This is a genomic window from Nocardia sp. CNY236, from assembly GCF_000482385.1.
GTDB lineage: Bacteria > Actinomycetota > Actinomycetes > Mycobacteriales > Mycobacteriaceae > Nocardia.
The window spans coordinates 142,279-199,949 of the sequence record NZ_KI519393.1 but is presented as its reverse complement, the minus strand read 5'-3'; the positions used below and the strand labels follow the sequence as shown (position 1 = coordinate 199,949).

Annotated in this window: 53 protein-coding genes (2 of these 53 only partly in view); 36 read left to right on the top strand and 17 right to left on the bottom strand. The window is 65.5% G+C overall.

Translation table 11 applies throughout. The features are described 5' to 3' along the window. On the top strand, positions 1-3,346 hold the 3' portion of the coding sequence (locus K940_RS0122500; protein ID WP_028479314.1) for a type VII secretion protein EccC. 689 nt of this gene lie to the left of the window's left edge; 3,346 of the gene's 4,035 nt are visible here — the last part of the coding sequence; the start codon falls outside the window, past its left edge; its stop codon occupies positions 3,344-3,346. Then, the gene (locus tag K940_RS0122495) at positions 3,328-4,782 is read left to right on the top strand and encodes a type VII secretion-associated protein (RefSeq protein WP_028479313.1); all 1,455 of its coding nucleotides are present in this window, start codon (positions 3,328-3,330) and stop codon (positions 4,780-4,782) included. The genes K940_RS0122500 and K940_RS0122495 overlap by 19 nt, the downstream gene beginning before the upstream one ends. A 215-nt stretch (positions 4,783-4,997) precedes the next feature. Here K940_RS0122495 and K940_RS0122490 read toward each other — a convergent pair whose 3' ends face one another. The 3 genes from K940_RS0122490 to K940_RS0122480 form a co-directional block, all read right to left on the bottom strand. Next, positions 4,998-5,300: a WXG100 family type VII secretion target gene (locus K940_RS0122490; protein ID WP_028479312.1), complete on the bottom strand. Its 303-nt coding sequence runs from the start codon at positions 5,298-5,300 to the stop codon at positions 4,998-5,000. A gap of 36 nt (positions 5,301-5,336) precedes the next feature. Then, on the bottom strand, positions 5,337-5,654 hold the full coding sequence (locus tag K940_RS0122485) for a WXG100 family type VII secretion target (RefSeq protein ID WP_028479311.1): 318 nt from the start codon (positions 5,652-5,654) through the stop codon (positions 5,337-5,339). A 495-nt stretch (positions 5,655-6,149) separates the two neighbouring features. Further along, positions 6,150-7,595 (bottom strand): metallopeptidase, encoded by a 1,446-nt coding sequence (locus K940_RS0122480; RefSeq protein ID WP_051407457.1) that lies wholly within the window; start codon positions 7,593-7,595, stop codon positions 6,150-6,152. Positions 7,596-7,857: 262 nt separating this feature from the next. Here K940_RS0122480 and K940_RS33795 point away from each other — a divergent pair, with 262 nt between their 5' ends. The 9 genes from K940_RS33795 (at position 7,858) to K940_RS0122435 (ending at position 15,960) form a co-directional block, all read left to right on the top strand. Then, positions 7,858-9,579, top strand: a complete 1,722-nt coding sequence (locus tag K940_RS33795) for a hypothetical protein (protein ID WP_036529879.1) — start codon at positions 7,858-7,860, stop codon at positions 9,577-9,579. A gap of 176 nt (positions 9,580-9,755) precedes the next feature. Beyond that, entirely contained in the window at positions 9,756-10,199 is a 444-nt protein-coding gene (rplM, locus tag K940_RS0122470; protein WP_028479308.1) for a 50S ribosomal protein L13, read from the top strand. After that, the gene (gene rpsI / locus K940_RS0122465) at positions 10,196-10,705 is read left to right on the top strand and encodes a 30S ribosomal protein S9 (protein WP_028479307.1); all 510 of its coding nucleotides are present in this window, start codon (positions 10,196-10,198) and stop codon (positions 10,703-10,705) included. Before rplM ends, rpsI begins: the two co-directional genes overlap by 4 nt. A gap of 243 nt (positions 10,706-10,948) precedes the next feature. Continuing rightward, on the top strand, positions 10,949-12,340 hold the full coding sequence (gene glmM / locus K940_RS0122460) for a phosphoglucosamine mutase (RefSeq protein WP_028479306.1): 1,392 nt from the start codon (positions 10,949-10,951) through the stop codon (positions 12,338-12,340). Between the two features lie 138 nt (positions 12,341-12,478). Then, complete coding sequence (locus tag K940_RS0122455) at positions 12,479-12,670, top strand: PspC domain-containing protein (RefSeq protein ID WP_028479305.1); 192 nt, start codon at positions 12,479-12,481, stop codon at positions 12,668-12,670. Between the two features lie 99 nt (positions 12,671-12,769). Beyond that, on the top strand, positions 12,770-13,078 hold the full coding sequence (locus K940_RS0122450) for a DUF6802 family protein (protein ID WP_028479304.1): 309 nt from the start codon (positions 12,770-12,772) through the stop codon (positions 13,076-13,078). A 164-nt stretch (positions 13,079-13,242) separates the two neighbouring features. Beyond that, positions 13,243-13,557, top strand: a complete 315-nt coding sequence (locus K940_RS29955) for a type VII secretion target (RefSeq protein WP_036529876.1) — start codon at positions 13,243-13,245, stop codon at positions 13,555-13,557. A 33-nt stretch (positions 13,558-13,590) separates the two neighbouring features. After that, positions 13,591-15,561, top strand: a complete 1,971-nt coding sequence (locus K940_RS0122440) for a hypothetical protein (protein ID WP_028479303.1) — start codon at positions 13,591-13,593, stop codon at positions 15,559-15,561. Between the two features lie 48 nt (positions 15,562-15,609). Then, on the top strand, positions 15,610-15,960 hold the full coding sequence (locus K940_RS0122435; protein WP_028479302.1) for a hypothetical protein: 351 nt from the start codon (positions 15,610-15,612) through the stop codon (positions 15,958-15,960). Between the two features lie 41 nt (positions 15,961-16,001). Here the strand turns inward: K940_RS0122435 and K940_RS0122430 are convergent, their stop codons facing one another. Next, complete coding sequence (locus K940_RS0122430) at positions 16,002-16,862, bottom strand: dienelactone hydrolase family protein (RefSeq protein WP_028479301.1); 861 nt, start codon at positions 16,860-16,862, stop codon at positions 16,002-16,004. Between the two features lie 36 nt (positions 16,863-16,898). Here K940_RS0122430 and glmS point away from each other — a divergent pair, with 36 nt between their 5' ends. Beyond that, the gene (gene glmS, locus K940_RS0122425; protein ID WP_028479300.1) at positions 16,899-18,782 is read left to right on the top strand and encodes a glutamine--fructose-6-phosphate transaminase (isomerizing); all 1,884 of its coding nucleotides are present in this window, start codon (positions 16,899-16,901) and stop codon (positions 18,780-18,782) included. 81 nt (positions 18,783-18,863) lie between these two features. On the opposite strand, the gene K940_RS0122420 is transcribed toward glmS, so the two are convergent. Further along, complete coding sequence (locus K940_RS0122420) at positions 18,864-19,289, bottom strand: cupredoxin family copper-binding protein (protein WP_051407456.1); 426 nt, start codon at positions 19,287-19,289, stop codon at positions 18,864-18,866. A 41-nt stretch (positions 19,290-19,330) separates the two neighbouring features. Between K940_RS0122420 and K940_RS0122415 the strand changes: the two genes are divergently transcribed. From K940_RS0122415 to tsaD, 6 genes are all read left to right on the top strand, one after another. After that, complete coding sequence (locus K940_RS0122415) at positions 19,331-20,800, top strand: NAD(P)H-hydrate dehydratase (RefSeq protein ID WP_028479298.1); 1,470 nt, start codon at positions 19,331-19,333, stop codon at positions 20,798-20,800. A gap of 25 nt (positions 20,801-20,825) precedes the next feature. Then, entirely contained in the window at positions 20,826-21,959 is a 1,134-nt protein-coding gene (alr, locus tag K940_RS0122410; RefSeq protein ID WP_081706565.1) for an alanine racemase, read from the top strand. Between the two features lie 78 nt (positions 21,960-22,037). After that, complete coding sequence (tsaE, locus tag K940_RS0122405) at positions 22,038-22,490, top strand: tRNA (adenosine(37)-N6)-threonylcarbamoyltransferase complex ATPase subunit type 1 TsaE (protein WP_028479296.1); 453 nt, start codon at positions 22,038-22,040, stop codon at positions 22,488-22,490. 55 nt (positions 22,491-22,545) lie between these two features. Then, positions 22,546-23,259 (top strand): tRNA (adenosine(37)-N6)-threonylcarbamoyltransferase complex dimerization subunit type 1 TsaB, encoded by a 714-nt coding sequence (gene tsaB / locus K940_RS0122400; protein WP_028479295.1) that lies wholly within the window; start codon positions 22,546-22,548, stop codon positions 23,257-23,259. Between the two features lie 5 nt (positions 23,260-23,264). After that, positions 23,265-23,774 (top strand): ribosomal protein S18-alanine N-acetyltransferase, encoded by a 510-nt coding sequence (gene rimI, locus K940_RS0122395; protein WP_028479294.1) that lies wholly within the window; start codon positions 23,265-23,267, stop codon positions 23,772-23,774. Further along, the gene (gene tsaD, locus K940_RS0122390) at positions 23,771-24,814 is read left to right on the top strand and encodes a tRNA (adenosine(37)-N6)-threonylcarbamoyltransferase complex transferase subunit TsaD (RefSeq protein WP_028479293.1); all 1,044 of its coding nucleotides are present in this window, start codon (positions 23,771-23,773) and stop codon (positions 24,812-24,814) included. The genes rimI and tsaD overlap by 4 nt, the downstream gene beginning before the upstream one ends. On the opposite strand, the gene K940_RS29950 is transcribed toward tsaD, so the two are convergent. Further along, the gene (locus tag K940_RS29950; protein WP_155981067.1) at positions 24,798-26,465 is read right to left on the bottom strand and encodes an Hsp70 family protein; all 1,668 of its coding nucleotides are present in this window, start codon (positions 26,463-26,465) and stop codon (positions 24,798-24,800) included. The two genes, tsaD and K940_RS29950, sit on opposite strands and share 17 nt — an antisense overlap. Before the next feature lie 546 nt (positions 26,466-27,011). Between K940_RS29950 and groES the strand changes: the two genes are divergently transcribed. Then, entirely contained in the window at positions 27,012-27,314 is a 303-nt protein-coding gene (groES, locus tag K940_RS0122375) for a co-chaperone GroES (protein ID WP_028479292.1), read from the top strand. 175 nt (positions 27,315-27,489) lie between these two features. Then, a complete protein-coding gene (gene groL, locus K940_RS0122370; protein ID WP_028479291.1) occupies positions 27,490-29,100 on the top strand; it encodes a chaperonin GroEL in 1,611 nt (536 codons plus the stop codon). Between the two features lie 93 nt (positions 29,101-29,193). Here the strand turns inward: groL and K940_RS0122365 are convergent, their stop codons facing one another. The 3 genes from K940_RS0122365 to K940_RS0122355 form a co-directional block, all read right to left on the bottom strand. Next, positions 29,194-29,445: a hypothetical protein gene (locus K940_RS0122365; RefSeq protein WP_028479290.1), complete on the bottom strand. Its 252-nt coding sequence runs from the start codon at positions 29,443-29,445 to the stop codon at positions 29,194-29,196. A 1-nt stretch (position 29,446) separates the two neighbouring features. Continuing rightward, the gene (locus tag K940_RS0122360; RefSeq protein WP_028479289.1) at positions 29,447-30,022 is read right to left on the bottom strand and encodes a sigma-70 family RNA polymerase sigma factor; all 576 of its coding nucleotides are present in this window, start codon (positions 30,020-30,022) and stop codon (positions 29,447-29,449) included. 329 nt (positions 30,023-30,351) lie between these two features. Then, the gene (locus K940_RS0122355; protein WP_028479288.1) at positions 30,352-30,645 is read right to left on the bottom strand and encodes a WhiB family transcriptional regulator; all 294 of its coding nucleotides are present in this window, start codon (positions 30,643-30,645) and stop codon (positions 30,352-30,354) included. A gap of 611 nt (positions 30,646-31,256) precedes the next feature. Here K940_RS0122355 and K940_RS0122350 point away from each other — a divergent pair. The 3 genes from K940_RS0122350 to K940_RS29945 all read left to right on the top strand — a co-directional run bounded on the left by K940_RS0122350 (position 31,257) and on the right by K940_RS29945 (position 33,999). Then, positions 31,257-32,135 (top strand): hypothetical protein, encoded by an 879-nt coding sequence (locus tag K940_RS0122350; protein ID WP_051407455.1) that lies wholly within the window; start codon positions 31,257-31,259, stop codon positions 32,133-32,135. A 162-nt stretch (positions 32,136-32,297) separates the two neighbouring features. Further along, the gene (locus K940_RS0122345; RefSeq protein ID WP_028479286.1) at positions 32,298-32,876 is read left to right on the top strand and encodes a sigma-70 family RNA polymerase sigma factor; all 579 of its coding nucleotides are present in this window, start codon (positions 32,298-32,300) and stop codon (positions 32,874-32,876) included. After that, on the top strand, positions 32,869-33,999 hold the full coding sequence (locus K940_RS29945) for an anti-sigma-D factor RsdA (RefSeq protein WP_081706564.1): 1,131 nt from the start codon (positions 32,869-32,871) through the stop codon (positions 33,997-33,999). Before K940_RS0122345 ends, K940_RS29945 begins: the two co-directional genes overlap by 8 nt. A gap of 154 nt (positions 34,000-34,153) precedes the next feature. On the opposite strand, the gene K940_RS0122335 is transcribed toward K940_RS29945, so the two are convergent. Continuing rightward, positions 34,154-34,567, bottom strand: coding sequence for a DUF5319 domain-containing protein (locus K940_RS0122335; RefSeq protein ID WP_028479285.1), 414 nt, complete (start codon positions 34,565-34,567; stop codon positions 34,154-34,156). Positions 34,568-34,794: 227 nt separating this feature from the next. Here K940_RS0122335 and guaB point away from each other — a divergent pair, with 227 nt between their 5' ends. Together guaB and K940_RS0122325 are read left to right on the top strand one after the other, a co-directional pair. Next, positions 34,795-36,339 carry an IMP dehydrogenase gene (gene guaB, locus K940_RS0122330; RefSeq protein WP_196812335.1) on the top strand — a complete coding sequence of 515 codons (1,545 nt, stop codon included), beginning with the start codon at positions 34,795-34,797 and terminating at the stop codon, positions 36,337-36,339. A gap of 159 nt (positions 36,340-36,498) precedes the next feature. Further along, on the top strand, positions 36,499-37,659 hold the full coding sequence (locus K940_RS0122325; protein ID WP_028479283.1) for a GuaB3 family IMP dehydrogenase-related protein: 1,161 nt from the start codon (positions 36,499-36,501) through the stop codon (positions 37,657-37,659). An 86-nt stretch (positions 37,660-37,745) separates the two neighbouring features. On the opposite strand, the gene K940_RS0122320 is transcribed toward K940_RS0122325, so the two are convergent. After that, positions 37,746-38,546 carry an alpha/beta fold hydrolase gene (locus K940_RS0122320; protein ID WP_036529871.1) on the bottom strand — a complete coding sequence of 267 codons (801 nt, stop codon included), beginning with the start codon at positions 38,544-38,546 and terminating at the stop codon, positions 37,746-37,748. Positions 38,547-38,656: 110 nt separating this feature from the next. On the opposite strand from K940_RS0122320, the gene guaA reads away from it, so the two are divergent. After that, on the top strand, positions 38,657-40,234 hold the full coding sequence (guaA, locus tag K940_RS0122310) for a glutamine-hydrolyzing GMP synthase (RefSeq protein ID WP_028479280.1): 1,578 nt from the start codon (positions 38,657-38,659) through the stop codon (positions 40,232-40,234). A 43-nt stretch (positions 40,235-40,277) separates the two neighbouring features. Here guaA and K940_RS32670 read toward each other — a convergent pair whose 3' ends face one another. The 3 genes from K940_RS32670 to K940_RS0122295 are packed head-to-tail and all read right to left on the bottom strand — an operon-like array spanning position 40,278 to position 42,126. Next, a complete protein-coding gene (locus tag K940_RS32670; RefSeq protein ID WP_155981066.1) occupies positions 40,278-40,421 on the bottom strand; it encodes a hypothetical protein in 144 nt (47 codons plus the stop codon). 48 nt (positions 40,422-40,469) lie between these two features. Next, on the bottom strand, positions 40,470-40,694 hold the full coding sequence (locus tag K940_RS0122300) for a hypothetical protein (protein WP_028479279.1): 225 nt from the start codon (positions 40,692-40,694) through the stop codon (positions 40,470-40,472). Then, positions 40,687-42,126 carry a PspC domain-containing protein gene (locus K940_RS0122295; RefSeq protein WP_036529869.1) on the bottom strand — a complete coding sequence of 480 codons (1,440 nt, stop codon included), beginning with the start codon at positions 42,124-42,126 and terminating at the stop codon, positions 40,687-40,689. The genes K940_RS0122300 and K940_RS0122295 overlap by 8 nt, the downstream gene beginning before the upstream one ends. A 387-nt stretch (positions 42,127-42,513) precedes the next feature. Here K940_RS0122295 and K940_RS29940 point away from each other — a divergent pair, with 387 nt between their 5' ends. Together K940_RS29940 and K940_RS0122285 are read left to right on the top strand one after the other, a co-directional pair. Further along, on the top strand, positions 42,514-43,794 hold the full coding sequence (locus K940_RS29940; protein WP_081706563.1) for an ATP-binding protein: 1,281 nt from the start codon (positions 42,514-42,516) through the stop codon (positions 43,792-43,794). 184 nt (positions 43,795-43,978) lie between these two features. Then, complete coding sequence (locus tag K940_RS0122285) at positions 43,979-44,614, top strand: response regulator transcription factor (RefSeq protein ID WP_028479277.1); 636 nt, start codon at positions 43,979-43,981, stop codon at positions 44,612-44,614. A 33-nt stretch (positions 44,615-44,647) separates the two neighbouring features. On the opposite strand, the gene K940_RS0122280 is transcribed toward K940_RS0122285, so the two are convergent. Then, positions 44,648-45,808: a serine/threonine-protein kinase gene (locus tag K940_RS0122280; protein ID WP_081706562.1), complete on the bottom strand. Its 1,161-nt coding sequence runs from the start codon at positions 45,806-45,808 to the stop codon at positions 44,648-44,650. Positions 45,809-46,265: 457 nt separating this feature from the next. On the opposite strand from K940_RS0122280, the gene K940_RS0122275 reads away from it, so the two are divergent. From K940_RS0122275 to K940_RS0122260, 4 genes are all read left to right on the top strand, one after another. Further along, positions 46,266-46,811 carry a hypothetical protein gene (locus K940_RS0122275; protein WP_231390480.1) on the top strand — a complete coding sequence of 182 codons (546 nt, stop codon included), beginning with the start codon at positions 46,266-46,268 and terminating at the stop codon, positions 46,809-46,811. A gap of 70 nt (positions 46,812-46,881) precedes the next feature. Beyond that, positions 46,882-48,450 carry a DNA polymerase Y family protein gene (locus K940_RS0122270; protein WP_028479274.1) on the top strand — a complete coding sequence of 523 codons (1,569 nt, stop codon included), beginning with the start codon at positions 46,882-46,884 and terminating at the stop codon, positions 48,448-48,450. Positions 48,451-48,646: 196 nt separating this feature from the next. Then, positions 48,647-49,381 carry an alpha/beta fold hydrolase gene (locus K940_RS0122265; protein WP_036529863.1) on the top strand — a complete coding sequence of 245 codons (735 nt, stop codon included), beginning with the start codon at positions 48,647-48,649 and terminating at the stop codon, positions 49,379-49,381. 198 nt (positions 49,382-49,579) lie between these two features. Continuing rightward, the gene (locus K940_RS0122260) at positions 49,580-50,491 is read left to right on the top strand and encodes a sucrase ferredoxin (protein ID WP_036529861.1); all 912 of its coding nucleotides are present in this window, start codon (positions 49,580-49,582) and stop codon (positions 50,489-50,491) included. A gap of 37 nt (positions 50,492-50,528) precedes the next feature. Here K940_RS0122260 and K940_RS0122255 read toward each other — a convergent pair whose 3' ends face one another. Then, positions 50,529-51,518, bottom strand: a complete 990-nt coding sequence (locus K940_RS0122255; protein WP_028479271.1) for an SDR family NAD(P)-dependent oxidoreductase — start codon at positions 51,516-51,518, stop codon at positions 50,529-50,531. A 255-nt stretch (positions 51,519-51,773) separates the two neighbouring features. Between K940_RS0122255 and K940_RS0122250 the strand changes: the two genes are divergently transcribed. The 3 genes from K940_RS0122250 to K940_RS29935 all read left to right on the top strand — a co-directional run bounded on the left by K940_RS0122250 (position 51,774) and on the right by K940_RS29935 (position 56,774). Continuing rightward, entirely contained in the window at positions 51,774-52,229 is a 456-nt protein-coding gene (locus K940_RS0122250) for a hypothetical protein (RefSeq protein WP_036529942.1), read from the top strand. A gap of 47 nt (positions 52,230-52,276) precedes the next feature. Next, positions 52,277-55,693, top strand: coding sequence for an error-prone DNA polymerase (locus K940_RS0122245; protein ID WP_028479269.1), 3,417 nt, complete (start codon positions 52,277-52,279; stop codon positions 55,691-55,693). Positions 55,694-55,772: 79 nt separating this feature from the next. Beyond that, entirely contained in the window at positions 55,773-56,774 is a 1,002-nt protein-coding gene (locus tag K940_RS29935; RefSeq protein WP_051407453.1) for a DUF4349 domain-containing protein, read from the top strand. Positions 56,775-56,886: 112 nt separating this feature from the next. On the opposite strand, the gene K940_RS0122235 is transcribed toward K940_RS29935, so the two are convergent. Then, positions 56,887-57,351, bottom strand: a complete 465-nt coding sequence (locus K940_RS0122235) for a tRNA (cytidine(34)-2'-O)-methyltransferase (protein WP_028479268.1) — start codon at positions 57,349-57,351, stop codon at positions 56,887-56,889. Positions 57,352-57,507: 156 nt separating this feature from the next. Here K940_RS0122235 and K940_RS0122230 point away from each other — a divergent pair, with 156 nt between their 5' ends. Beyond that, a protein-coding gene (locus tag K940_RS0122230; RefSeq protein WP_081706580.1) for a DUF3017 domain-containing protein crosses the window boundary here: on the top strand, positions 57,508-57,671 show its 5' portion. 82 nt of this gene lie beyond the right edge of the window; only the first 164 of its 246 coding nucleotides appear in the window; its start codon is at positions 57,508-57,510; its stop codon lies off the right edge, out of view.

The window sequence follows — 57,671 nt, the reverse complement described above, 5'->3', positions numbered from 1 at the left end:
GACACGCGCGATGTTGTTGCAGTTGGCTCTGTTCCAGGCGCCGGACCAAGTGCTCGTCGCAGTGGTCTGCGGTCCGGACACCGCCTCGGAGTGGGAGTGGATCAAGTGGCTACCCCACAGCCAGCATCCCGATGCTCAGGACGGTATCGGGACGCAGCGTATGTTCTACGGGTCGATCCGAGAGGCCATGGCCGGCCTACAGCCACTGCTCGGCAATCGGGTGCGGTACTCGCGCAATCAGCCGGCGAACGCCAATATCGTGCATATCGTCATCGTGGTCGATGGAGGGTTGCTCGAGGCCGAAGACGATCAGCTGCGGGAATCGGGCTACGAGGGCGTCACCGTCATCGACCTGTGCGGCTACGCGCCCCGCCTGGCTGCCTCTCGCGGCATCAAGATGATCGTGGAGAACGGTGAATGCCTCGGTCGCGGCGCAACCGGAAACCATGAACGTTTCGCATCGATCGACCGAATCAGTACGCAGCAAGCGCAGCAGGTGGCGCGTCGACTTGCGCCGTACCGTGCGGCGACTCAGCGCAGTAGTGATACCGAGACCGCCGATTCCGAGGTGATCTCGAGTTGGGCCCAAATGATGAACTTGGGCGACATCGGTAGCTTCAATCCCGAGCACGCCTGGCGACCACGCTACGGCCGCGAACGTCTGCGAGTCCCCTTCGGCGTCGGCGCCGACGGGCTCCCCGTGGAACTGGACATCAAGGAGGCCGCCGAGGCCGGCATGGGTCCGCACGGACTGTGCATCGGCGCCACCGGTTCCGGCAAGTCCGAGTTCCTGCGTACGTTGGTCCTCAGCCTGCTCGCCACCCATTCACCCGATCAGCTGAATCTGGTGCTGGTCGACTTCAAAGGCGGCGCGACATTCCTCGGGCTCGATTCGGTGCCACACGTTGCGGCGATCATCACCAACCTGGAAGAAGAGGCGGACCTCGTCGATCGGATGAAGGATGCTCTCAGGGGTGAGATGAACCGGCGACAGGAGGTATTGCGGGCGGCAGGCAACTTCGCGAACGTCTCCGAGTACGAGAAGGCCCGGGCAGCCGGCGCCGATCTCGATCCCTTGCCTGCCTTGTTCGTCGTGCTCGACGAGTTCTCCGAACTGCTGACCCAGCACCCGGATTTCGCGGAGCTGTTCGTCATGATCGGTCGTCTCGGGCGCTCGCTGCACGTGCACCTGCTCTTGGCTTCTCAGCGCCTGGAGGAAGGCAAGCTCAAGGGGCTCGAGAGCCACCTGTCCTATCGGATCGGTCTGAAGACGTTTTCCGCCAACGAATCCCGACAAGTTCTCGGCGTGCCGGATGCCTACAACTTGCCGAACAGTCCCGGTGGCGGCTATCTGAAGTCGAACTCCGGGGAGATCCAACGCTTTCAGGCGTCCTATGTATCCGGTCGCTATACCGGCGGTGGCTCGCAGCGTGACATCACCGTCGCCACCGAGTCCGGCGAGATCGACGTCGAGGTACGGCCGTTCGCTGCGACGCAGGTCGACTTCCGCCGAGCGGACCTCCTGCCGCTGGCGCCCGAACCCAGCGCGGAGCCCGAGCAGCACGACGACGACGGCGAACAGGTGTCCAATCTGGACATGCTGGTTTCCCGAATCCGCGAGCACGGGCGGCCGGCCCACGAGATCTGGTTGCCGCCGCTGGACGAGGCCCCGACGCTGGATCACCTCGTTCCGCGTTCGGTGCTCACCGGCGACTATTCTTCGGTGGCTACGCTGCGCGCGCCGATCGGCATTGTCGACCGGCCCTATGATCAACGTCGAGATCCGATGGTCGTGGACTTGTCCGGTGCCCGTGGCAACGTCGCCATCGTCGGCGGCCCACAGTCGGGCAAGTCGACTGCGCTACGAACGCTGGTCATGGCGATGTCGATGACTCACACTGCCGAACAGGTGCAGTTCTATTGTCTCGATTTCGGTGGTGGAACCCTGGCCGGCCTGCAAGGGCTCCCGCACGTCGGTTCGGTGGCCAGCCGGTTGGACGAAGACCAGGTCCGGCGCACCGTTGCCGAGATGACCACAATTGTTCGACAGCGTGAGGCGCGGTTCCGGCAGTTGGGCATCGAGTCGATGACCGAGTTCCGCAGGTTGCGCTCGACGGATCCGGCCAGTAGTCCGGCTGCAGCCGGAGCACACGAGGATCCATTCGGCGACGCGTTCCTCGTGATCGACGGCTTCGGTTCGATTCGCCAGGATTTCGAGATGCTCGAGCAGGTGGTCCAGAACCTCGCCGTACAGGGACTGTCCTATGGCGTGCATGTGATCATCACACTGGCGCGCTGGGCCGAGGCGCGGCCGGCGCTCAAGGACCAGATCGGCACCAGAATCGAGCTGCGCCTGGGTGATCCGATGGATTCCGATCTAGGGCGGAAGTTCGCTTCTCTGGTTCCTCAGGGCAAACCGGGCCGCGGCATGACTCCGGAGGGCTTGCATATGCTGACCGGTCTTCCGCGCATCGATGGCAGTGTCGACCAGAACACCCTGGGGCAGGCGGTAGGCGATGCCGTCGCGACCATTGCCAGGCTGACCCCCGGACGCCCCGCGCCACAAGTTCGCATGCTGCCCGATCGACTGCCGCGCGAACAATTGTTGCGGCTGGCAGGAGACTGGCCGTCTCAGGAGGACCGGAACACCAGGTGTCTGCGGATTCCATTCGGTATCAACGAATCCGAATTGGCGCCGGTGTACATCGATTTCGTCGTGAGTCCGCACCTGATCATCATCGGCGACACCGAGTCGGGGAAGACGACACTGCTGCGTTCCTTGATCGAGGGAATCGCCGCAGCCAACACCCCGGACCAGGCCCGCTTCATCATCGGCGACTACCGGCGCACATTGCTCGGTCTGGTACCCGAGGAGTACCTCGCCGGTTACGGCTCGACGGCCCCACAGTTCACTCAGAACATGAACGATCTGGCCGCCTATCTCGACAGGCGTACTCCCGGACAGGACGTCACCCCTCAGCAACTCAAAGATCGCTCGTGGTGGAGTGGTCCGGAACTGTATGTCATCGTCGACGACTACGATCTGGTCGCGACATCGGCAGGCAACCCGGTGCAGGCGCTGCTCGAACACCTTCCGCAGGCCCGGGACGTGGGGTTCCATCTCATCGTTGCCCGCCGCTCGGGTGGCGCCAGTAGGGGCATGTTCGAGGCGACATTGGCCAGGATGAAAGATCAGAGTTCGGCCGGACTGATACTGAGCTGTAACAAGGAGGAAGGAGTGCTGTTGGGCACCACCCGCCCCAGTCCCTTGCCTGCTGGCCGCGGCACCTACGTCACTCGCAAATCAGAGGGTCTGGTGCAGACGGCGTGGATGCCCCCACCCTGATGTCCCAGGTCGAGTTGGTCGTCACCGAGGCGCGGATCTGGGCTCGTGGAGCGACAACACACTGGGAACTCCCGCCGTCGATCATGGTGGGCAGCAATGGTGTCGATCTGGTCGTGGGGCGACCGCCGAGTCCGGACACGCCGACTGGATCGGTCGTTCAATTCCTTCACGCCGATGCCATCGCACTAGCGCCCCGAATCCCCACGGTGGTCGACGCGATGGCCGCTGTCTTCGCTACTGTGCTGGACAATCTGCGGGTTGCGGCTCCGTGCGAGAGGTTAACCCTCATCTGTCCCACCGAGTGGGGCGCTGCCCGGCAGAACGTGCTCCGTCGGGCGGCGGCACGCTTCGCGACGGACGTGGTGTTTCACGAGATCGGGGTCCGTGCGGTCGAGGCTGACGAGCGCACCCGCCACAATCAGCGCACGCTGGTACTGGAGTTCGGGGCACTGACCACCACCGCCTCCATTGTCGTTCGAAGCCATCGCGGTGTGCACATCGAATCGTGTGAGTACGAACCCACGCTCGCGCTTGTAGACATCGTTCCCGCTTCGAGTGGATTCCGTGCCTTGTGCGCTCTCGTCGATCGGCTGCGGAATGGCCGAGCGATCGATGGTGCGCATGTGGTCGGTGTGCTGGATTCGGCGAAGCTCGACCTCGTCCAGGAGGCAATAGCACAGGTCGTCGACACCGTCGTGCAGTTGCGTCGGATCGACGGCGCCGATCTCGCCCAACGCCGCGTGGCGCAACCCCGTACGTCGGATCCGTCTCCATCTCGTCCCCGCACCGAGCGGGCGCGACCACGACGGGACCGCACCGCGGCACGGACTTGGGGCCGCGGTGGAACTCGTGCCGTACTCGCGGCAGGTATTGCGTTGTTGGCGGTGTGTCTCGTGGTGGCCACCGGCGCCATGTGGAGCAATCGGGAGGACGGCGCCGCAGCGCTGCCCAGCACCGCTACGGCCACTGCAAACACAACCGAGTCGCTCACCGATACCACGACTACCGATCCCGTGGAAACGTTCGGGCGCATCCGTTTTCGTGTCCCATCGGGGTGGCGTATCGCATCGACATCACAGGAAGGTCGTACACGTGTCGATTTGTCGCCTGAAGATGCTGTACGACAACGTATTACGGTGAAGCAGTCCACGCTTTCCGCGGGTTCGGGCCACGCGCAGGTCGCGGCCGACCTGGAGGCGCAGATCGCCCGGCGTCCGACAGGGCCTGTGACCGGACTGCGCCGTGATGTGGCATTCGGAGGGCGTCATGGTCTGGCCTACGTCGAACGCCCCGGTGACGGCTCGATAGTTCACTGGTATGTGATGGTGGAGTCCGGCATTCAGGTGAGCGTTGGTTGTCAATACGTCGATGAGGGTTGGCGAGATCTAGAGGACGTATGCGCGCGTTTCGGAGACTCGGTCGACATTGTTCCCTAGTTCGCATTGTTTTCTAGTTCGGCGTTGTTCCCTGGGTCGGAATCGTGTGCTGTGCAACGACGTGTAGTGTGGCGCTGCCGACATATCGCCCAATGCATTGTCCATGCGTTTCGTTTGCCGTGGTAGCCAAAACGCTCGGCCAGGAATCCTGACCGAGCGTCTTGGTGCGGCGCTCGCCGTAGAGCAGCCGAGGTCGACGGGTTGTCGACAGGGACTCAGAACAGACCCGCCAGAGTGGTGTCGGTGCTCTGGAGGTCGGAGTTGCCGCTGCTCACCAGCTTGCCTGCGCTCTCGAGCGTGGTGTTCAGCTGGGTGATCTGTCCGTTCCACTGGGCCTGCAACGACGCGAACGCATCGTTTGCGTCGCCCTTCCAGTAGTTGGTGACGAAGTCGGTAACCTGCCTGTGGAAGTCCTCGAGCATACCCATGACGTTGCGGGCCTCGCCCACAATCGCCTGTGCGCCCGCTTCGACTTCGCCGAAGTTGGAGGCAATCCTACCGGGGTCGTTCGCTACCATAGAGAGCTCCTTGTTGTCTGTGGTTCGGCAGCAGGATCAGGGGAGATTCAGGCTGGAGACCTGTGCGGTCACCTGCTGGGCGAACTGCTGGTCTTGCTCGGCGAATTTGCGGCCCGCGTGAGCGAGGTTGTCCGAGGTCTGATCCAGTTGGTCGTTCAGCTTCCGCGCCTGGGCGAAGTAGCTGTCCATGAACGTGTCGAACGCTTGACGCGCCGCACCACTCCAGGTCGCGGTCGTCTGGTCGGACTTGTTGTTCAGTGCGATGATCGCAGTCTGCAGATCCTGGTGTCGCTGACGGCAATTGTTGACGAAGTTCGAGATCGCCTCTTCGCTCGCTTCGAGCTGTCCCGCCATTTCGGCTCCTTTCGGTTCCCGTTTCGGCCAGTGGCAGAAGCCTTGGCTGGCTTGTAAGCCTTGGTTGGCCTGGATATCTGATTGGACGCAAGGTGGGCCTGATCGGTTCCACAACGCCCGAGAAAAGTTCGGCAGTACCCTTCGAGTCGTGTAGTGCCTCAAAGGAGTCGGTAGTGTCCCGAGGGATCAGCCACCCCCACCCCGTTTCCGGCCCGTCCCTTCTCTGGGTGGCTACACATCGGCCTGCTCGCAAGGCCATGGTGCGGTCGGCCTGCTCGCAAGGCCATGGTGCGGTCGCCCTGCTCGCAAGGCCATGGTGCGGTCGCCCTGCTCGCAAGGCCATGGTGCGGCAGGTGTGCACGACCGGTGACGCCAGCGCTCAGTTCCCCTCCTTCCCCCTGCTCGCTATGGTGACGACAGCGAGCGGGCTGGCTGCGATATACCTTACCGAACCCCAATGCCTATCGCTACCAGAGGATTGCAGTTCGTACTCGGTCACGAATATCGCGACATGCATGCCTGTTCGCCATTGATGACGCCCGCACGAAACGCGTCGATCCGAGAGAAGCCGCTGCGTACCGTTTGGCCTCGAACGTCGCTGGCCGCGAGTCCGTCGGTCAGTAGTCCGGAAACCGCCTCGTCGAGATCGCCTGCGGAAAGTCTGATATCGCCTTGGCTGATCGGGCGATCGGATTCCGCGAGCTCGCTGGTGATCACGCCGGAAAGGCAGGCCGCCTGCAATCCGGTCTTGGCGCCGGACAGGTCCTGTCCACGACTGTGTTGTACCGCCAGCGTATATCGAGACACGAATACGATGTAGCCGTTGTAGTCGCCGGTCACCTCGACCGGCAACAGGTCGCTGCCATCGATCTCGACGACTCCTCGTTCGGCAAGGCGGGGTACGTCGGTCGTGATGGTGTTCGTGTCCGGGCAATACGAGACCGGCTTCGTGACGACGCCGTTGGCGCATTCGCGGTTGTTACCGGAGTAGTCGTAGGAGGGTTCGTCGCCGGCCGGCAGGATGGCATGAAGCGCTTTGGTGAGTTCGGCCAAGGATTCCCGAGTGATCGGGAACTCGCCCCGACCGCCGTCGTCGCGGAAACTCTGCGGCAGATTTGCCCGACGCTGGTCGATTTCGTCCTCGTCGATCCCCGCACACCCTGTGGGACCGTCGGTGAAACCGATCTGCACTGCGGTGACGCGTTCGAAGGCGGAGCCGTGCACGTTTGCCGGATCGTCGGGATCGGAGTCGCGCAAGGCGACGCTGGCCGCGAGAACCGAGTTGAGACCTTCGGAGGTATTGATCGTGAAGTGTTCGGCTTTGCCCTCGGCGACGTGGCGAATGAATGCCCCGGCAAGACAATCCGCTTGCTGCTCTTTGACGATCCCCGGATCGCGCCGCCCGCTGATCTGCGACAAGGTGTGTACAGCGTGCCCGTACTCGTGGGCGAGTACCATCACCACGGCCATTTTCCCGAAGGTTTTCTCCATGGCGGGGAGCAGAATCGATCGATCCCATCCGATCGAGTTGTCCACTGGGCAATAGGCGGCATTGACCAGTCGACGGGTGGTCTGCCCGCAAAACTCCACGGCCGTGGCGCGGGGGGCGGTTGCGCTCCACGACAGCAGTCGGTCGACCGGTTCGAAGTTCTTCTGAAATGCCTCGGGGAAGACGCCTCGCCAGTAGTTTTGAATGTCGTCGACGGCATTGAGCGCCAATGTATCGACCGCGCCACCATCGCCGTTGACAGCGGTGAGAGTGCTGTCGGGGACATTGCTGCGAGGCCCACTCGGTCCGCTGGTCATGGGCAGTCCGGCGACCTTGAACGGATCGTCGTAGATCGAAATCGCTGTACTGTCCACGTGCTGAGCACAGCCGCCGACCAACAGCAGTGCGCCTACGAGTGCCGTAACGAACACAGGTGTACGGACCTTCGGCACAGCTCCCCCTCCTCGGCCGGTTCGCGCAACGACGGTAACCGGATTCGGTGCGCTGTGGCGAGTCACGGGCGCCGCCGCTGTCCGGTCGATGGCATAGTATCCGCTGCATGTCTTCACCGGGGGCGCAGATCAGGACCGAGCGCCATGAGACCAGCGTCGCGATGCACTCTCGGTCGGCCGCGCACGTCCGGGCGCAGGTCGACGATGCTCACCGAGGCCCGACCACACCGGCGAGCATCTCTCTTGCGAAGCGGGCACACTTATGCCTGTGACGGTGCGAGTAGGCGCAGTGCATCTGGGTTGGGATGTGCTGTCCGTGGCTGCGGGTGGCGGGGGTATCCCGCTCCGCCCGGTGCAGGTGGAAGGTATGTGGACGCCGCCGGCCTATCTCTTGGCGGATTCGTCGGGCAGGTTGCACACGACCGGTGTGGAACGCAATCGGCCCGACCTGGGACTGGCGATCGCCGATGTGCGCGACATCCTGGGGCATCCGCACATCGTGGTCGCAGGCGCGACATGGCCTGCCGAACTGGTGTTTCGAGCGCGGTTGTACAACCCACTCGCGGAGATCGGCAAGCACCTTCGCGGCAAACCGGACCTGGTGGCACTGCCCTTCCCGGACAACTGGCCGGATGCGAAGGTGGAAATGTATGCCGCCATGCTGGAACAGCTCGATGTCGTCGTCGAGCCGCTGCCCGAGAGCGTTGCCCTGTCGGGTTATGTGCGTGCGCTCGGATTGGTGGCGCCACCAAGTCGTACCAGCCCGCGCGGGATCGGCGCGACGGGCGTACATTCCGATGGCCGCGGCATGCTGGTGGTCGCGGTGCACGGCGACGACGAGCAGCCCACCGAGTCGGTCGACGTTCCGGTCGACATCGAGGGCATGCGTGATGCTCGCTCTGCGGACAATGTCGTGATCGAGGTGATGGCAGCGGCGCGTTCGATCGGTGCGGACACTTCGACAGTGCTGTTGTCGGGTAGTGCGCGATTCAACGACGCGCTCCGGTTGGCTTTCCAGAACCACCTCGGGCATCGGCTACGGGTGGCCGACCACCCCATGCATGCGCTCGTGCTCGGCGCGGTGCACTTACTGGTGAGCGATCTAGAAGCCGCCGAAGCGGAGCAGGCCGATGTTCCGCACCCGGAATACCCGTCGGGTCCGGCCGCTCAGCCGACCGAGACCGTGGGCCGCCCTCGAGCGGACCGCGGTGGCGCGGTGAACCCGCCGCCGTCCCGGCCCGCTCCGCGCCGGGACGGCCCGGGACATCCTGCCCCACCCGACGACGTGACCCGCGGGGCGGGTGACCATGACGCGATGCGTGGGCTCCCACCGAACACGGCCGAGTTGGGCAGTCGCTTCACTCGGCCGCCGCCGGTATCGGACGAACAGCAGGCCAGCGTGTTCGACCGTCCACAATCTGGTGTTTCGGGCACTGCGGGGCCGCTTCCCGGACAGGTTGCCTCGCCGTTCGATCCAGGATTCGGACCCCGGACGGTGTCCCACCACAGCCAGTCGTATCCCGGTGGCGACCGAAGCCAGCGGCGCGGGCCGGAGGCGGGCGCCGAGCCCGACCATTTCGGCGAACCGCCTGGAAAGGGCAGGTTCTGGAACAAAATGACAGGTAACTTGTTCGGTGCCAATGCCGTTGTCGGCACGCTCGCGCTGGCCCTGGTCGCGCTTGCCGCCGGCGGCTCCGATCGCATGGAGTTCGCCGCGCGATCGGTCGGCCTCGACTCGCGAGCCGTCGTCGGCGAGGCAGAGGTCGTGGCCGGACCGGTTGCGTTCGCAACTCTTGGGGTGGGAGCCTGTCCGATCGTTCCGTATGTCATCGACGGGTCCGAGCCGGGTGTCGCCGCCGCCCGGAGGAACCAGTCGGTTGCTGGTGGCCGAGCGGACTGCGCGAAGGCTGAAATGGATACCTTGCACTACTCCATCCCCGGGGCGCCTGGTGCCAATGATCCCGGGCCGCCGACCGAGATCTGACGGGTCTGTGTGCGTACGCATCCGTGCTGGTACTCTGGCTGGCTGGCGTGTGGTACGGCCGACTGATCGTTTGTCGATCGACCGACCGTTCGCCGAGCCTCGGGTCTCCACCGGCCGCCGGGGGCACCTCGACCACACGCTCGGCTGGCAACACCGACGACAGACAGGGAAGCACTGTGCCTACGTACAGCCCCAAGGCGGGTGACGTGACCCGCCAGTGGTACGTCATCGACGCCACTGACGTAGTGCTCGGCCGCCTTGCCGTCCAGGCAGCGAATCTGCTGCGTGGCAAGGCGAAGCCGACCTACGCTCCGAATGTCGATGGTGGCGACTTCGTCATCATCGTCAACGCCGACAAGGTCGCCATCAGCGGCAACAAGCGGCAGGACAAGCTGATCCACCATCACTCCGGACATCCGGGTGGTCTCAGGTCTCGCACCGTTGGCGAGGTGTTGGACAGTCGTCCCGATCGGCTCGTCGAGAAGGCCATCAAAGGCATGATCCCGAAGAACAAGCTCGGCAATGCGATCGTGGGCAAGCTGAAGGTCTACCGCGGACCGACGCACCCGCATGCCGCCCAACAGCCCATTCCGTTCGAGATCAAGCAGGTGGCCCAGTGACCGCTCCTGAGGAATTCAACGAGGACTACGCCGAAGGATTCGAGGCCGTCGAGGCCGTCGAGGACGGTGCGGGCTACGAAGAGGCCGAGGCGCCGGCATCCTACGGCCACCACGTGATCGATCGTCCGGTGCAGACCGTCGGCCGTCGGAAAGAGGCCGTCGTTCGGGTGCGTTTGGTGCCGGGTACCGGAAATTTCGTGCTCAACGGCCGCACCATCGAGGACTACTTCCCGAACAAGGTGCATCAGCAGTTGGTCAGGTCACCGCTGGTGACCGTCGAGCGCAGCGAGGCCTTCGACGTGCATGCCCGCCTGGTCGGTGGGGGTCCGTCGGGCCAAGCGGGAGCCCTGCGGCTGGCTATTGCCCGCGCGCTGATCGAGGTCACCCCTGAAGACCGCCCCGCGCTGAAGCGCGCCGGCTTCCTGACACGTGATCCGCGTGCCACCGAGCGCAAGAAGTACGGCCTGAAGAAGGCGCGCAAGGCGCCGCAGTACTCGAAGCGCTGATTTCGCCACCTATCGACCACCGTGTCCGCGGTTGCGACGGCGGCCGCGGTGGTACGGGCACGGAGGCGGGCCGCACCTGGTGCGGTAGGGTCACTGCCGCGGCGGGCGAGAGCAAGCCCGCCAGCCAGTGCCTGTCGTCGTGCCATGCGGGCCGGCAGGTGCGCAGGGCTGAGCATGGGCACACCGGCCTCCCGCTTCCATTCCTGTCACCCGCACCGCAGATCCACCGATAAGGGGTGAGGTATGGGCCGCTTGTTCGGCACCGACGGAATCCGTGGTATCGCCAATGAGTCCTTGAGTCCGGAATGCGCATTGCGCGTATCCGGCGCGGCAGCGCAAATCTTGAGTGGCTCACACAGCTCGCCCGCCGGTGAGCAGCGCGCACTCGCAGTGGTCGGTCGGGATCCGCGAGCCAGTGGGGAGATGCTGGAGGCCGCCGTCACGGCCGGGTTGACTGCCGCGGGAGTGGATGTGCTCTTGGTCGGGGTGCTGCCCACCCCGGCTGTCGCCTATCTCACCGAGATGTACGACGCCTGCATGGGCGTGATGATCTCGGCGTCGCACAACCCGATGCCGGATAACGGGATCAAGATCTTCGCAGCTGGTGGACACAAGCTCGACGACTCGGTGGAAGATCGAATCGAGGCGCTCGTTGCTCGCGATACGCCGTGGCGTCCGACCGGCGCGCGCATCGGACGGGTGCGCGGCGCGTCGAATGCACACAACGGATCGGTGATTCCGGGTCGATATGGTCTCGCCCATAGCCATGAGCGTTACGTGGAGCACGTGATCGCGGCGACGGGACAGGATCTGTCCGGACTGACCGTCGTGGTCGATTGCGCGCACGGCGCCGCGGCCGAGGTTGCGCCGGTCGCCTATCGAGCGGCCGGGGCGACGGTCATCGCCCTCAACGCCGAGCCGAACGGCCTCAACATCAATGACGGCTGTGGTTCGACCCATGTGGACCAGGTCCGGTCCGCAGTCGTGGAGCACGGAGCCGACCTGGGGCTCGCGCACGACGGTGATGCCGACCGTTGCCTGGCCGTCGCAGCGGACGGGAGCCTTGTCGACGGCGACCGGATCATGGCGATTCTGGCGATTGCGATGCACGAGGCAGGAGAGTTGGCCGATGCCACCCTGGTCGCCACTGTGATGAGCAACCTCGGTTTGCACATTGCCATGCGTGCGGCCGGAATCACTGTGCGCACCACATCTGTCGGTGATCGCTATGTCCTCGAAGAGCTTCGGCGGGGCGGTTTCACGCTGGGTGGGGAGCAGTCGGGGCATCTGGTTCTTCCGCGATATGGAACGACTGGTGACGGAATCCTGACCGGTCTACGCCTGATGGCTCGGATGGCTGGGACCGGGCGGTCGCTGGCCGACCTGGCCGCCGTCATGGAAACTGTGCCGCAGGTATTGGTGAATGTTCCGGTCAGTGACAAGTCTCTGGTAGCGCAGGCTCCCGAAGTACGCGAGGCCGTGTTGGAAGCCGAGCGAATTCTCGCCGACTCCGGACGGATTCTGCTGCGGCCCAGTGGAACCGAAGAACTGGTGCGAGTCATGGTGGAGGCCACCGACCCGGTGCAGGCACGGCAATTGGCCGACGTTCTCGCGAAGCGGGTTGCTTCCGTATAGGGGCGGCGCCCGAGGGGAAGGCGGGTGAGGCGGCAGCGCCCGACAGTATTCGAGAGCTTCTCGAAGTTCGGTGTCGGTCGTCGAACCGATGACGGGCACACTGGAGATGTTGTGATCACCGTCGGAGGAAGAAGACTCATGAGCGCTCCCAAACGCCGTTTCACTCGCTCGAGCGACGACAAGTGGGTCGCTGGGGTGTGTGGTGGTATTGCCGATTTCGTGGGCTGGAATTCCAATCTCGTTCGTCTGCTGTTCGTGGTTTCGTGCCTATTGCCCGGCCCACAGGTATTGATCTATCTCGTGCTGTGGCTGCTCATGCCGACGAAGTGAGCTGCCACGCTGCATCCGGTCGTCCGGGATGTCAGGATGGAGTGAGGCCGTTTCGGCGGTGTCGCACTATCGCACGAGTTCATCGAGGAGGAGAATTACATGGCCGGGTCGGGCGAATTTCCAGGACTGAATACCCCCGACATCGATTCGTCCTCGTCCCTGAATGGATTGGGCCCGATCGAACTGCAGCAACCCACGCAGGACATCGATGGTGACGGTGTCCTCGACTCCGTCACCACCACCAACGACGGGACTGTCCAGGTCTGGACCGACTTCGATCATGATGGCATCGCCGACCATGTCAAGATCGTGGAAGAAGACGGCGACTATGCCGCATGGGAATTCCACCGTCGTCCCGACGGTACCTCGGAGTGGGTTCGCACCGATAAGGGCAGGATCGGTAACTGACCGGACTCGCCTCCTCGGTGTGGCTTTCCCAGCCGCTGCACTGCGGTCATAGACCCGCCGGCACGGCAGACGCGTAGAGGTCCACCGCGCAACGCAATCGGGATGCCGGTGAACGGCATGAGGCCGAGCCCGCACCCGCGAGTGGAAACGACGACGGAGGATTCGTGAGCGAGTCGGACAGGGTCGGGGTTCACACGGCCGAACTCGCTGCGCTGGGTAGCGATTACCGGCGCTCGGCAGACTCTGTTCGTCAGCAGGCCGCACGTGTTGTCGACGGTGTTTTCGGCAGCGACAGCAGTGACGCGGGACGCAACTACCTACAGCATGCCGCCGCCGTGCATCGAGGATTGGAACGGATCGGCACGTGGCTGCGGAATTGGAGTGACGCCACCGCCGAGACGGCCGACACGCTCGGTGTCGCAGTCGTAGCCTACGAGAAGACCGATCGGCAGCGCGCCGCGCGGACGAATGCGTTGTGATACCGGCGAGTACGACCTCGAGGAGTCGGGACCATGGCCGTTTCCTGGCAGGGCAGGACGATCGACGCCATCTTGGACGAAGGCAGCCCCGGACTGCGCTACTGGGTGGAGTTCATGCCGCTGTACCAGGCGGCGTTCGGCGGCACGGAAGACCTCGAAACAGTCTTGGCGCGGTACGACGAACAACGTGGCATGCGAGTCGAAAAGTTCGAGTACACCGGGCAGCTGCTGAAAGGTGCGCTGACCGAAGCCGACACCCAGTGGCGCGCGCAGCGCAGCTACACCAGTCGTCTACCCGGTGTCTGGCAGGGAACCGCCGCGACGGCTGCCCTCGGCATGTTGAACGAACAGTCCTTGCTGGCCGAGGCGGACCGGCAACACGCCTGGGATGCATGGAAGGCCATCGACCCGATGGCGAATTCGTTGCGCTATGCGGTCGGCGCGAAAGCAGAGGTCGTGCTCGGATTGCTGGAGGATGCGGAAGACGGCAGGAAGGTCGTGACCATCGGTGGCAAGTCGGCCGCGGATGTGCGGGTCTTGGTCGAGGTGCACCACGCGCAGGACTGGATCAGCGGGAGCCACGTCCGCGACCTGCGCCGGATTTTTCCCGCACTCGACGAGTTCGGTGACCATGATGGTGACAAACAGTCGTTGACCGACGCCTACGGCGAAATGATTCGCGGCACGGTCGATGCGTGGTTGCGTAGTCCATTCAAGCAGGATTTCGAAGCGAAGCTGTCCCGATACATGGATGCCTGCCAGCTGACCGACGATCATTTCACGTTGCAATACCAGAATCTGACCGGTGCATTGGCGGCAGTTTTCGAACGGGACTACCCGCGGCCGCTGCCGACCACGCATACGTCCGGCTACGAGGGTGCCGAGATTCCTGCTGCGCCGACGAGGTCCGGCTGGTCGTCATCCCTCGTGACCTCGGCCGACCATGTGCCGAGTTCGCTTCCCGCTGATCTGGCGTCCACCGCACCGACCATGTCGACACCGTTCGGTCGGTCGCTTCCGTTCGTGGACGGCTTGGCCGGTCTCGAACGTGGAGGAGATGGATTGCCCTCGTCGACGACGAGTCTCACACAGACGGTCGGCCGAGCAATCACTGTCCTCGGTGGAATGGTCCGCGACGGGATCGATGATGTGATCGACGGGCTCGGGTCGGGTTCGGTTGGGTTGTCCGCAGATGCTGCCTCGGGCAGGTCGTCGAGCACAACCCCTGCGGAGTCGATGCCGGCTTCGTTGTCGCCATCCTCGCCGATGTCGGTTTCGACGGTACCAACGCAGTCTCTGGAAGGTTCGGCCGAGTTCGGCGGCGATGCGGGAAGGTCGCCGGCTTTGGCAACGAGTTCGGCTCACAGCAGCGACGACGATGCGGCGGCGCTCGGCGCGACCGTCGAACACGAAATCGATGGAGCAGTGGAAGAGCATGCAGCGGTGCTCGATTCGAACAGTCGATACGACACTGGAGCAGACGGACTACTCGCAGAGCAGGAAAGGCTCGGTGGCTCGAAGGCCGAGTTCGAAATCGGCGGAAAGCGAGCAACGTTCGGGTCGGGGTCCGATGGCCAGGTGACGCTCGTGCTGTCCGACGGGGCAGGACAGTCACAGGAATTCGAACTCGACCTCGACGAGGAGGGGATGCCGGTCATCTCGAGGAGTGAGCCGGCGCTGCCTCCCCACGCACCGATAGGTATCGGCCAGGGCAATCTTGTTCCAGGTCGGCCTGTTCCAGACCAGCCAGTTCCAGACCCGGACGAATCAGGTGAGACCTTGCCCACCGCAGAGCAGGGCACGGCTGATTCGGCGCAGCGAAACGAGACCCCGCCTTCGGGTGGAAACGATGCTCCGCCGGTTGCATCGGTCGACTCGCCACCGCCCCGGAATCCCGATGTGGAGCGCGAGCGGCGTGCGGAACCGGTTCCACCGGAGCGCACCTCGAAACCTGCTGACCCGCCCGACACCGGCGCGGAATTGGCAGAGGCGGGACCCCTGTGAACGTGGCAACGGCCCCACCGTGGCGCCGGACGAAGGAGGGTAGGGCACATGGTGAACTACGGGGAGGAAGCCAGGCGCCTGTCCGAGGAGAATCGGCGGCGGATGGCGATGTTGCTCGAGGAGATCCACGATGTCACAGAGCAGACCGCGGCGGCGAGCCGAGAATTCGCCGATCGTCTCGCCGCCGATATGGACCAGCTCCGAGCGGAGCGTGCCGAGCAGACGGCGCACAGCGGTGTCGAAGTCGAGGAGAAGCAACGACCCGAGGCTGCAGCGTGGGCTCGCCGGGCGGCCATCGCCCGGTCGGTCGCTGCCCGCAAGGCGACCGATCTGGTCACGCCCGTCGATGAGCAGGACGAAGAGACAGAGTTCTACCAGCGCAAGAGCTGGCTGATCTGAATGCTCCGCAGCTACTGCGGGACGGCCGTCGCCGTCGATCACTACCGTCGCAGTAGCGTGACCATCCGGCCGACCGTCTTCAGCTTCTGTGGCTGCTCCTCGCGTGGTGCGGTGGGGTCGACGACTGCAGTGTGCGGGATCGTCGCCTGGGGATCAGCGAATGGTCGGTAGGTCTTGTCGTCGTTGAGCGTGGCGAGCAGGTACCCGGCCAGCAGGGCGCGAGTGAGTCGTGCCGTCCTCAATTCGTGCTTGCCGGCGCCGACGGCTGTCAGCAGCCGGCGGCCTTCGATGATGCCGTTGTGCGAGGCCTTGTCGAGGGCGCGCAACAGCGCTGGGCCGCTCCACGTGGTGGCCATCGGGATGGCATTGGAGCGGATCGAGCCGAGGTCGGTCGCGCCGGCCAGGATCAGTGCTGGCATGTCGAGTCCGGGCGCGAGTCCTTCGGCGGCAGGGGCCGTGGGTGCCGGGAACAGGCTTGCGACCGTGGCTACCGGACGTTGACCGGCAGCGATGACTGCCGCGCCAGCGCCCATATCGTGTCCGGCCAGGGCAAGACGTTCGGGGTCCACGCTGATGGCGCCGTCTCCGAGCCGTACGCCGGTACAGATGTCGAGCGTGGTGAGCAAATCGGTCGCCAGTCCCAGATGTGACGGGATCGGACCGCGCTCGGTATCCGGGGCAGCGGCCACGATGCCCCACGAGGCGAGGTGTTCGAGCAGTCCGCGGTAGTGTCCGGCACTGGTCAGCCAGCCGTGACCGAATGCGACGGCTGGGAGGTTCCGTCCCGACTCGGGGGTGTACACCACGCCCGGTTGGCCGGCGATGGCCAAGTTGCCACGCAGCACGCGGTGGGGACCGCGACTGGTCAGGGCGCTCAGAAGCGATTTCACAGACACCGACACGACACGAACGTTATCGGATAAGTAGGGTGTTGATCCATGTGCGGAATCGTGGGGTACGTCGGGTACCGAGACGCCCTCGGCGTCGTCGTCGACGCATTGCGCCACATGGAATATCGAGGCTACGACTCCGCGGGTGTGGCGATTCTGGACGGCGCGGGCGCGCTGAGGGTGGGACGCAAGGCGGGCCGGCTGACCAATCTGGAATCCGAGCTGTCGGAAATCGGCATCGGCCGTTTCGTTGGGACGACCGGTATCGGACATACCCGCTGGGCGACCCACGGCGCGCCGACCGACCGCAATGCACACCCGCATCGCGATCACAGTGGCACGGTCGCCGTGGTGCACAACGGGATCATCGAGAACTTCGCGCCGTTGCGCCGTGAGCTGGAGGATGCCGGCGTCGAGTTGGGTAGCGACACCGATACCGAGGTCGCCGCTCACCTGGTGGCTCGTGCCTACGCCCATGGCCCGACCACCGGTGATTTCGTGGCTAGTGCGTTGGCCGTGCTACGCCGCCTGGAGGGTGCGTTCACGTTGGTTTTCACCCACGCCGACCACCCCGACACGATCGTGGCGGCGCGCCGCTCCACGCCGTTGGTCGTGGGTGTCGGCAAGGGGGAGATGTTCATTGCTTCGGACGTGACAGCGTTCATCGAGCACACGCGTGAGGCGGTCGAACTCGGCCAAGATCAGGCCGTGGTGATCACCGCGGACAGCTACCTCGTCACCGACTTCGCGGGTGACGAGGTTGGTGCGCAGACCCGTGCGTTCACCATCGACTGGGACCTGGCTGCCGCGGAGAAAGGTGGCCACGACTACTTCATGCTCAAAGAGATCGAGGAGCAGCCGACCGCGGTCGCAGATACCTTGATCGGTCATTTCGGCAGCGACGGGGCCGGCGCCGGTCGCATCGTGTTGGACGAGCAGCGTCTCGGGGACCAGGAACTGCGTGATGTCGACAAGGTGTTCGTCGTCGCGTGCGGCAGCGCCTACCATTCCGGACTCCTGGCCAAGTACGCCATCGAACACTGGACACGATTGCCGGTCGAGGTCGAATTGGCCAGCGAGTTCCGCTACCGTGACCCCGTCCTGGACCGCTCGACGCTCGTCGTGGCGATTTCCCAGTCCGGCGAGACCGCGGATACGCTGGAGGCGGTGCGCCATGCCAAGGAGCAGAAGGCACGTGTTCTCGCTATCTGCAACACCAATGGCGCGCAGATTCCACGGGTGTCCGACGCGGTGCTCTACACCAGGGCCGGGCCCGAAATCGGGGTTGCCTCGACCAAGGCCTTCCTGACTCAGGTCACGGCGAATTATCTGGTCGGACTGGCTTTGGCGCAGGCACGTGGCACCAAGTATCCCGATGAGGTCGCGCGCGAGTTCGCTGAACTCGAGGCGATGCCGCGGTTGGTGGGTCGGGTACTGGAAACCGCTGCGCAGATGCGGACCATTGCACGCGAACTGGCGCACGTGCAGACCGTGTTGTTCTTGGGCCGGCACGTCGGGTACCCGGTGGCGTTGGAGGGGGCGCTCAAGCTCAAGGAGCTTGCGTACATGCATGCCGAGGGTTTTGCTGGGGGTGAGCTCAAGCACGGGCCGATCGCTTTGATCGAGGATGGGCTTCCGGTGATCGTGGTGATGCCGTCGCCGAAGGGTCGCGCGGTGTTGCATTCGAAGTTGCTGAGCAATATCCGAGAGGTGCAGGCCCGGGGCGCGCGTACGATTGTGATCGCGGAGGAGGGTGACGATACCGTCCGCCCGTTCGCTGATGATCTCATCGAGATTCCGAGCGCGCCCACGTTGTTTCAGCCACTGTTGTCGACGATTCCACTGCAGATTTTCGCTGCCGAGGTGGCGCAGGCGCGTGGCTACGACATCGACAAGCCGCGCAACCTGGCGAAATCCGTCACTGTCGAATAGGCCCCGACGGCCGCGAGAGCCGGATGGGGTCCGGCCGGCTCGGAGAGCGCCGGGCGGGTCGATCAGCGGTATCGGGGGGCGCTATTCGACAGTGATCGACCCGCGCATCTCGGGATGCAGTGTGCACAGGTACCGGTACGTGCCCGCGGTGGTGAACGTATGGCTCCATTCGCCCTTGTCGATGATGGGGCTGTTGATGCCCATGGCCCTGTCGCCGATTCCTTGCACGGTGTGCGGGACGCTGTCGTCGAATGTCCAGACGACGGTGTCACCGACCGCGATGCGCAGTTCGGCGGGAGAGAACCTCATGTCCGTGACGCGAACGGTGGCCGTGGCGGGCTTGCTTTCGTTCGTCTGCTCGACGATCGTGGTCGGGCCGACCGATTGCGTCGTCGTCGGCGCCACCGGGTCGGTGTCCCCGCCGCACCCGGACAGCAGTAGCGCACCGGAGAAGGTGACTCCGGTGACAACTCGCATGGCCTTGGTGCAGCAGCGGACGCTCGGCATGACGGCCCAGCGTAGTGGATCACAGCAACGGAGGAGTGGCGATGTCGGCGTTACGGAGCTATTTCACCGTCGGCGAGGTACGCGCGGCCGAAGCCGAGTTGTTCACCCGTGTGCCCGAGGGGGTACCGATGCGGCGTGCCGCGCACGGATTGGCGACAGTAGTGGCCGGTGAGCTCCGCGAGCGCTGCGGCGGTGTTACAGGGCGCGCAGTGACCCTGTTGGTCGGGTCCGGGGACAACGGCGGTGACGCGCTGTGGGCCGGCGCGTTCTTGCGTCGTCGAGGAGTGGCAGTGACCGCGGTGCTGTTGGATCCAGCGCGCGCACACACGAAAGGGCTTGCCGCACTACGCAAAGCCGGCGGTCGGGTCACCGATCGGGTCGAGGCCCCGGATCTGGTGGTCGATGGCATTGTCGGGATATCCGGCCGCGGCGGGCTACGCCCGCATGCCGCGAAACTCGTTGCGGCGTTGCATGCTCCGATCGTGGCGGCCGACCTTCCCAGCGGTGTCGACCCCGATACCGGCGCGGTCGACGGCCCCGCCGTTCGGGCGGACGTCACGGTTGCGTTCGGCGCCTACAAACCGGTGCATGCGCTCGCGGCGGTTCAGTGTGGCCGAATCGAGTTGGTCCCCATCGGCTTGCGGCTCCCGGAGCCGAGTCTCGGCGCGTTGGAACCTGCCTCGATCGGCGCTACATGGCCGGTCCCCGGCCCGGCGGACGACAAGTACACCGGAGGAGTCACCGGCGTATGTGCCGGCAGTGCAACGTATCCGGGCGCTGCCGTGCTGTGTGTGGGTGCCGCTGTCGCCGCGACCTCGGGTATGGTGCGCTATGCCGGATCCGCGGTGGACGAGGTTTTGAACAGGTTCCCGGAAGTGATTGCCACGCGGCGGGTCGCTGACGCTGGACGCGTGCAATCCTGGGTTTTCGGTCCTGGGGCGGGCACCGGCGCCGTCGCTCGCGAACGTCTTGCCGAGATTCTTTCCACCGAACTTCCCGTGGTCGTCGACGCCGACGGTCTCACGCTGCTGGCTGCCGAGCCGGATATGGTGCGTAACCGCACAGCTGCGACGGTGTTGACGCCGCATGCGGGCGAGTTCGCTCGCCTCACCGGCTGCCCGGTGGGCGCGGATCGGGTCGCGGCAGTGCGCGACCTCGCAGAATCCTGGCAGGTGACCGTATTGCTCAAGGGCCGCGCGACTCTGGTCGCGGCGCCGGAGCGTTCGGTCCTGGTCAACGAGGCGGGTGGGTCCTGGGCGGCCACCGCTGGGGCGGGTGACGTGCTGTCGGGGGTTCTCGCAGCTGTACTCGCCGCGGGAGGTGACCCCTGGTGGTCGGCAGCCGCAGCCGCCCGCGTGCATGCGCTGGCGGCGAATCTGGCCGCGCACACCGACGCGTCTGCGGGCGCCCCCATCTCGTCCAGTCGCCTGGTGACTCACCTTCCCGAGGCGATCGGCGTTCTGCGTCGGCTCGCGAGCCCGGACCGTGCTCAGTCCCGACCACCAGGGTGATGCGCGAACAGTGTCTTCGACGCGAATGGCAGGATCGGTAGCCGTGAACGCACTGGTGGAAACTGTCGTCGATCTGGATGCCATTGCCCACAACGTGCGGATTCTGCGGGAACACGCAGGCGATGCCGGGGTGATGGCAGTGGTGAAGGCCGACGGCTACAACCATGGATCGATCGAGGTGGGGCGGGCAGCGCTGACGGCTGGAGCGAGCGAACTGGGTGTCGCGACAGTGGCGGAGGCGGCGCAGTTGCGTGCCGCCGGGATAACGGCGCCGATCTTGTGTTGGCTCGACAGCGCCGACGCGGATCTCACGGCCGCGGTAGCCGCCGACGTCGAGATCGGTGTGTCCTCACGGGTGCATCTGCAAGCGGTCGCCTCGGCGGCGCGCGAGCTGGGCCGTACCGCGACAGTCACGGTGAAGGTGGATACCGGCCTGAACCGCAATGGTGCCGCACCGGATGAATACTCGCCGCTGTTGGCGGCGGTGCGCACGCTCGTCGATGAGCATACGGTGCATTTCCGTGCGCTCTTTTCGCACCTCGCGCGCGCCGATGAACCCGAACATCCTGCCAATGACCTGCAGCACGCGCGGTTTCTGGACGCGATCGCTGCGGCCAAGGAACACGGCCTGGAGCCGGAGTTGGTGCACCTCGCCAATTCGGCTGCCACTTTGACCCGTCCAGACCTGGCTTTCGACCTGGTCCGGAGCGGCATCGCCGTATACGGCCTGTCCCCGATTCCGGACAACGATTTCGGCTTGCGTCCGGCGATGACCTTCCAGTCCCGAGTCGCGCTTGTCAAGGAGGTTGCCGCGGGAGAGGGAGTCTCCTACGGTCACACGTGGATCGCACCGCGCGATACGACCATCGCATTAATAGCTGCTGGCTATGCTGATGGTGTGTTCCGTGGTTTGAGCGGCCGGTTCGATGTACGGATCGGTGACACCCGATATAGAAATGTCGGTCGAGTGTGTATGGATCAGTTCGTGGTCGAACTGGGTGACAATTCGAGCGGCGTCGTAGTAGGGGACACAGCTGTGTTGTTCGATGAGCAACCGCATGCTCAGGAATGGGCCGATCTGCTCGACACCATCCACTACGAAGTGGTGTGTGCTCCACGCGGCCGAACCGCCCGACGCTATCGAGGGGGTGCACGATGAGGCGGGCGCACGGGTCGAACGAAACCGAACCGGTGCCTGGTGCTGCCCCGATCCGCGGTGAGATTCCGGAGGTGGCTGGTGGCTGAACGACAACGCCGGGTCCTGCCCACGGTCGCCGACACCGAGGCGCTGGGCCGCGAGCTGGCCGAGAGTTTGCATGCCGGTGACTTGGTAGTGCTGGACGGCCCACTCGGCGCGGGTAAAACCGCACTCGCTCGCGGCATCGCCGACGGTTTGGGTGTGCAGGGCCGGGTCACCTCACCGACGTTCATCATCGCGCGCCAGCACCGTGCCGGACATCGGGTAGGAGCCCCCGCGGTACCGCTGGTGCATGTGGACGCCTATCGGCTCGGTGGCGACCTCGACGAGTTGGACGCTCTGGACCTGGATGCCGATCTACATCAGGCCGTCATCGTGGTCGAATGGGGCCGGGGGGTAGTGGAACACCTTGCCGAGCGGCACCTGCGCGTGCAGTTGGCTCGTGAGCCGGATTCGGATGTGCGCACCGCAGTCTGGGAATGGGTAGATTAGCCATTAGGTAGCTCTGCATCGGCAATCGCTACCACCCGGTATCGTTGGGTCAATCATGCTTGTACTAGCCGTCGATACCGCGACGCCCGCTGTCACCGCGGGACTGGTGGATGTGCAGCGGGGCACCGGCGCCGCAGACCCTGTCCACGTACGTGTCGTCGCTTCCCGGGTGCGGGTCGACCCCCGCGCCCACGCCGAGGTGCTCACCCCGCAGATTCTGGAATGCCTCACCGCGGCAGCTTGTTCCAGGACGGACATCGCGGCGGTCGTCGTCGGCGTCGGTCCGGGACCGTTCACCGGTTTGCGCGTCGGAGTGGCGACCGCGGCCGCATTCGGCGACGCACTGGGTATCCCGGTGTACGGCGTGTGCAGTCTCGACGCGATCGCCGCCGATGCTGCGGCCGATCTTTCGGTGCCGTCCACGGAGCGTCCGCCGACCGCCGAGCTACTCGTGGTGACCGACGCACGTCGGCGTGAGGTGTACTGGGCGCGTTACCGTGACAGTGTCCGCGTAGCCGGACCCGAGGTCTGCCGACCCACCGACCTCGACGGCGGGCCGGCCACGGCGATCGTCGGGTCCGCCTCGCATGTCGACTTCTTCGATCTCCCGGTGCTCCCGGTCGAGACACCCTCACCCGCGGGACTGGTGCGGGTGGCGGCGGCCGAAGTGCTCGCCCGCGCTGTACCGGCGCCGTTGGTCCCCTTGTATCTGCGCAGGCCGGATGCAGTCGAGCACGCCCATCGCAGACTCGATCGGACCGGAGCGTGACGCCGGTGGCTTTCCGTATCGAACCCATGGCGGCTGCTGACGTTGCACGGTGCGTCGAACTCGAGCAGCTGCTGTTCCCCGAGGACGACCCATGGGCTGCGGTGGCCTTCCATTCCGAGCTGGCTGGGCCGCACAACCGCTATATCACTGCGCGCGATGACCAGGGGCGAACGCTTGGCTACGCGGGTATAGCCCTGTTGGGCGACCGCGCGCACCCCGAAGCCGAGGTCCACACCATCGGCGTGGATCCGAGTTGCCATCGCGCAGGTATCGGTACCCTGCTACTCGAGGCGTTGCTGGTGGAGGCGGACAGGCGCGGTGGACCGGTGTTCCTCGAGGTCCGCACCGACAACGAGCCTGCGATCGCGCTGTATACCAAGCATGGCTTCCATATCATCGGACTGCGGAAGAACTATTACCATCCCAGCGGCGCCGACGCGTACACGATGCGTCGCCCCGCGCTGTCGGGCCACCGCGCACGGCACGCCGGCACTCCGGACGAGGTGCTGTCATGATCATCATGGGAATCGAGAGTTCTTGCGACGAAACCGGTGTCGGTGTCGTACGCAGGAATTCCGACGGCACCTGCGAGTTGCTCGCGGACGAAATCGCCTCCAGCGTCGATCAGCATGCGCGCTTCGGGGGTGTGGTTCCCGAGATCGCCTCACGTGCACATCTCGAGGCGATCGTGCCCGCGATGCGTCGTGCGCTGTCCGTTGCCGGCATCGTGAAGCCGGATGCGCTGGCAGTGACCGCCGGCCCAGGTCTGGCCGGTGCGTTGCTGGTCGGTGTGGCCGCGGCAAAGGCGTACGCAGCGGCATGGGACGTACCCTTCTTCGCGCTCAACCACCTCGGCGGCCATGTTGCCGTGGATACGCTCGAACACGGGCCGATGCCGCCGTGCATTGCGTTGCTGGTCTCCGGTGGCCATACCCACCTGCTGCACGTCACGAATCTGGCCGAGCCGATCGTCGAGTTGGGCAGCACCGTCGACGACGCAGCGGGTGAGGCTTTCGACAAGGTAGCGCGGCTGCTCGGGCTGGGCTTTCCTGGTGGTCCTGCGCTCGATGCCGCTGCGGCAACCGGGGATCCGGGCGCCATCGCATTCCCCAGAGGCATGACCGGGCCACGTGATGCACGTTACGACTTCTCGTTCTCCGGTCTCAAGACTGCGGTCGCCCGATATGTGGAGCGGGCGCAGCGGCAAGGGATCGGTGCCGACCAGCTGCCGATCGCCGACATTGCGGCATCGTTCCAGGAATCTGTTGCGGATGTGCTCACTCTGAAGGCAATTCGCGCTGCCCGCGATGTCGGTGTCGACACCCTGGTGCTCGGTGGGGGAGCGACGGCGAATTCACGTATTCGATCGATGGCCGAGGAACGGTGCGCCGCGGCCGGTGTGACTCTGCGGGTGCCCAGGCCCAGGTTGTGTACGGACAACGGCGCAATGATCGCGGCGTTGGGCGCGCATGTGGTCCCGGGTGGCACCGCGCCGTCGCCGCTGACGGTCGGAACCGATCCGGGCCTGCCGGTGTCGGTCAGCCTCGTCCGCTGAGTTGCGGAAACCGATCCGGCGTGCGCCCAGCGGCCCTTGGATCCGTTTCCGACGTGGCGTCGAGGCCGGAATCCCCGGGGTGCTCGGGAGGTGGTCTCGTGCCGAATCGGTTCGGCGCGATGAGCTGTCGAGGACTCGACGCCGACCCGGAGTCGGCCGGTGGAAGATACGGCGTGCCTGATTGTGGTGGCACGTGGTGCGGAGTCGACCCGGTATCGGGCGGCGGCTCGGCGCTCGGTACGGTCGGGTCCGGTGGTGCTTCCGGCGGGGGTTGCCCGGGTGTGTGCGGATTGCCCAACATCGGGGCGAGGAGCTCGGGAAACGGGATCAGCGGAAGGTCCGGATCGGGGCGCAGCGTGAGCTGAGTCGGGGTCACCGTCGGTGTACTCGACGGAATGCTGCTGCCGTCGGGGTGCGCTTGCGTAGTTGTCGTCTGTCGAATGCCGCCGCTCGAGGGCTGAGCTGTGTATTGCGGGGCGGGGTGGTCGGATTTCGGGACCGCAGATGTCGGGGGCGAAGTGGGTGTCGGCAGGCCGGAGGTGCTGTTGGTGGTCCCGGCGGGAGAGACGTCGTTCTCCGAGGTCGGCGCGAAGGTCTTCACGCCGTAGCCGATGATCAGGCCGACGACCACGATCGCGCCGGCCAGCGTACCGAACACTTTGGCGAAGGCCCCGGTCGGGGCTTCGCCGAGGTGTGCTCCCGCTGGGCCCGCCGACGCTTGGGCGGTATCGGCGATCAACGCTGCGCCCTTTGCGGTCACCGCCTCGGGGTCGGGCACGGTGAGCACTGGCACATCCAGTGCGGTGGTGAGCGTATCGACCACTGTCGGAATATTGGCGCCGCCTCCGATCACCGCTACTGCTTGGGGTTGCTGTGGCGCCCGCGCGAATGTGGCCGTGACGAACAGCGTCATGCTGTGCAATAGGTCGGCAACCAATTCCTCGAAGTCGACTCGGGTCAGTTTCACTGGGCGCCCTGCGACATGGTCGACGGTGACCGAGGTTGCGACCGACAGGTGTTCCTTGGCCGCGCGGCCGCGATTGGTCAGCATGCCGCGGTTCGGGCGCGCGCTGCGCCGGGCGAAGTGCAGCGCAACCAGATGTTGGTAGATCAGTTCGTCGATGGCCTTGCCGCTGACGGAGGTCGTGCGATCGGCGCGCAGCGGGGCCCCATCGGCCTGGTCTGCGATTGTGACGGTCAGGCCGGAGGCGCCGAAGTCGACGATGGCGACCGTGTCGTAGCGGGCCAGCAGACCTGTGTGCCGAAGATATGTCAGCGCGGCGGTGCTTTCCGGGATCAGCTCCAGTTCGTGCCGTCTGCCGGTGGCCGAACGAATGAGCTGGGCCTGCTCCTCGGTCCGGTAGGCGACTGCGACGCTGGTGGGCGGCGGAAGGGTGGCGGACTCGACATCGCGATGCATACCCGCGAAACGTCGTCCCACGGGTGGGGTGATCTGGTGCGGAGCAGAGGTGGCCGGCAATTGGGTCGTCATCAGCTCGATCGACGAGGCCACCAGGTCACCGAGATCGGATCGGGCTGCGTCGGCGGAGACAACGCGATAGTCGAAGATCTGGGTGCCGTTGGACCTGGTGGATACCAGCGCTGAGCACACGACCTCGGTTCCGGCGGAGATGCCGAGGGATGTTCGCATGTTCACCTCCCTTCGCGTGGATGATCGGTGCGTCGCCGACCATCTCGGTGGACCATGGGACCGCTGTATGGACGACACGCGACCCGGACCGGAATCGAACCGTTCCCCTCGAGGTCGGGCGCGATCACCGAGCATGGATCACGTGCGATATGTGGTCGTGCAGCGTCGCGTGCCGTCGACAGCGCGGCGCGTGGCCGCGCTCGCCGCCGGCCGGCGACGAGCGCGGTGACCGGATCACGACAGTCGTCGATGGTGTCATGATCCGTTATCTGAACGTTACTGTTTTTCCGAACCGATCGCCAAGAGGCGAGTGTCGTGGGCGTGCCGCGCCACGCTGGCACCGCCCAACCTTGAGCGCTGGCACTCGCATGTATAGAGTGCTAGTCGGCACTGTGTGTAGTGCTTGTGCCAGCAATTCGACCACTGGGCAGAGGTCCCGGCACCCGCGACGACGGGGCTATGCGCAGGGTCGGCATCGTGACCGAACCGACGAGTCCGGGACAGCAGTGCCGGACGACCGAATCCCCTGAAAGTGGAGGGCTCAACGTGGCGAGCGTGAACATCAAGCCGCTCGAGGACAAGATCCTCGTCCAGGCCAACGAGGCCGAGACGACGACGGCCTCCGGCCTGGTCATCCCCGATACGGCGAAAGAAAAGCCGCAAGAGGGCACCGTTGTTGCCGTCGGTCCTGGCCGGTGGGACGACGAAGGCGAGAAGCGCATCCCGCTGGATGTCCAGGAGGGTGACACCGTCATCTACAGCAAGTACGGCGGCACCGAGATCAAGTACCAGGGCGAGGAATACCTCATCCTGTCGGCGCGCGACGTGCTGGCCGTCGTCACCAAGTAGCCGAACACTCGTGTGTTCCGCCCCGGTGTCTCCCGCGACCCGGGGCGGAGTGCATTCGGTGTGTACCGACACCCGGCGCAGAACCCAGCGGCGCGAGCGACGGATCCGGAGGCGGCAGCTCGTATAGTCACGCAGGACCCGACGGCGCCGCAATCCGATACAGGAGCGAAACCCCATGGCAAAGCAGATCGAGTTCGACGAGAACGCTCGTCGAGCCCTGGAACGCGGCGTCGACCAGCTCGCCGATGCCGTAAAGGTCACCCTCGGCCCGCGTGGACGGCATGTCGTGCTCGCAAAGTCCTTCGGTGGCCCGGCGGTGACCAATGACGGCGTCACCATCGCGCGCGATATCGAACTGGAGGATCCGTTCGAGAACCTCGGCGCGCAGCTCGTCAAGAGCGTCGCCACCAAAACCAACGACGTGGCCGGCGATGGCACGACCACAGCAACAGTTCTGGCCCAGGCGCTGGTTCGTGCCGGGCTGAAGAACGTTGCGGCAGGAGCGAATCCGATCGCGATCGGTTCCGGCATTGCCAAGGCCGCCGACGTCGTCTCCGAAGGGTTGCTTGCGATGGCCACCCCGGTCTCCGGTGAGCAGGCCATTGCGCAGGTCGCGACGGTGTCGTCTCGAGACGAAGAGATCGGCGAGATGGTCGGCAAGGCGCTCACCACTGTCGGTCAGGACGGTGTGGTCACCGTCGAGGAGTCCTCTGGTCTGCAGACCGACCTCCTCGTCACCGAAGGTGTGCAATTCGACAAGGGCTACCTCTCGCCCTATTTCATCACCGATCCCGACAGCCAGCGTGCCGTTCTCGAGGACGCGCTCGTCTTGTTGCACCGCGAAAAGATCAGTTCGCTGCCGGACTTTCTGCCGCTGCTGGAGAAGATTGCCGAGTCCGGCAAATCTGTTCTCATCGTCGCCGAGGATATCGAGGGTGAGGCGCTGTCCACCCTGGTGGTCAATGCGATTCGTAAGACGATCAAGGTCGTCGCGGTGAAGGCGCCGTTCTTCGGCGATCGTCGCAAGGCATTCCTCGATGACCTGGCCGTGGTCACCGGCGGCACCGTGATCAATCCCGACCTGGGCATCTCCCTGTCCGAGGCGGGTCTGGACGTGCTCGGCACGGCGCGCCGCGTCGTGGTCACCAAGGACGACACCACCATCGTCGATGGCGCCGGCTCCGACCAAGACATCGAAGCTCGCATCGCGCAATTGCGTCGTGAGATTGCGGCCACCGATTCCGACTGGGACCGTGAGAAGCTCGAGGAGCGGCTGGCGAAGCTGGCCGGTGGCGTGGCGGTGATCAAGGTCGGCGCGGCTACCGAGACTGCTCTCAAGGAGCGCAAGTATCGCGTCGAAGACGCGGTGAATGCGGCAAAAGCCGCTGTGGAAGAGGGCATCGTTTCTGGTGGTGGCACCGCCCTGGTGCAGGCGAGCGCCAAGCTGGGCGAGCTGCGCGAGTCGCTGTCCGGTGACGAGGCAGTCGGCGTCGCGGTGGTGCGTACCGCGCTGCAGGCGCCGTTGTACTGGATCGCCACCAATGCGGGCATGGACGGCGCCGTGGTGGTCGACAAGGTGACCACCGGCAAGGAGGGCTTCAATGCCGCTACGCTCAGCTACGGTGATCTGCTCACCGATGGCGTCGTCGACCCCGTGAAGGTGACTCGCTCGGCGGTGGTGAACGCGGCCTCGGTCGCGCGCATGGTGCTCACCACCGAGAGCGCCGTGGTCGACAAGCCCGCAGAAGAACAGGATGACCACAGCCACGCCGGTCACATGCACTGATCCGGCACGGTATCACGCTGTATTCACGAGGCCCCCGAACATCGGTTCGGGGGCCTCGTGCCGGGGTGTGGGAAGGCGGCAGGGGGCCGGGGTTCAGCTGGCCACCGGTGGCTGCTCGGCAGCGATGGCCGCGAGCAGGCGCCCGCGCAACGACGGCGGTGGGGCGGTGGCGACTGCGGTGGCGAGGGCAGCCAGGGCCGCCTGTGTGTCGTCGACCTGCTGAGCGAACTCCTCGCGTAGCGCAGGGTCCTCGCCGTCGAGCAGGTCTTGTATTCCTTGATGGTCGTCGTCGTCGATCGATCCGAGCGCGACGGTGTGCGCGAGATCGATCTGGCGTTCGTTCATCTCACGTCACCCCCAAACTTCTCTTCAGTCGTGTCAATCCGTCCCGAATCCGGGACTTCACAGTAGGCAGCCCCACGTCGAGATAGCTTGCTACCTCCGCGTAGGTTCGACCGCCGTAATAGGCAAGCGAGATGGCTTCCCGTTGAGTTTCGGTCAGTGTGGCGAGGCCCGCCTGGACGGCCTGCTGTTCGAGCCTACGCTCGACCTCCTCGGTGACCTCGTCGAATTCGTTGCCCAGAACCCGCACGCCATACACGACTTCCCGCTGGGTTTGTGCCTGTTCGGCTCGAACTCGATCGACGGCCCGGCGATGCGCCAGCGTCATCAACCACGTCACGGCCGAGCCCTTCTCCGGGTCGAAACTTGCTGCCGTCCGCCAGACCTGCAGATAGACCTCCTGGGTGGTTTCTTCGGCGTATCCGGGGTCGTGGAGGACCCGCAAGACCAGACCGAAGACGCGTGCAGACGTCCGGTCGTACAGTTCGGCGAATGCTTCTTGGTCGGCAAGGCCGCATCGGTGCAAAAGCCCGGCGAGCTCGACGCTTTCGGCTGCGCGTGCCGTTACCGCAGGATCCACCGTGGGTGGGGAGGCTTCTCGGCGGAACGAGTCGCCTTCTGCGGCCGGGGGCCGCGTCGTCACAACGCTCCATTTTGTGTCATCGGCCACTACCGTAGCGGGTTGCTATCACCTCCCGATCGGTGGGGGTGCGCGTCGGCCCGCGGGGACCGACACTCCTGCGAAAGCGGCTACGTTCCGATCGCAACCTGCGCGCCGACCTACGGTGCGGAACCGATCGCGGTTCCCGTGACCGGCTCAGCTGAATGGGCGCCGTGGAGCCTGTTGTAGTCGCCTGTTATCTGCTAGGCATTCGATGCTCGGTGCCACGTGGATGGGAGAAGATTCGGTCAGACCGCCATCCGGCGGCGATGGCGTCGAGCGTGCATTTCGCGCTCGGCTTCCGACATGCCGCCCCAGATGCCATAGGGCTCGCTCACTTTCAGTGCATGCGCGCGGCACTGCATGAGCACCGGGCAGGCGCGGCAGATCTCCTTGGCGCGCATCTCCCGTGCGGTGCGGGCTCGGCCGCGTTCGCCGTCGGGGTGGAAGAACACCGCGGAGTCCTGCCCGCGGCAGGACCCTCGCATCTGCCAATCCCAGACATCGGCGTTGGGGCCCGGGAGGTGGGTCGGCATGGGCATGGTGAACTCCTCGTGGTGCGAGCTCGTCGACGTTGTCGAGCAGTTGTTCTGCAACGGTTTTTGGGCCACGGCGCCGTAGCGAGAGGTACCCAGGGGTGCGGCCTCGAACTCGCCGCGATTTCGGCCGGCGCCGTCCGTGGCGATGAGATACGTTATGTCCAGCTGCAAAATTCCGTCAATAGTCTGCGATAGCCGTTTCTGGTTCTCATGTCGATAAAATTAACCTGCCGAGTATTTACTTTCATGGCCGATCCAGAGATACTGATGGATTCGTCGCTGCACGGTATAGGGTTCGCGCGGGCGAATCGACTGAGTTTCCGCAGGTAGCGGCATCGGCTCTGATGTGCTGCCCAGACCTCCGTAAGCCGTGCGCGAGGCCGTGGCAGGCGGATGCCGGCGGTGCACGGGTCATGGGGACCGATGATGCAAGAAACGAGGCATGCAGGTTAATTGACAGAAATTCCTGTGAATTCCTGTCCAGGCTGCCCTTCGGGTGACGAAGCCATTTTACGTGATGGCAACACGGCCGCGACGGTTGAATGCGGCGGGTTGCTGACGCCTGGGACACTATTCGTCGGTGTCCCTGTGCGGCGCACGTATAGAGTGCGCCCGTGTCTGCATACACTCCGCTGGGAGAGTCACCGACCGTGGTCCTCGCCGACATCGCCTTCGGTGCCGACCCGGGTCGTGCCGCCGGCGAGCTACCGTCTGCCCCGGACGTGCTCGGGCGGTGGTATCGCGCGGTGGCGCTGTGCGGGCAGGGACGGTATGCCGCGGCGCGCGTCGAAGTGCAAAAGGTCTACGACCACACAGCCGACCCGGTGTTGCGGTCGTTGGCCGAGAGTACGGAGGGTTCCATCCTTCGTCAGCTCGGCTGGCACCGGCGCGCCGCCGCTTTCGACGGGCGCGCCGCAGCCGTGATTCTCGGCACCGATACAGCAACCAGCGGTGTGAGGGGTGTGGAGATTTCGAATACGCGGCAGAGCTATGTACCGGATGCGGCCGACGCGCTCTGTGACGCGCTCACCGGACTCGCTGCAGACGCGCTCGGCGCCGGCCGATTTTCGATGGCCAGTCGGTTGCTGCGCCGCGCCACCGCAACGCTGCCGCACGGCGGCAGTTGGCGACCGGAGATCCGGCTCCAGTGGGTATTTGCCGAAACCGCCATGGCAACAGGAGATTTCCGGGCAGCATGTGAGCATGCGGCAGTCGCGGCGCAACGAGCGGAATCCGCACCCTCGGTGCGGCACCAGGTCAAGTCCCGTCTGTTGGTCGCCGCCACGGCGGCCGCCGCCGGAGCCCGGGAGCGTTCGGACACGGTGGCCGCAGAAGTCTCCGTGCAATGCCGCGAATACGGTCTGCTTCCATTGCAGTGGGCGTGCGCCATGCTGCGAGCCGGACTGGGTGTCGAGACTGCGACGCAGGAGGCGGCCGAGTGCGCCGCAATCCTTGCGCGTCGTGGCGGAATGCTTCGTCCCTTGGGAGCTTGACGAATCTCACAACAACCGTTGCGGCGCCCAGGGCTCGGGCCCGACCATAGTGCCCGACGCGTCGTGCCGGGTCGCTATTGTTGATTCCGTTCCGCCCCTTCGGTGGAAGCACTGGTCACCATCGGACCGTGCCACTTTGTAACGCCGGGAATACCTCTGACGATGACGCACACGGGCGAAGAGTTGGCGCTTGCTGTCGCTGCCGCTGGGCGGGGTGACAGATCCGCTCTAGCCCAGGTACTGGAAATGATCCGCCCGCTCGTGGTGCGTTATTGCCGCGCGCGGGTCGGAGTCGCGGAGCGTGGGCAATTCTCCGCGGATGATGTCGCACAGGAGGTTTGCCTGGCCGTGATGACTGCCTTGCCCAGATATCAGGATCAAGGCAGGCCCTTCATGGCCTTCGTCTACGGAATCGCTGCACACAAGGTCGCCGACGCTCACCGCAATGCCGCTCGTAACAAGGCCGAGGCGATGGCCGAAGTACCAGATGTAACATCCACCGACCAAGGTCCGGAACAACGAGCTCTCGAATCCGAGACGAGCAGACAGATGAACCATCTGCTCGCCACGCTTCCGGAGAAGCATCGAGAGATTTTGATCTTGCGCCTGGTCATGGGTTTGTCGGCCGAAGAAACCGCAGTTGCCGTGGGCAGTACGGCAGGCGCGGTGCGAGTGGCTCAGCACAGAGCGCTCGCAAAACTCAAGTCGTATGTGGCGAGGGCAGGTGAAATGTATGGCTAGGGATGGCGAGGGTGGTCCGCACGACTGGAAGGCGCAGCTCGGATCGCCGAACAGCGGCCCCTACGCCGAGGCTTCCGCTGACGTCGCCCCGGTCGACATCGTCGCGGTTCGCCGCGACGACGCTCTGATCGACGCCATCGCAAGCGGCGGTCCGGTGAACACCGACGATGCCGAGGAACATCGGTTCGCAACACTGCTCAGGGATTGGCGGGCGGAGCTGATCGCTGCACCGATGCCTGCTGAGCCTGATCTAGATGTGATCGTGGCCGCGGTCAACCAGGAGATCGGCGCTCGGCAGGTCCGGCAGGAAGCCCGCAGCGGCGCACGACTGCGGCTGCTGCGTCCGATCCTTGGCTTCGCGGCCGCGGTGGCTCTGGTCATCGGTGGCATGACGGCGTTCTCCTATGGCGCGGAGCCAGGCGATCCGCTCTGGCGGGTCAAAGAGGTCGTCTTCAGTGAACAAGCCCAGACGACCGTCGTGCAGCGGGCGGACGACGACCTGACCGAGGCATCGGCGTTGGTGACGCAGAACCCGACTCAGGCGAAGGAGCGACTCGAGCGGGCCAAGGAGAACGCTACGCAGGTCAGCAATGTCGACAAGCGCAACGAGCTGATGACCGAGTGGCAACGTCTGTTCGTAGAACTTCGCAAGGTGTCGCCGGGGCTGGCCGACCAGCTCGAGCCGGTGACTGCGCAGTCCGGAGATTCCGTCACACCCTCCAGTGCTAGCACGACGACGACGACGTCGTCCGGCGCGGTGACCTCAGATAGCGGGCCGACAGTGCTGCGGATGCCGGGCGAGGGGGGCAGCGCTGCGTCGCAGTCGGCGGACGCGACGGAGCCCAACCCCGACGCGACCACCGTGCCCCCGACTGGGAGCGCTCCAACCGTGGTGACTGGCTCACTGTCGCCGACCACACCGCCGGCGGCAACTACCGCACCTACAGAGCCGCCGCGGGTGACTGAGGAGCCGACACCGCCGCCAGATGCGACAACGGCTGTCCCACCCCCCGGGGCGGAGCCGTCAGGCAACAATGGGCAAACCGAAGGAAATAGTGGGCAAACCGATGCCCCAGAGCCAGAGGACAGTCAGGCGGACCGACCGGGTCAGCCCGGTCGCTGATCGCGGAGAGCGGAGAGGGCAACGGCACGCCCGGTGCTATTTGTCGGACCCGTCCTCAGTAGTCGGCATCACGCCGTCGGTCGTGTGTGACGGAGATCCACGGGCAGCGGCTCCACGGTGGAGGGTGCGGTGAGGATGCGCGCAGAGCCGTGTTTCAGCCGTCGAGTCCGTCGAACCCGTCGCCCTGGAATGCCTCGTTCATCGAGGCGTCCGCGTAGCCGCGGCAGTAGTCCCACGTCACGTACGCTTCCGGTGTCGGATCGTAGGCGGGTTCATGGGGGCGGACAGTCCCGTCGACCAGCAACTGAAGCAGGTTGGCGCGCAACATGTCCCAGTCGTGGTAGTGGTCCTGCCTGCAGTCCTCGCAGCTGACCACGAGCCCACGGATACCACGGTGGGCCAACAGAGCTTCGTATACCGCCAGATCGGCGAGATCCTCCTCGACCGCGAGGCGCTCGTGAGGATCCAGCGGCTCGCCAGGCTCGATGGCATCGAGCGCGGCGGACGGGTCGGAGGGGTCTCCGGCGAACGGATCCGGCGGCAAGCCAGGTGGTAGATGGTCGCGCACACCCCCACGGTACGCAGAACAGGGCGGTCTGCGCCAGCGATGCGCTCCGCCAGTTTCGGTGCCGGGCTCGCTTCACTGGTGAGTTTTCCGGGCAGATACCATTGGGCGCAGGCTCCGGTGGTCGCGACAGCATTGCCGCCGAATGCCGCCGTCCATCCCATTCAGTCGTCACGGCGCCGGTTCGTCCGGCGCCGGTCGCTATCGAGGTCCAGGAGGGGTCGATCCGAATGAGTAGTCCCGTATCGGGCGAACGAATTGCAGTCCGCCCTCCTACGGGTGGTGACGATCCGAACAAGATTGCCATGCTCGGCCTCACCTTCGACGATGTGCTGTTGTTGCCGGCCGCTTCGGATCTGATTCCCAGCGCCGTGGCGACCACCAGCCAACTGACTCGAGAAGTCCGGTTGCGCACTCCATTGGTCAGTTCTGCGATGGACACGGTAACCGAGGCGAGAATGGCCATTGCAATGGCTCGTGCGGGCGGCATGGGAGTATTGCATCGCAACCTTTCGGCAGCCGATCAAGCGTCTCAAGTAGAGACGGTCAAGCGGTCGGAGGCAGGTATGGTCACAGATCCAGTGACCTGCCGCCCATCCGATACGCTTGCCGAAGTCGACGCCATGTGCGCGCGGTTCCGTATTTCGGGGCTTCCCGTGGTGGACGAAACCGGCGCTCTTGTGGGCATCATCACCAATCGCGACATGCGCTTCGAGGTGGATCAGAACCGCAAGGTGGCCGATGTGATGACCAAGGCTCCGCTGATCACTGCACAGGAGGGTGTGACTGCCGAGGCTGCACTCGGGCTGCTACGTCGCCACAAGGTGGAGAAGCTGCCGATCGTCGACGGCAACGGTCGGTTGCGTGGTCTGATCACGGTCAAGGATTTCGTCAAGACCGACCAATACCCGAATGCCACCAAGGACCGGGACGGGCGCTTGCTGGTCGGCGCAGCCGTCGGCGTCGGGGAGGACGCGTGGTCGCGGGCGATGACGCTTGCCGACGCCGGCGTCGACGTGCTGGTGGTCGATACCGCGCACGGCCATCAAGCACAGGTGGTGCAGATGGTGGCCAAGGTCAAGTCGGAGGTCGGTGACCGGATCCAGGTCGTCGGCGGCAATGTTGCGACGCGGGCGGGCGCAGCAGTCCTGGTCGAAGCGGGCGCCGACGCAGTCAAGGTGGGCGTCGGTCCCGGCTCCATCTGTACCACTCGGGTCGTCGCCGGCGTCGGAGCGCCGCAGATCACCGCGATCCTGGAGGCGGTCGCTGTTTGCAAGCCCGCGGGTGTCCCGGTCATCGCCGACGGTGGCATCCAGTTCTCGGGCGATATCGCCAAGGCCATCGCCGCGGGCGCGTCCTCGGTGATGTTGGGTTCCTTGCTTGCTGGCACCGCCGAGTCGCCGGGCGAGCTGATCCTGGTCGGCGGCAAGCAGTTCAAGAGCTACCGCGGTATGGGATCCCTCGGCGCCATGCAAGGCCGTGGACAGGTCAAGTCGTTTTCCAAGGACCGGTACTTCCAGGACGACGTGCTGGCCGAGGACAAACTGGTACCGGAGGGCATCGAGGGTCGCGTACCCTTCCGCGGGCCGGTCGACCAGGTCATCCATCAGCTGATCGGCGGGCTACGCGCGGCCATGGGATACACCGGGTCGCAGTCGATCGCACAACTGCAGGAGGCACAGTTCGTGCAGATCACTGCGGCGGGTCTGAAAGAGAGTCATCCGCACGACATCACCATGACTGTCGAGGCACCGAACTACACCGGTCGCGACTGACCCCACTACCGTCGTGGAGGTGCCGCTCGGTTCGCTGTGCATGGGCGGCCCTGGCGGTGGAGGTCCTTGCCCATGGGCGCGGTCGGACCGTGAAATGCCGACCGACCGGCGCTGCAAGAACTCGAGCGGCAGCTGCTGCAAGAACTAAGGAGAATTCGCGTGCGCGATATGGTGGAGATCGGCATGGGCCGGACCGCCCGGCGTACTTACGAGTTGGACGATGTCGACATCGTTCCTTCGCGTCGAACCCGATCGTCGAAGCAGGTCTCGCTGGCGTGGCAACTGGACGCCTATCGGTTCGATATCCCGCTGCTCGCGCATCCGACCGACGCGCTGGTATCGCCGGAGTTCGCGATCGAACTCGGCCGTCTCGGCGGTCTCGGCGTGATCAATGGCGAAGGGCTGTGGGCGCGGCACGCCGATGTCTCCGCGAAGATCGACCAGTTGCTCGAGGTGGTGGAGAAAGGGGGGTACCAGCACGCCGTGGCGCTGTTGCAGGAACTGCACGCCGCGCCGATGCAGCCGGATCTGCTCGCGGCGGCCATCGCGCAGGTCCACGCAGCCGGGGTCACGGTGGCAGTGCGGGTGAGTCCGCAGAATGCACGCGCTCTGACTCCGGCGTTGCTGCGGGCGGGCATAGACCTGCTGGTGGTGCACGGCACGATCATCTCCGCCGAGCATGTCGGCGACGGTGAGCCGTTGAACCTCAAGACTTTCATCGCCGAACTGGATGTGCCGGTGGTCGCGGGTGGTGTGAGTGATCACCGCACCGCATTGCATTTGATGCGCACCGGAGCCGCAGGCGTGATCGTCGGTTACGGCTCCTTCCCCGGTGCGACCACCACTGGGGAGGTGCTCGGTATCGGTGTGCCGATGGCCACTGCGATTGCCGACGCCGCTGCGGCGCGCCGGGACTATCTCGACGAGACCGGTGGCCGCTATGTGCACGTCATCGCCGACGGCGACATTGCCACCTCGGGGCAGTTGGCCAAGGCGATCGCTTGTGGTGCGGATGCAGCCATGCTCGGTGTACCGCTTGCGAGCGCCGCAGAGGCGCCAGGGCGCGGCTGGTACTGGCCCTCGGCGGTGGCGCATCCATCGGTGCCGCGCGGGTCGCTGCTCCATGTGGGCCAGGGGTGGCACCTCGGGGACGATTCGGGTGAAGCGCCCCGCCCGAGCTTGGAGCGAGTGCTGCACGGTCCGTCCAACGATCCGTGCGGTTCGTTGAATGTCGTCGGGGGCTTGCGGCGTTCGATGGCGAAGGCCGGCTATTCGGATCTCAAGGAGTTCCAGAAAGTGGGTCTGAGCGTTCGGGTGTGACCCGGCGCCTGTCCGGCATCGGGGTCGGTGGTTCATCGACCCCGCCCGGGGTCAGTGGTTCATCGACCCCGCCCGGGGTCAGTGGCTCATCGACCCTGGGCGCTCCTCATCGGCGCGCGCAGAAACTGCCGAATCGCGCGGTTCACCGGTCCCGGATGGGTCATTGTTGCCGCCAGATGCGCGTCTGCGATCTCGACGAACGTGGCCGCGGCCAGCCCGCGGGCCATCTGCTGGGCACGACGGCGGTCCATTCCGCTGGCGGTGGGATGGACCACCAAGACTGGGCACGTGATTTCGCGAAGTCGATTCGATACCGAATCTCGGTTCACCAAGCAGTTCGCCGCGACCTCGATGCCGCGCCGGTCGTGCGTCATCCACCGCTGGATCCAGATCGCCCGATACCGCTCGTCGTCGCCGATCAACCAATAGGCCAGTTGGTGCACGGCTTGCTCGTGGGTGCCATGGTCGTACCACTGTCGCAGGAACTGCAGCGTGGCGGCCGATTGCCCGGGCGTCGGACCGTGGGCTTCGGTGCTGATCAGGATCAATGCGGAAACGCGTTCCGGTGCGATCAGCGCGGTGCGTAGCGCGGTGAAGCCGCCTTGTGCGGTGCCGCCGACGACGGCGTGTTCGGCGCCGAGATGGTCGAGCACTGTCAGGGCGTCGCGCGCGGCGGTCCAGTAGGTGAACGGCAGCCCTTCGTCTCTGGTGCGGCCATGGCCGCGTGCGTCCCAGGAGACGATCCGGAATTCCGGTGCCAGCGCGGTCATTTGGGCGGCGAACATCGTACGGTCCATGAGGAATTCATGCGCCAGCAGGACTATGGGGCCGTCACCGCCGCTATCCTCGTAATGGATGTCGGCGTCGATCGCGCGAGCGAAGGGCACGAGCAGAACAATAGCCAGCTGTCCGGGTTGTGCGGGCCGATTCGAGTGGTTGGCTGCGCGTGCTGCGGTCGGGTGCCGCCGATCCTTTGGATTCGCTCGCTCACTAAACTGTGCGAGTGGCACATCAACGACCAGTCCTCGTTGTCGACTTCGGCGCGCAATACGCCCAGCTGATCGCGCGGCGCGTCCGCGAAGCGAGTGTGTTCTCCGAAGTCGTTCCGCACACCACGACGGTCGAGGAGATCGCCGAGAAGCAACCGCTGGCGGTGATTCTGTCGGGGGGCCCAGCGAGTGTGTACACCGAGGGGGCGCCGAAGCTGGATCCGCGGCTGTTCGAGCTGGGGCTTCCGGTCTTCGGCATCTGCTACGGCTTTCAGGCGATGGCGCAGGCACTGGGCGGCACGGTCACGCGCACCGGCACTCGCGAGTACGGTCGCACCGAGCTCGATATCGACGGTGGTTTGCTGCACGGCGGATTGCCTACCATCCAACCGGTATGGATGAGCCACGGAGACGCGGTCACCGACGCGCCCGCAGGGTTCGAGGTCACCGGTACGACCGCGGGTGCCCCGGTGGCCGCGTTCGAGGATCGCGCACGACGCTTGGCCGGAGTGCAGTATCACCCCGAGGTATTGCACTCCCCGCACGGTCAGCAGGTGCTGAGTCGGTTCCTGCGCGAGATCGCCGACATTCCGGCTGTGTGGACGCCCGCCAATATCGTGGATTCGTTGATCACCTCGGTCCGGGACCAGGTCGGTGACGGGCACGCGATCTGTGGGCTGTCCGGCGGTGTGGACAGCGCGGTCGCGGCGGCTCTGCTGCAGCGAGCCATTGGCGACCGGTTGACCTGTGTGTTCGTCGACCACGGCCTGCTGCGCGCTGGAGAGCGTGAACAGGTGCAGCAAGATTTCGTCGCCGCGACCGGAGCCAGACTGGTGACCGTCGATGCGGTGGGGAAGTTCCTGGGTGAGCTGAAGGGCGTCACCGACCCGGAAGAAAAGCGCAAGGTCATCGGTCGGGAATTCATCCGGTCCTTCGAAGACGCCGTCGGTGAGGTCGTGCTCGAGCACGGGAGCTCGGATGGCGCCCTCCCGAAGGTCGAGTTCTTGGTGCAGGGCACGTTGTATCCCGATGTCGTGGAGTCGGGGGGAGGTAGCGGCACTGCGAATATCAAGAGCCATCACAACGTCGGCGGTCTACCCGATGATCTGGAGTTCGAACTCGTCGAGCCGCTGCGGTTGCTGTTCAAAGACGAGGTGCGTGCCGTGGGGCGCGAACTCGGTCTGCCGGAGGAAATCATTGCCCGCCAACCTTTTCCGGGTCCGGGTCTCGCTATTCGGATCGTCGGTGAAGTCACAGCGGATCGGCTGGAAACTCTGCGTCGTGCGGACGCGATCGCGCGCGAGGAACTCACTGCCGCCGGCCTGGACCGGCAGATCTGGCAGTGCCCGGTCGTGCTGCTCGCGGACGTCCGCAGCGTTGGAGTCCAGGGTGATGGCCGCACCTATGGGCACCCCATCGTCTTGCGTCCGGTCTCCAGTGAGGACGCGATGACCGCGGATTGGACGCGTTTGCCCTACGAGGTGTTGGAACGAATCTCCACCCGGATCACCAACGAGGTCGCGGAAGTCAATCGGGTGGTTGTCGATGTGACCAGCAAGCCGCCCGGCACCATCGAATGGGAGTAGGTCCCCGTCTTCGTCGTCGAGTCGAGGTCCAGAGCCCGAGCGGTCACTGTGGTCGGTGCCAGGTGGCGCTGTGCAGGATCAGGTGCCCCAGGAGCGTTCCTGTGGCCCAGTGCTGTTGTTCCGCCGAGCGGGCCGGCCCGGAGGTTTCGGTGGAGTCGGTTTCTCGTGGAGTCTGCTCGGATCCCATTCGGATTCTCCTGCGGTCCAGTTGGTCTTCGGCCGGCGGGTCGGTTGGTCACCGTCGTCGACGCGGTGAAATCACCAAGGTGAGGCCGACGACTGCGGCGAGCACCACGATCCAGCCGACCGGAACCGTATCGGCCGCTGGCCAGGATTCCGGACCGGCGAAGGCCCATACGCTCACTGCGAGTACCAGCACACCCACGACGAGCAGTACATAGGACGGGCCGCGACGGGTCGCGGTCGAGTTGGCGGAGTCGGTGTTCTCGGATTCAGGCACGGCGCACCTCCACGCTTCCCATACGGACGTCGACGCGTAGATCGAGCACCGGTGATCCGGGGGTGTTCGGTCCACTCGTGCCTTCGCTACATGCGGCTTCGCCGAGTGACACAGTGCACCGAGTGCGAACGGTCATATCGGCGGGCAGCAGGACACGGGCTTCGCCGACCCGGACCGTGACGTCTACTGCGCGACTCTCGGTCAGCGTCAGCGGGCGTAGGTCCAACGTGCCGGAGCCCAAGGTCACCGTATAGTTCTGCGCCAATTCATCGAGTGCGGCCGGTGACCAGGTGTGTTCGCCCATTGCACCACGATGGAACTCTCCGGGACCGATCATCGAGGCGAGCAACACGAACGCGGCCAAGGGCGCGGTGATCACCAGCAGGCCATAGCCGCGGCGCCGGAATGCGCCGATCATCATGCCCAGGCCGACCACTGCGAGTGCCGTCGCGCCTATTCGGCCTGGAGTCATCCACTCCACCCCCAAGGCCGCGGCTGTCGTCGCGCCCGCTGCTGCAAGAATGGCCAGACCGACAACTACCGAGGTCAGCGGCGTGTAAGAGGAGCGTTTCGGTGGCGAGGCGGCGGGGGTAGCTGGGGTCGGCTCCGGGAGATCCCATGCGAGTGGAGCGACGCCCAGCGGGTCCCAGGAGGGTGGGCTGCGATCGTCGCGGAGTGCGGAGCCATGCGCCAGCGGCATGGTTCGGCCCTCGGGTATGCCGGGATAGGTGTCGTCGATGCCGCGTGTGACCGGCACGGGGGCGGTGTGATCGGTGGTGTGGGCGCTTTCGTCGTCCGTAGGTCTCACCGGCGCTTCGGGGACAGTGGAATGCGGCGGCCGGGTGTAGCCCGGGTGGGCTGCAGCGGTTGCGGCCGGCGCGGACATGTCGGGCGCGGACCGGGGCGCTCTGTGTGGGAAGACCGTTCCGGGATAGCCGGTGGCAGCGTTGTTCGGTGTCACATCGCCGTGCGCTTCGGCGCTGCTCGCCGGTATGGGGCTGCTCGGTGGTATGGGTGTGCGCATGTGCAGCATCCACCATCCTGCCAGCATCAGTGCCGCACTGATCGGGCCCGATCCGCCGAGACCGACGCCGAGCGGACCCATCGTGCTGACGGCGATGGCCAGCGCCACGATGAGCACGATTGTTTTCGTCTGCGACTGTGACGCGGGTCCCTTGCCGAGTAGGGATTCGACAGCCGAGGCTCGGTCGCCCTCTGCGCGCAGCAGCAGCCACGCCGCCAAGTACAGCACGACGCCCGCACCACCGAAGATCGTCGAGACCACGAAGGCGACTCGAACCAGTAGGGGATCGATGGTGTAGCGCTGGGCGAACCCGGTGGCGATGCCGGCGAGCGGGCCGTGCCGTGGCAACCGCACAGGCCGCGTCAGCCATAAGTGCTGCAGTTGATCGCCGAAGCCGGTTCTCGTCATGCTTCCTATGGTGTGCTCGGTCGAGGTCTCGGCACATCGGGGGGAACCCTGAAAATCTCCCCAGCATTTTTAGGTAGTTCGCGTATTCAGCAGTCTTGTGGCTACATTGAAAATTCTAATATCTGTACAGCTTGTTAGATATCAATGGGAGTTTTCCGGAGAATTCTTCCATCAGAGCAATAAGGCGGCACAGTCTCTGTGGGTGTTATGGCGTATTCGACAGATCGCGCGGACGGCGCGGTGGCCGAGCCCGGTGCGGATGCGCCCCGCGCTCGTCGCCGACGTGAAGCGCGCATAGCCGGGCAGTCGTCGACGCCGAGGTACGCCCGAAAGATCAGGGTGATTCCCGATGGCCGGTCCGCTACCGCTCATGCCACTATCGAAGGTATGCACCCGCCCGGTCCCGCGTCCGACGTTCGGGGTTTCGGCTCTGCGTGCGGGTGTCGTCCCGCGCCGGTCTCCACATCACCGCGGGCGCGGATGGTGCGGCGCTCGGGTGGCCGGATCGTCGGTGGCGTAGCCGGCGGACTGGCCGATCATCTCGATGTCGATGTGTTCAAGGTGCGGATGGCGTTCGTGCTGATGTCCGCGTTGGCGGGGGCGGGCATGGTCATCTATGGGTTGCTGTGGATCTTTGCACCCGGTGGCGTCGACCGAGCGAAGCCCTCTGGGACGGAGCGCCGCCAGGCGTTCGGGCTCGCCTTGCTGGGGCTCGCTCTGGCGGTCGCTGTGTCCTGGGTGTTCAGCGGCACGGTGGCGGATGTGGTCGCGCCGGCGGTCGCGGTTGCAATAGGCGCGGCATTGGTATGGCGGGAATACGACGTCGAGGGACCGCGCTCGTTGTTGGGATTGCCAGCGAGCCCGTCGGTGGTGACCTGGTCGCGCATCGTCGCCGGGGCGACGTTGATCGTGCTCGGCCTCGGCGTGGTGGTGCTGGCCAGGATCGATCTGAGTTCTCTCGGGTCCGCGCTGCTCGGGGTAGTAGTGACACTGGTCGGCGCGGGACTGTTGTCCGTGCCGCCATGGCTGCGATTGATATTCGCACTGAATGCCGAACGCGCCGCTCGTATTCGCAATGAGGAACGCGAGGAGATCGCGTCCCACCTGCACGATTCTGTGCTACAGACGCTCGCTCTCATTCAGCGCCAAGCCGATGATCCGCACGAGGTGGTGCGGCTGGCCCGTAGCCAGGAGCGCGAGTTGCGTACCTGGTTGTTCGACGACTCCGGCCCGGCGCAGTCGAGTCTGGTCGCGGCCCTGCGCACCATCGCAGGCGAAGTGGAAGACCAGCACGGCGTGAAGGTGGCTCCGGTGACCGTGGGGGATGTGTCGATGGACATCGACGACTCCGGGTCCGGCCTGCCGAAGGAACACTTCACCGCACTGTTGGGTGCGAGCCGGGAGGCGCTGGTCAATGCCGCGAAACACGCCGGCGTCCCGGAGATCGACCTGTTCGCCGAGACCGAGCCGCACCAGGTGAGTATCTTCGTCCGTGATCGGGGCGCCGGATTCGATGTTGCGTCCGTGCCCGAGGATCGCCGGGGTGTGGCCAAATCCATTCGTGGCCGTGTCGAGCGTCGAGGCGGTCAGGTGGACATTCTTTCGACACCGGGACGTGGTACCGAGGTACGAATTGTCCTGCCACGTACGGACTCCGGCTACCCATGACGGGGGATTCGCCCGACGCCGAAGCGGTCGGCGCGCGGTAGCAGGTCGATGGCGCCGCGCTGCCGGAGTCGTCCTGCGACATCGGTGTCGTCCTGCGAGATCGTTCGGCTGCGGGATGAGGAAATCGACGGCTCGGTACGATGACGGTCGTTCCACCGTCGGGTGAGGAGAAGTTGAGGTGGCCGTGCGGGTCTTTCTGGTCGATGATCACGCCGTCTTCCGGTCAGGTGTGCGCGCGGAGTTGGGTCGAGCGGGTGACATGGAGGTGGTCGGCGAGGCCGGTGGGGTGGCCGAGGCAATCGCCGGCATCAATGCGGTGTGTCCGGATGTCGTCTTGCTCGACGTGCACATGCCCGACGGTGGCGGGGTCGCGGTGCTGGCGGGCGTCGAGCCGGGGCCGGTATGCCTGGCGTTGAGCGTTTCGGATGCTGCCGAGGATGTGATCGCGGTGATCCGGGCTGGAGCTCGAGGCTATGTGACCAAAACGATTTCGGGACCCGAACTGGCCGATGGGGTTCGTCGGGTGGCAGCTGGCGATGCGGTCTTCAGCCCTCGGTTGGCGGGCTTCGTGCTGGATTCGTTCACCGGAAGATCCCCAGTACCCGAACCGCCGCTGGATCCGGAACTGGACTCCTTGACACCGCGTGAGCTGGAGGTGCTCCGCCTGCTCGCTCGTGGCTATACCTACCGCGAGATCGCCGAATCTCTTTTCATCTCCATCAAAACTGTCGAGACACATGCGTCCAATGTGCTGCGTAAGACCCAGCAGTCCAATCGCAATGCACTGACTCGGTGGGCCCATCGGCGTCGAATCGATTGATCCGAGTCCGTCGGCGGTGGGAATGTGCGGTGATCACAGTGCGACGGCGATGACGATCGTGACGATGATCAGGCCGATGAGCAAGCCGACCGCGATGGCCAAGGGGGCATTGCTCGGGCGAGTGGAGCGAGTGCGCGGAGGTGGACTCGCGGTAGCCCCGGCGAAGTCGCGGTGTGGGCGGGGAAGCGGAGCGCAGTGGGGGCCGCGCAGGCCGGAGGCCGAATTGCGTGTCGCCCATGCGGGGATGGTGCCATCCTCGGTGCGTACGGGCGCGCCGAGGATATACGGGCCGGTGCCGGGACCGAAAGCGGCCGTAAGGATCTCGTCTCGTGCCTCGGCCATGGTCGGCCGACGCTGTGGCGCCGGCTCCATCATGTGCAACAGCGCGTGGGTGAGAACACCACTACGGCTCGGGGGGATGATCTCCGCCATGGCGGCACGCTGCGCGATGACATTGCTGTCGTCGTGGAAGCCGAACGGGGGCTGTCCTTCGATCGCGGTGTAGAGCGTGGCGCCCAGTGAGAACACGTCGCTGGCCTTGGTCGGCTGTGCACCACGCGCCACCTCCGGGGGTAGGTAGGAGGGGGTTCCGGTGATCACCTCGGATGGTTCGTCGGGCAGGTCGCCGGCACTGCGGGAGATGCCGAAGTCGCTCACTTTGGCCATGCCGACCCCGGGTCCTCGGTCGGCGACAAGGATATTGCCCGGTTTGATATCGCGGTGCACGATACCCGCCCCATGTGCGGCAGCCAGCGCATCGGCGACCTGTGCTCCTATTTGTGCCACTTCGATCGGCGGTAGCGTGCCGACCAGCGCGAGCGCTCTCGCGACGTTGCGAGAGGGTAGGTGCTCCGTCACCAGCCAGGGTTCACCGGCCTCCAGGACCACGTCGTAAACCGCAATAGCGTGCTCGTGCGAGAGCTTCGCGGCGACTCGACCTTCGTGCACGATCTGGTTGCGGATCACATCGGCTTCCGCCGCATCGAGACCGGCGGTGCTGAGTACCTGTTTGATTGCGACATCGCGGTCGAGCAGACGGTCGTGTGCCAGCCAGACTGCGCCCATGCCACCCCCACCCAACTTCGACTGCAAGCGGTAGCGACCTGCGACGAGGTATTGGGGGCCGACAGTGGGACGGGCGTGTTCGGTCACGGAGCGAGGGTAGCTGACATTGCGGCCAACTGGCCCGATCATGCGGTGTCACGCGGGGGAGTGCTTCTGCCGGGCTGCGCACCACTACCGAGGACCGTCGGCTACGACCTGAGGGCCGTGATCCTTGACGAAACCTCTGGGTCGGTTTTTACTGAATTCGAATCGAACGTATATTCGATTCGAACGGTAGCTGGGGCAGTGCTGAATCGGATTGTTCCGGAGATTCGCCACGGGTCCATCGTGGAAGTAGGTGATGGGGATGGGTTCGGATGCAGTTTCGCGGCAGGGGGTGACACGGGGCGTTTCGCCACGCGCTCCTGGGCAGCAGAATGCTCTTCTCGTGTCAGAGCTGCGTAGACGCATGGAATCGGTGACGAGTCACGGTGCAGTTCCAGCTCGACACACTTCGCTCGACAGTGGGCTGCGCAGGGCGACATTGCCGGTGCCCGCCGCGCTTGCGCCGCTATTGCCAGATAGTGGCTTGCGGAAAGGCTCCGTCGTGGCGTACACGGGGGCGCGTGCATTGTTGACCGGGCTACTCGCCACGGTGACTGCGGATGGTGGGTATGCAGCAGTGGTCGGGATGCCTCGGCTCGGACTGCTCGCCGCGGCGGAGATGGGCGCGCATTTGCAGCGTCTGGCCGTGATCGCCGACCCCGGCCCCGACCCCATAGAGGTGGCCGCGGTGTTGCTCGATGGACTCGACCTGATCGTGCTCGGGCTCGACGCAGCCGTGGCGCCCGCGCGTAGCCGCGTGATAGCGGCCCGCGCGCGGCACAAGGGCGCCACCCTGGTGGTAGTCGATGGTCGCTGGCCCGGGCCATCCCTTCGGCTCGACGCTCGGGTCGCGGATTGTTCCGGTATCGGCCACGGTCACGGGCGACTGCGGTCGCTCGGCGTGTCGGTCGAGGTGAGTAGCAAGACAGGGCCGCCGCGTCGTGGGCACCTGGACCTGTGCCCGAACGCGGGACGGATGGAATGGATACTGCGGGAGAAGACCTCCCGAACAGCCGAAGCTTTCGATACCCGGGAGGCGGTGTCGTGAGTACGACAGAACGGCTCGACGCGGTGGTCGGTGGTGGTTCGACACCGTGACCGGGCAGGGGTCGAGGCGAGTGCTCGCTCTATGGTGTCCGGATTGGCCCGCAGTCGCCGCGGCGGCGCTGGCGGGACTCCCTCGGACGCGCCCGGTCGCGGTGCTGTTCGGCAACCGGGTGTTGACGTGTTCGGCACTGGCGCGAGGCGAAGGCGTGCGCCGTGGTCTGCGGCGTCGGGAGGCGCAAGCGCGGTGTCCCGATCTCTTCCTCGCGCAAGCGGATCCGGATCGAGATGCGCGACTGTTCGAGCCGGTGGTTGCGGCAGTGAGCGCTACCGTCCCTGGCGTGGAGGTGCTCCGCCCCGGACTGCTGGTGCTCGGTGCCCGTGGTGCAACGCGGTTCTTCGGCTCCGAGGAGGAGGCAGCCGAGCGTCTGGTCGACGCTGTGGCCGGTGCCGGGGTCGAGGCGCAGATCGGAATTGCCGACGAACTGTCCACGGCGGTGATCGCCGCCCGGCGTGCCGTGATCGTGCCGACCGGGATGGGAGCGCGGTTCCTCGCGCCGTTGCCCGTGGGGGAACTCGCGGCGGAACCGAGCCTGGCTGCTCCGGCTCGTGCCGACCTGGTCGATCTGCTGCACCGCCTGGGCTTACGGCGCGTCGGCGATTTCGCCGCGCTCTCCTCCTCGACGGTCGCCTCGCGGTTCGGCGCCGATGCCGTGCGTGCGCATCGCTGTGCTCGGGCCGAGTCGGAGCGTGCGCCGTTCGCGCGGCAACCGCCACCCGATCTGATGGTGGAATACCGCTGCGAGCCGCCGATCGAGCGGGTCGACGCCGCTGCTTTCGCCGGGCGCTTGCTCGCCACCCGGTTGCATACTGTGCTCGCGGATGCCGGACTGGCCTGCACCAGGCTCTCGATTACTGCGGAAACTGCAGCAGAGGAGGGCTTTTCGCGGATATGGCGATGCGCCGAGCCGTTGACTCCGGACGGGACGGCGGACCGGGTGCGCTGGCAGTTGGACGGTTGGCTCACTCGACGTGACGACATGCGACCCACCGCGCCGATCACCGTGCTACGGCTGGAGCCGGTCGAGGTGGTCACCGCAGGCGCACTGCAACTCGGACTGTGGGGCGAGGTCGGTGAGCGCGACGAGCGCGCTCGCCGCGCGCTGGTCCGAGTTCAAGGCCTGCTCGGTGGAGAAGCGGTGCAGCTCGGCGTGCTCAGTGGCGGACGTGGCCCCGTCGAACGCATCACCATGGTCACGCTGGGCGATGAACTCGCCCCTACTGCCGAGGCCGCACAGCCTTGGCCGGGCCGGCTACCCGCGCCCGCTCCTGCAGTGATCTTGCAGAACCTTCCACTGGTGCGATTGGAGACCGCCGACGGCACCCCGGTCACGATCACCGACCGCGCCATGTTCGACGCCGACCCGGCCATCGTGCACTGGGGAAGCAGGCAGTGGCGATTGATCGGCTGGGCAGGACCATGGCCGGTGGACGAGCACTGGTGGTCGTCGGATGCGGATGAGGCCCCTGCCGAACTCACCGCTCGCGTGCAAGTCCAACTCGACGGCGCGCCTGCCGACAACCCCGTGTTGCTCTTGGTGTATCGCAACGAAACCTGGTGTGTCGAAGGTTTGTACGGTTGAGTGCGTCGTCGCAGATCGCGCACCGGCGTCGCTGTAACCCCGGTCGTGTCATGCGCACCTATGATCGGACGGCCGCCCCCACTCGTGTCGCTTCGTTCTATGCGCAACCGACGAATGCGTGATCTGTACTACATTGCATGGGTTGTGTACATGACGGTCAGTAGCCTGGTTCGTCGTGGACCTGACGGCTGGCCGAATGGCATTGGCAGAGGTGCGGATCGCCTATCGGGATTCAGGAATGGGTGCGGTGAGCGACGTCCCCGTGATGCTGGTGCACGGTATGGGAGGCGACGGGCGCACCTGGGATCGGTTCGCGCGCCAATTGGTGCGGTCCGGACGGCGAGTGATCATTCCTGACCTGCGCGGACACGGCCGTAGCTCACATACCGACTCCTACCTCTTCGATGACTTCGGCGCCGATCTGTGCCAGCTGTGCGATCATCTGGAGCTGACCGTGGTGGACCTGGTCGGGCATTCGCTCGGCGGCTATGCGGTGTCGCGTGTTGCGCAAGATCGTCCGCAGTTGGTGCGCAGACTGGTCGTCGAGGAGTGCCCGCTGCCTCTGCAGTCGGGTGCGGAGGAGCTGCATTCGATCCGTCGTTTCCCGACCGTGCCCGAACTCTGGCACGCCACGACCAGTCTGGTTCGGCACCCGGGTGTGGTGCTCGCATTCGACCGTTCCATGACCAGGGTGGCACTGGAGCAGTTCCGCAAGCCGAACCCGGAGTGGTGGGATCGACTTTCCGACATCACTGCGCCGACTCTGGTGCTCCGTGGCGGTTCCGGCGGCATGGTCGATCCGGTGAAGCTGGCCGTCGTGCAGGCTGCCATCCCCGACTGCGCAGTACTCGATTTCACCTGTGGTCACAGTATCCATCGCGACCGCTACCGAGAGTTCGCAGCGGCTGTTCGGCCGTTCCTGGCGGGCTGAGCACAGCTGATCGACGTTCTGATCCTAGAGTGAGTGAATGTTCTCGCACGACCGTATGGTTCTGTTTCTCGGCGGCCACTCGTGTCGTGCGCGAGGGGTGAACGCCCATGCACCCACGAACCGGAGCGCCGGGGCGGTGGAGGTGCCGTTGGGGGCGCTCGCGTCGCGGGGCGGGTGCCGGTGAACCCGTTCGAAGGGATGGCCTGCTCAGCTGCTGCGGCGACCGATGTTCCGTTGCCGGGCACCGCGACCTCGGTCGCCGGATGGCTGTGCGTGGAACACCCGGGACCGTGGGGGCGTGATGTTCTCGGCGACGAGGTGCTCGGACCCGAAATCACTGCCGAGTTGGCGGCCCGCACCGCGGCGGCACACGTTCGGCCGACACTGATCCGTCGCCCGGGACGCCGCGAATTCACCGGCTCGCGAACGGTTTTGCTGGCCAGCTCGCGTCCGTCGGGCGCGTGGTGTGAACGCCTCGAGATCACCGACCCGACTCAACTGCTCGACCTCGATATGCAGTTGCTGAACGGTCCACCACCAGGTATCGGCGTGCCGGTGTCCGATCCGCTCGTCCTGGTGTGTGTCCACGGCAAGCGTGATCGGTGTTGCGCACTGCTCGGCCGCCCCATTGCCGCGGACCTCGCTGGGAAGTATCCGGGGCAGGTTTGGGAATGCTCACATACCGGCGGGCATCGGTTCGCGCCCGCATTGGTGCTGTTGCCCAGCGGCCTGACCTACGGTCGCCTCGATCCGGTCTCGGCGGCCGAGGTGGTTGCAGCTGCTCACCGCGGCACTGTGGCGACGGCTGGCCTGCGGGGCCGTAGCTGCTATACGGCGGTCGAACAGGTTGCCGAAATCGCGGTGCGTGACCGAGGTGTCGCAGACGCCGACGATCTCATGGTCGAGCTCGAGCCGTCCTGTTCCGAAGTCCCCGTCGTCGGTGCTGCGATCGTCACGCATCGTGACGGCCGTCGGTGGCGGGTCACTGTTCGTTCGCGGTCGCTTGCACCTCGACAGGCCAGTTGCCACGCTGCGCCCAAAGAGGTCACGGCACTGATCGTGGACGAGGTGCAGCTGCTGACTCGTAACATCGAGGCGCTGGCACCGTGACGGGTACCGCGAGCCCGCGTGTGCCACAGCCGCGGGTTCACCAGTTCGTGCCGGGCACCCACCGCGCCGCGCGGCGCACGGCGGCGCCGGTGACGCGCCGAATGGCCGGTCGGTTTCGCGGTGTCGAGCGGGCGGCGGCCGGATGGGCTACCGGCTGATCCTCGGGCGTCGTCTGTTCCCCCTTTGCTGCGGGGGAGTCGGGTATGGACCGGTAGTAGCGATGCAGAATGCGGTCGCGCATCCTGGGAGTGAGCAGCGCGCCGTATTCGGCGATGGTCCCCAGCGGCACGTCGATGCGCTTGGGGCGTTCGGTCAGTGCACGCACAATGGTCGCGGCTGCCCATTCGGGAGACGCAGCGGGGCCCTGGTTTCCGCTCGGGGTGATCATCGGGGTGCGCACCAGCGGCATGTGGATGGTGGTGAACGTGACACCGTCGGCCATCGTTTCGACCGCCGCCACCTCGGTGAACATGTCCAGTGCGGCTTTGCTGGCCAGATATGCCGAGAATCGGGGTGTGGCGACTTGCACGCCCGCGCTACTGATGTTGACGATGTGCCCGAATTTGCGTTGTCGCATCTGCGGTAGCAACGCCAGTGTCAGCCGCAGCGCGCCGAAGTAGTTGACCGCCATGGTGCGTTCGAAATCGTGTAGCCGATCGGTGGAGCGGTGGATGGCTCGGCGGATGGAGCGTCCGGCGTTGTTCACCAGCATGTCGACGTGTCCGTGCTCGTCGAGCACGGTCTCGATCACGCGATCGACGGAATCGGAGTCGGTGACGTCGCAGGTGTACCCATAGGCCGAGCCGCCTGCGGCCTCGATCTCGTCGACCACGGCAGTGAGCTCCTCACCGCGGCGCGCGAGCAGGAACACGGTGGCGCCCTTGTCCGCGACGGCCAGCGCTGCCGCTCGGCCGATGCCGGAGGATGCCCCCGTGATGAGGACATGTCGTCCGGTGAGATCGCGGTTGCGGCGGTGACGCCGAACCTGCTTGCTCAGGTTGCGGGTTTCGGCGGTCGGGTCGGTCATCACTGCTCCTTCGCAGGTCTGGATATCATCAACTTACTGCTAAGTAAGTTCTCTGCCAAGAGGATCTGACGGCGATCGGGACGCCGCGCGTGCGCCCAACTGGCGGGTCGTTTCGATTGTGGCTTCGCACGTCCCCTCATCGGCTCGGCATCCGACCTGCGATGGTTCGACACCCGAGGTGTGCTGCAGTTTCGGGTACGAACAGCGAGCGAGCGCCTGTCGAAACACTCGAACATATGTGCGATAATCGAGCGCATGTCGAACGATCGGATGGCGGAGGTCTTTGCTGCGATGCGGCTTGGAGGTATCGATCGGGAAGCGGGACGGCGGACCTTCGAAAAGCTCTGGGACGAACTCGACGACCATGCAGAAGTGTTGTGTCGCTGCATGATTGCTCACCATCTTGCCGATCTCCAGGAGGAGGCTGCGGACGCACTGTGTTGGGACCAGCGTGCGCTGGCCGCGGTGTTCGGTCCGGGCGTGCCGCTCGACGAGGGTCTGCGCGGTTTTCTTCCATCGTTGTATCTGAGCCTGGCCGACAGCCATCGTCGGGTCGGTGATTTCGATGTGGCACGGATGCAGTTGGCCATTGCTCGCGGGCATCTCGAAGTTCTCGCTTCGGATGCGTATGGTGCCCTCATTCGGACGCGCCTGCGAGGGATCGAGGTCGCTTTGGCTGCCCGCTCCACCGATTGTCTACCGAGTTTCTGATCTCATGCGCACCATTCGACGACGGTCATGCTACGAGGAGGTGTGTCGTGGGTTGGGGAAACGGTCCGCCCAGTTGGACAGAGATGGAACGGATTCTGTCCGGGCGGCCGAATCCGGGCGCGCGGTACTCGGGTGACGGCGGTGACAGCCCGGCGTGGTCGCGTGCCCGCGGTTGCTATCGACCGGAACCGGTGCGGCGTGCCGTCGAGCCGACGGTGCCGTACGCGGAACTGCACGCGCATTCGGCCTACAGCTTTCTGGATGGAGCGTGCCAGCCGGAAGAGTTGGTGCAAGAGGCGGTGCGGCTGGGGCTGGACGCCATCGCGCTCACCGACCACGACGGCTTCTACGGCACCGTTCGCTTCGCGGAGGCGGCCAAGGAGTGGGGGATGCCAACGGTTTTCGGAGCGGAATTGTCACTCGGCATGCACCCCGGACCGCACGAGTCCGGAACGGAAGGAGGTCACTGTGGCGTCCCTGCGTCGGCGCCGCGCACCGGCACCCCCGATCCGGTCGGGTCGCATCTGCTGGTCCTGGCGCGTGGTCAGGAGGGTTACCGCCGTCTGTCCCGAGAGATCGCCACCGCGCACATGGCCGCGGGCGAGAAGGGCATTCTGCGATATGACCTGGACGCGCTCACCGCCGCGTCCGAGGGACATTGGCACATCCTGACCGGGTGTCGGAAAGGACATCTGCGTCGAGCACTCGAGTTCGATGCGCGTACCGGTAATGGTCGCCTCGAGCATGCCGAATCCGCGTTACGGGAACTGGCCGATCGCTTCGGCGCAGATCGAGTGAGCGTGGAGCTCACTCATCATGGCATTCCGGAAGACGACGAGCGCAATGCTCATCTTCGAGCGTTGGCCGATCGCCTCGGGCTGTCCGTGGTCGCCACCACGGGCGCGCACTTCGCCGCCCCGAGCCACCGTCGCCGCGCTATGGCGCTCGCCGCGATCCGGGCCGGACAGAGCCTGGCGGAGGTGGCCGGCTGGTTGGCTCCCGCGGGTGGCGCGCACTTGCGTTCCGGGGCGGAGATGGCGCGACTGTTCACCGCGTGCCCGCGCGCGGTGTCGAATGCCGCGGAGTTGGCTCGCGAATGCGCCTTCGATCTGAAGTTGATCGCCCCGAAACTGCCCCCGTTCGATGTGCCCGCCGGGCACGACGAGCAGTCGTGGCTACGCGAACTCACCCTCGCTGGCGCCGCGCAACGCTACGGCGGTCCGGAGCGAAACCCCCAGGCCTACCGGCAGATCGAGCACGAGCTCGCAGTGATCGACGAGTTGAAGTTCCCAGGCTATTTCCTGGTGGTGCACGACATCGTCAGCTTCTGCAAGGACCACGACATTCTCTGTCAAGGCCGTGGCTCGGCAGCCAACTCAGCGGTCTGTTACGCGGTTGGCATCACCACTGTCGATCCGGTACGCAACCAGTTGCTGTTCGAACGCTTTCTCTCCCCGGATCGAGATGGTCCGCCGGATATCGACGTCGACATCGAATCCGATCGTCGCGAAGAGGTGATCCAATACGTCTACCGAAGGTACGGCCGCGGGTACGCCGCGCAAGTGGCCAATGTGATCACCTATCGCAGCAGGTCCGCGGTACGCGACGCCGCGCGGGCACTGGGGTTTTCGCTGGGTCGACAGGACGCCTGGAGCAAACGGGTGAGTCGCTGGGACGGTGTGGCGGCAGCCCTCTCGGATTCCACAGCCACCCGCGCCGCTCCTGTGGACGAACACGCCACGGAGGGGGCCGAGCCGGATGACGGCATCCCGCCCGAAGTGCTGCGGCTGGCCGCCGATATCGAGGGATTGCCGCGACATCTCGGCATTCATTCCGGTGGCATGGTGATCTGCGATCGACCGATTGCGGACGTCTGCCCGGTGGAGTGGGCGCGTATGCCCGGTCGCAGTGTCGTGCAGTGGGACAAAGACGATTGCGCCGCCATCGACGTGGTGAAGTTCGACCTGCTCGGTCTCGGCATGCTCTCCGCGCTGCACTACATGATCGATCTGGTACGAGAGCACAAGAGCGAGACGGTCGAACTACACGCGCTCGACCTGGCCGAACCCGAGGTCTACGAGATGCTTTCACGCGGGGATTCGGTCGGGGTTTTCCAAGTCGAATCACGAGCGCAGATGGCCACGTTGCCTCGATTGAAACCGCGCAGCTTCTATGACCTCGTGGTCGAGGTAGCCCTGATCCGTCCCGGGCCGATTCAAGGCGGCTCGGTGCATCCCTACATCCGCCGGCGCAATGGAGCCGAGGATGTCACCTACGATCATCCGGCATTGAAGAATGCGTTGGAACGCACCCTCGGTGTCCCGCTGTTCCAAGAGCAGCTCATGCAGATGGCCGTCGATATCGCCGGATTCACCGCTGCCGAGGCCGACCAGTTGCGCCGCGCCATGGGTGCGAAACGGTCTCCGGAGCGTATGGCGCGACTCGAGCAACGTCTCTACCAGGGCATGCGCGAGCGTCATGGCATTACCGGCGTGGTTGCCGACCGTATCTACGAAAAGCTCTATGCCTTCGCAAACTTCGGATTTCCGGAAAGTCATTCGCAGAGCTTTGCTTCGATCGTGTTCTATTCGGCGTGGTTCAAGCTGCATCACCCTGCGGCTTTCACGGCCGGTCTACTGCGCGCCCAACCGATGGGCTTCTACTCCCCACAGTCTTTGGTCGCCGACGCACGTAGGCACGGTGTGGTGGTACACGGCCCCGACATCAATGCCAGCCGTGCCGAGCCCACCCTCGAGGCACGGGGTACCGAGGTGCGTCTCGGTCTTGCCACGGTCCGCCAGATCGGCACCGACCTCGCCGAACGCATCGTCACTGCCAGGGATGAGCGCCCGTACATCTCTTTCCGAGACCTGACCGGACGGGTGGAACTCACTGTCGCCCAAGCGGAATCTCTCGCCACTGCGGGTGCGCTGGCGAGCCTCGGGATCACGCGCCGTGCAGCGCTGTGGTCGGCGGGCGCCGCCGCGGGGGAACGTTCGGATCGATTGCCGGGTATCGGCGCAGCGGTCACCGCGCCAGCCCTGCCCGGGATGAGTGATCTGGAAATGGCCGCGGCCGACGTGTGGGCCACAGGTATTTCGCCGGGCAGCTATCCGACGCAGTTCTTGCGCCCACGGCTCGATGCTCTCGGCGTCGTCCCCGCGTCCGGTTTGGTCGACGTGCCCGACGGCTCGCGCGTCTTGGTGGGTGGAGCGGTGACACATCGGCAACGTCCCGCCACCGCGCAAGGCGTCACTTTTCTCAATCTGGAAGACGAAACCGGCATGGTGAACATCGTTTGTTCGGTGGGCCTGTGGCGTCGCTACCGGCGTCTCGCCCAAGGTGCTCCCGCATTGCTCGTTCGTGGCCGGGTGCAGAATGCGGACGGCGTGGTCGGCGTCGTCGCGGAGCACCTACAGCGTCTGGACCTACAGGTGGAATCCGTGTCCCGCGATTTTCGGTGAGCACGCACGCGTGCCAGCAGCGGTGGAAACTTCCAGAACAATCGTCGTTCGCGCGCCGCAAGCGGTTACTGTGCCAGGCATGAAGACGCTTGCCCTGCTATGTGTCGGCGTGCTGGGTTCGGTCATGCTCGCCGGCTGCGGTGACGACGCTGGGACGGCTGCGCCGAACGGATCGCCGACCGTGGCCACCGCCCCCGGGTTCGCACCTCCTGATCTGCGGGAGCAAACGTCCCCACAGCGAGACGTGGACTCCGGTGGGGATTCGGCGGCGGTGCACAAAGAGGTCGTCACCGGAAGCGTCGAGATCACCGCTGGGGCACCGATCGCGGCTGCGGAGACGATCGCCGATCGGGTGCAGGCGGCGGGTGGCCGGATCGACAGTCGCACCGAGCAGCCCGGCGTCGAGGACGCCGAGCCGAGCGCGACCTTGATCGTCCGCCTGCCCGCCGCCGAGACCGATGCATTCATCGAGGATCTCGGCAGCGTCGGACAGGTCACTCGGGTGAGCACCAATCGCAGCGACGTCTCGATGCGCTGGGAGGATCTGAACGCCAGGATCGAGGTGCTGCGGGCATCGGTCGATCGGTTGCGCGCTCTGATCGAGGCTGCCGAAACCACGTCGGATCTGATCGACGCCGAGCAGGCGCTGTCCAGCCGTCAGGGCGAGTTGGACAGCCTCACCGCGCAGCAGCGGCGCCTGGACGACCAGGTTGCCTTGTCCACCCTGACCATCGATATCACCACCGCAGGACACCGGTCCGACGACCCCGACACCTTCTGGGACGGCATAGCCTCCGGATGGAATTCGTTGGTGAACTGGTTACAGGACGCGATCGTGTTCAGCGGCAAGGCTATTCCGTGGCTCGGTTTCTTCGCAGTGCTGGTCGCCCTGATCTGGGGAATCGTGCGATCGGTGCGGCGGCGTGCAGCGCGGGGCCGGGCGACACCGGCACGGGCCGATACCGAGACCCCGACCGACACGGCGCCCTCCGCGAGCCACCGAGGTGCGACGAGCGCAGGAACCAGCGCCGCAGAGCACGGCGTCGACGGTGGCAAGGACGATCACACCGAACGGACATAGGGATCCCACGATCGTGGGCGGTTCGACAGCGTCGCGCTCGCCGACCGGCCAGGTCGGGTCGATTCGTGAGTCGGACTCCGCCGGTCGTGAGTCGGACTCCGCCGGTCGTGAGTCAGACTCCGCCGGGAAATCCCAGTTGGCGCCATGCCTCGTAGACGGCCACCGCTGCCGCATTGGACAGGTTCATCGAACGCCGTCCGGGCAGCATCGGGATGCGTAGCCGGGTGGTGATGTGCGGGTCCGCCAGTACGTCTTGCGGAAGTCCGGTCGGTTCTGTTCCGAACAACAACACGTCGTTCTCGCGGTAGTCGACATCGGTGAACCGGGTGCTGGTATGCGTTGTGAATGCATAGACACGAGTCGGGCGCAGCGCGGTCCACGCCGCCGCCAGGTTCGCGTGCACTGTCACCGACGCCATGTCGTGATAGTCCAACCCGGCTCGGCGGAGTTTCGGCTCCGACAGGTCGAAACCCAGTGGCTCGATCAAATGGAGGTGGCACCCGGTTCCCGCGACCAACCGGATCGCGTTGCCGGTATTCGGCGGAATGCACGGCTCGTGGAACATCAGGTTCAGCACAACTGGACGCTACTCTCTCGATCATGTTCCCCCTGGGCTGGTGCCGATCGCGAGATCTGACACAATCGCGGCGTGACCGATGCCGACGCGTCTGCCCTGGAACAGCACGCCCGGCGCCATGGCGCCGGCAGGGAGTTCTTCCGGTGCCACCTGCCGATGGCTGTGGTGGCGGTGGTGATGGTGGCTGCGGTCGTCTTCGTGGTTTTCGACAGATGGCGGCGCGGCGCACTGGTCTTCGGTGGTGCGACCTTGCTGGCCGCGGTGTTTCGGCTGTGCTTGCCGACCGTGCGGGTCGGTCTGCTCGCGGTGCGTAGCAAGCC

What these genes read in the sequence shown, in the direction of transcription:
- K940_RS0122265 (WP_036529863.1), top strand. Translation starts at nt 48,647, where the DNA reads ATGGCATTGGCAGAGGTGCGGATCGCCTATCGGGATTCAGGAATGGGT.
- K940_RS0122280 (WP_081706562.1), bottom strand. Translation starts at nt 45,808, where the DNA reads ATGATCGGGCCAGTTGGCCGCAATGTCAGCTACCCTCGCTCCGTGACC.
- glmS (WP_028479300.1), top strand. Translation starts at nt 16,899, where the DNA reads ATGTGCGGAATCGTGGGGTACGTCGGGTACCGAGACGCCCTCGGCGTC.
- K940_RS0122295 (WP_036529869.1), bottom strand. Translation starts at nt 42,126, where the DNA reads ATGACGAGAACCGGCTTCGGCGATCAACTGCAGCACTTATGGCTGACG.
- K940_RS0122435 (WP_028479302.1), top strand. Translation starts at nt 15,610, where the DNA reads ATGGTGAACTACGGGGAGGAAGCCAGGCGCCTGTCCGAGGAGAATCGG.
- glmM (WP_028479306.1), top strand. Translation starts at nt 10,949, where the DNA reads ATGGGCCGCTTGTTCGGCACCGACGGAATCCGTGGTATCGCCAATGAG.
- guaB (WP_196812335.1), top strand. Translation starts at nt 34,795, where the DNA reads ATGAGTAGTCCCGTATCGGGCGAACGAATTGCAGTCCGCCCTCCTACG.
- tsaB (WP_028479295.1), top strand. Translation starts at nt 22,546, where the DNA reads ATGCTTGTACTAGCCGTCGATACCGCGACGCCCGCTGTCACCGCGGGA.
- K940_RS0122440 (WP_028479303.1), top strand. Translation starts at nt 13,591, where the DNA reads ATGGCCGTTTCCTGGCAGGGCAGGACGATCGACGCCATCTTGGACGAA.
- K940_RS0122420 (WP_051407456.1), bottom strand. Translation starts at nt 19,289, where the DNA reads ATGCCGAGCGTCCGCTGCTGCACCAAGGCCATGCGAGTTGTCACCGGA.
- K940_RS0122490 (WP_028479312.1), bottom strand. Translation starts at nt 5,300, where the DNA reads ATGGTAGCGAACGACCCCGGTAGGATTGCCTCCAACTTCGGCGAAGTC.
- K940_RS29935 (WP_051407453.1), top strand. Translation starts at nt 55,773, where the DNA reads ATGAAGACGCTTGCCCTGCTATGTGTCGGCGTGCTGGGTTCGGTCATG.
- K940_RS0122355 (WP_028479288.1), bottom strand. Translation starts at nt 30,645, where the DNA reads ATGCCCATGCCGACCCACCTCCCGGGCCCCAACGCCGATGTCTGGGAT.
- K940_RS0122260 (WP_036529861.1), top strand. Translation starts at nt 49,580, where the DNA reads ATGGCCTGCTCAGCTGCTGCGGCGACCGATGTTCCGTTGCCGGGCACC.
- K940_RS29945 (WP_081706564.1), top strand. Translation starts at nt 32,869, where the DNA reads ATGGCTAGGGATGGCGAGGGTGGTCCGCACGACTGGAAGGCGCAGCTC.
- K940_RS0122255 (WP_028479271.1), bottom strand. Translation starts at nt 51,518, where the DNA reads ATGACCGACCCGACCGCCGAAACCCGCAACCTGAGCAAGCAGGTTCGG.
- K940_RS33795 (WP_036529879.1), top strand. Translation starts at nt 7,858, where the DNA reads ATGCCTGTGACGGTGCGAGTAGGCGCAGTGCATCTGGGTTGGGATGTG.
- K940_RS32670 (WP_155981066.1), bottom strand. Translation starts at nt 40,421, where the DNA reads ATGGGATCCGAGCAGACTCCACGAGAAACCGACTCCACCGAAACCTCC.
- alr (WP_081706565.1), top strand. Translation starts at nt 20,826, where the DNA reads ATGGCAGGATCGGTAGCCGTGAACGCACTGGTGGAAACTGTCGTCGAT.
- K940_RS0122250 (WP_036529942.1), top strand. Translation starts at nt 51,774, where the DNA reads ATGTCGAACGATCGGATGGCGGAGGTCTTTGCTGCGATGCGGCTTGGA.
- groL (WP_028479291.1), top strand. Translation starts at nt 27,490, where the DNA reads ATGGCAAAGCAGATCGAGTTCGACGAGAACGCTCGTCGAGCCCTGGAA.
- K940_RS0122455 (WP_028479305.1), top strand. Translation starts at nt 12,479, where the DNA reads ATGAGCGCTCCCAAACGCCGTTTCACTCGCTCGAGCGACGACAAGTGG.
- K940_RS29940 (WP_081706563.1), top strand. Translation starts at nt 42,514, where the DNA reads ATGCACCCGCCCGGTCCCGCGTCCGACGTTCGGGGTTTCGGCTCTGCG.
- K940_RS0122365 (WP_028479290.1), bottom strand. Translation starts at nt 29,445, where the DNA reads ATGAACGAACGCCAGATCGATCTCGCGCACACCGTCGCGCTCGGATCG.
- tsaD (WP_028479293.1), top strand. Translation starts at nt 23,771, where the DNA reads ATGATCATCATGGGAATCGAGAGTTCTTGCGACGAAACCGGTGTCGGT.
- K940_RS0122345 (WP_028479286.1), top strand. Translation starts at nt 32,298, where the DNA reads ATGACGCACACGGGCGAAGAGTTGGCGCTTGCTGTCGCTGCCGCTGGG.
- K940_RS0122450 (WP_028479304.1), top strand. Translation starts at nt 12,770, where the DNA reads ATGGCCGGGTCGGGCGAATTTCCAGGACTGAATACCCCCGACATCGAT.
- K940_RS29950 (WP_155981067.1), bottom strand. Translation starts at nt 26,465, where the DNA reads ATGCGAACATCCCTCGGCATCTCCGCCGGAACCGAGGTCGTGTGCTCA.
- K940_RS0122415 (WP_028479298.1), top strand. Translation starts at nt 19,331, where the DNA reads ATGTCGGCGTTACGGAGCTATTTCACCGTCGGCGAGGTACGCGCGGCC.
- K940_RS0122485 (WP_028479311.1), bottom strand. Translation starts at nt 5,654, where the DNA reads ATGGCGGGACAGCTCGAAGCGAGCGAAGAGGCGATCTCGAACTTCGTC.